Source organism: Kurthia sp. FSL E2-0154, from assembly GCF_038003625.1.
In the GTDB taxonomy this organism is placed as follows: Bacteria; Bacillota; Bacilli; order Bacillales_A; family Planococcaceae; genus Kurthia; species Kurthia gibsonii.
The window spans coordinates 1,441,780-1,499,450 of sequence record NZ_JBBOPO010000001.1; the positions used below are offsets into that span (position 1 = coordinate 1,441,780).

A 57,671-nucleotide genomic window follows, 5' to 3' on the forward strand; every position below is an offset into this window, starting at 1 on the left:
TAGTACCTAAAGCATATACAATGTAAGAAAGGAGGAGAATTATGGTCAACTTTATTCAAAAAAGCAAAAAATTAGGTATCGCTCTGTTGCTACTAATTGCAACAATTTTAACCGCGTTACCAGCAACAAGTTCTGCCGCAACAACGACACAGTACAAGGTTAACACGTCCAGTTTAAATGTTCGTTCGGGCCCTTCAACGAATTACAAAGTCGTTTTCACGTTGAAGAAAAACACCGTCGTAACGAAACAAGCAACAAAGGGTTCTTGGTTTAAAATCAAATCAGGTTCAAAGACTGGCTATGTTTCTTCTAAGTACTTAACGGCAGTGAAAAAAGTAACAGTAAGTTCTGCAACATCAACAAAATACAAGGTGAATGCTTCAAGCTTGAATGCCCGTTCTGGTCCTTCAACAAATTATAAAACCGTATTCACGTTGAAAAAGAATGCAGTCGTAACAAAGCAAGCAACAAGCGGTACATGGTTCAAAATTAAATATGGTTCGAAGACAGGTTATGTATCTTCTAAATATTTAACTGCGATTAAATCATCTGAAACATCTACATCTTCTACACCTGCAAAAACTACATACTTCTATGTAACAGAACAAACGGGTTTATCACTTCGTTCTGGTGCTGGCGTAAACTACAAATCATTAGGTGTAACCGTTCCTTTTGAAGCAAAAGTAAAAATCCTAAAAGAAAATAAAAATAATTGGATTCAAGTTACGTACAAAGGTAAAACAGGTTGGATTAATGCCCATACAGCTTATGGTTTTAAATCAACAACAAGTTTCGCTTTCACTTCAGTAAAGGTTACAAAAACGACATACCTTGTTATGAAGGGTAATTCATTAAATGTACGTAAAATGCCAAATGTTGCTGCTCCAAAAGTAGCATCTATTGGAATTGGCTTCACAGGTAAAGTACTACGTACATCAAATAATAACTGGGTTGAAATTGAATACAGCAACAATAAACGCGGCTGGGTATCTGCCAATACAGACTTAAGTATTTTAACAGATAAAATCGATCAAGTGGGTAATCCAAGTAGTCAACCATTAAGAGGCCTAAAATTCGTAATTGATGCTGGACATGGTGGTAACGATTCAGGTGCTGTTGGTACAGACTTAAACGGTAAACGCGTAACAGAAGCTGAATTAACATTAAAATCAGCAAAAGCAGTACAAGCTAAAATCGAATCACTTGGCGGTACAGTGTTTATGACACGTACAGGCACAGGTGCGCTTTCTTCTGACAAAGTGACTGATTTAGGTTTACGTGCAAAAGCAGCAGCAAAATATGGTGCAAATGCATTTATTAGCTTACACTATAATTCAGCAACACCTGCTGCTGAAGGAATCGAAACACTTTATTACAAAGCCGATTCAAAAGAATTCGCAAGTACAATTCATAAAAATGTAATGGAAGCTCTTAAAGAAGAATATTATGGTATTAAAGACCGCGGTCCAAAATTCCAAAATGTTATGGTATTACGTGAAAATACAGTATTTGCTACATTAGTAGAACTTGGTTTTATCTCTAATAAAACTGAATTAACACGTATGAACACAGATAAATACCGTGCAACGATTGCAGAAGGTATTGCAAACGGCGTATTAGAATACTACTTCGGTGAATAATAATATGTATGAAAAAACGAGGCTTGGGCATATGCTCAAACCTCGTTTTTATTATGCTTCTAGCAGAATCGTTGTTGGTCCAATATTCGTTAATTGAACATCCATCATCGCTCCAAAAATACCTGTTTCAACATGCATACCTAAGCGGCGAAGCGTATCGTTGAATTCCTGCCATAGAGGTTCTGCAATTTCTGGGCGTGCAGCTTCTGTAAAGCTCGGACGATTCCCCTTTTTCGTGTTAGCATAGAGCGTGAACTGTGAAATAGATAGAATCGCACCTTGTTCATCAACAATGGAACGATTCATCTTCTCCTCTTCATCTTCCCAGATGCGTAATTTCACAATTTTATTCGCCAATGCCTCTACTTGTTCTTTTGTATCACTTGCTGTAATACCAACAAGTAATACGTATCCACGATTAATCTGTCCAACAATTTGACCATCTACTGCCACTGAAGCTTGTTTTGCTTTTTGTAATACAACCTTCAACTGTTAACAGCTCCCTACTTAATTATTCACACGTTGTACCGAATAAATATCTTGAATCGACTTAATTCGGTCAACTACTTTTAACATATGATGAATATCACGAATTTGTAACGTTAAATGAATCGTAGCCATCTTATCACGATTTGCACGTGCATTCACTGCAAGAATGGATGTTTTTGTTTCAGATACAACTGCCATTACTTCAGCAATAAAGCCTGGACGGTCGTAACCTGTTACTTCAATATCCACCGAATATAATTTAGAGTCTTGTTGTAATGCCTGACTCCACTCTACTTCAATTAAGCGGTCCTGTTCATCTGCTGTCGCAACATTTGGACAATCTGCTCGGTGAACCGATACGCCACGTCCTTTTGTAATAAAACCAACGATTTCGTCACCTGGTACGGGACGACAGCAACGCGATAGACGAATTAATAGATTATCCAAACCTTTGACAACAACACCCGTTTCAGTTGGCTTCGTATCTTTTGGCGTGTTCATCTCTTTCGTGATTTTTTCCATCTGTTCTTCATGGTCACGCTGTTTACGGATTTTTTCTGCTAGGCGATTAACAACTTGTTGTGCTGTCATACCATTAAAACCAACTGCTGCAATTAAGTCTTCTTCTGTCGCATAGTTCAATTTTTCACAAACACGTTTGAAGTTTTCTGACGTTAGTACCTCTTTTGGATCGAAGCCTTGTGCCTTAATCTCTTCTTCAATTAGGCGCTGTCCTTTTTCTACATGATCTTCACGCGACTGCTTTTTAAAGAACTGCTTAATTTTATGTTTTGCTTGTGAAGATTGGGCAATTTTCAGCCAATCATGCGATGGACCGAATGACTGTTTTGACGTCATAATCTCGACGATATCACCTGTATTTAGTGGCGTGTCTAAAGGTACCATCTTACCATTTACTTTCGCACCAATCGTCTTGTTACCGATTTCAGAATGGACACGATACGCAAAGTCAATTGGTACAGAGCCGGCTGGTAATTCTAATACATCGCCTTTTGGTGAGAATACATAGACCATATCTGAGAATAAATCGAATTTTAATGATTCCATGAATTCTTCCGCATCCGATGATTCATTTTGGAATTCTAAAATCTCACGGAACCACGTTAATTTACTATCAATATTTTGTTGTTCCGGCTGTACACTTTTTCCTTCTTTATAAGCCCAGTGCGCTGCTACCCCGTATTCCGCGATATTGTGCATCTCAACCGTACGAATTTGAATTTCAAGTGGATCGCCGTATGGGCCAATCACTGTCGTATGTAATGATTGGTATAGATTTTGTTTTGGCATCGCAATATAATCTTTAAAACGTCCTGGCATCGGCTTCCATAATGTATGCACAATCCCAAGTGCTGCATAACAATCCTTAATACTCTCTACAATAATACGAACAGCTAATAAATCATAAATTTCGTTAAACTGCTTGTTTTGCATCTCCATTTTACGATAAATGCTATAGATATGCTTTGGCCGACCTGAAAGTTCCGCTTCAATACGAATATCATCTAATTGATCGCCAATTTCCTCCATTACTGAATTTAAGTATTGTTCACGTTCAACACGCTTACGCTTCATTAAATTCACAATACGATAATATTGCTGTGGGTTCAGATAGCGAAGTGCTGTATCTTCTAGCTCCCACTTAATTGTCGAAATCCCTAAACGATGTGCAAGCGGTGCGAAAATTTCAAGTGTTTCTTTTGAAATACGGCGCTGTTTTTCAATCGGTAGATGTTTCAACGTACGCATATTGTGCAAACGGTCAGCTAATTTAATTAAGATGACACGAATATCTTGCGCCATCGCTACAAACATTTTGCGATGGTTCTCTGCTTGCTGTTCTTTTTTTGATTTATATTTAATTTTCCCTAGCTTTGTTACACCGTCCACTAACATCGCTACTTCTTCACCAAAATGCTCCACTAAATCGTCTCGCGTATAATTCGTATCTTCTACAACATCATGTAAAAAACCAGCCGAGACAGTTTCAGGATCCATTTGAAGCTCTGCTAATATACCTGCAACTTGTATAGGATGAAGAATATACGGCTCTCCTGAACTGCGGAATTGCTCTCTATGTGCTTCCTCCGCTAAATCATATGCTCTTTTTACAAATGCCACATGTTCTTCGTTCATATAAGAGGTAAGCGTTTCAAAAACCTCTTCCACTGTCATCACTCGATCTTTCGCCATGTTCAGCTCACCCTATTTCATAAATTTACCGATTAAGATATAAGAATAATTGTATAAAATAACTACCTATCTTGTAAAGGTTAAGTACATGAATTTCCTTGCTCCTTCACCGAATAGTGAAAAACCCGTTCAAAAAGTCGAAACTCTTTGAACGGATTTTTTTAAAAGACGTAAATATTAGTATTCCATAAGAGAAAAAATGTCATATCCTGTGATTTTTTCGCGTCCTTTTAATTCTGTTAATTCGATTAAGAATGCACAACCGACAACTTCGCCACCTAATTGTTCAATTAGTTTAATTGAAGCTTCTACTGTACCGCCTGTCGCAAGTAAATCGTCAACGATTAATACTTTTTGACCTGGTTTTACAGCATCACTATGCATTGTTAATGTATTTGTACCATATTCCAAGTCATACTCTTGTGAAATCACTTCACGTGGCAACTTACCTGGTTTACGAACAGGAGCAAAGCCAATTTCTAAAGCATAGGCAACCGGGCAACCTGTAATGAAACCGCGCGCTTCAGGGCCTACGATTAGTTCAGCACCCATTTTTTTCGCATAATCAACAATTTGGTCTGTCGCATATTTGTAAGCTGGGCCATTATCCATAATTGTTGTAATATCTTTGAATGAAATGCCTTCTTTTGGCCAGTTTTCAACAACTGTTACGTATTTTTTTAAATCCATGGTTTCCTTATTCCTCCTCAGAAACTGATTGTTCTTGTCTACACAAGTCTAACCAATCTCTTAAATCCATATATTGGGCGTACAAGAGTTTTTGTTCTAAAGCTACTTGTTCCTTGCGTTCCTTATAGATTGTTGCAGACTCGATTGCACGCTTATCTGGATTATCTATAATTTTCGCAAGTCCATTCTCTATTGTAACAAATTTCAGTTCAAAAAACACCTGTGTCATGAAAATCAACATCGCACGACTCCATCCTTTATGTTTGGCTAAATCATTTAGATGTTGACGTAAATGAAATTCACGACGTTTTTTCAAAAAACTATAGTACCAGATGAATTGTTCACGTGTTGGCATCCCTTCAAACAGGTGTGAATTCGCTACATGAAAATGCGCATACACACGCATCGGTTGAACCGTTTGTAAAATATGCTTCACTTGTTGTTCATGCTTTGGTAAATCTAAAAAGACAATATATGACGTATACGTAGATAATTCTTCTTCCTCGTCATACAGCGCAATTTCTTTTGGAATGAGCGTTGTAAAATAGTCGACTGTTTCACGCTTGAACGCGATAAATGTCGTTTCTTCAATCGGCATTTTTTGAAGCCATTTTGAGATTTTATTACCACCACGCAAGTCAAATAGTTGCCAATCATCTGTGTGTACATCTGAGATTAATAACTGCGCTTTTTTATGATTATTCCACTCATTAATTTGCAAATCGCCCGCAAATGATAGCTCAATTCCTTTTGTTAATTCATCTGCTAAATATCCTTTATGAAAACCAATTGCATCCAGTGTATGTTTACCATCGCCAAGCTCCATCTTCACATGGTCTTCATTCGCACCAATTTTACGCATGGATTGGATCGACGTTTTCGGAATACCGTACATTGGTTTTGTAAATCCAACACCATACGGAGCCAGTGTTCGAACTGCCTCAATCGCTGAAACATCAATTTCTGACACATCGACAGGAACATCAATTTCTAAAATCGGAATCAAATCTTCTTCTGTTAGACAGACCATTGCCTGCTCATGAAGTCGTTCACGTAATTCATCAACATCTTCCATCGCAAGTGTCATACCTGCTGCCATCGGATGTCCGCCGAACGCAGGAAGGATATCGCGATTTTTGTCGAGTTCTAGATACATATTAAATCCTTCAATACTACGTGCTGAACCTTTCGCAATTCCTTTTTCTAAATCAATACCAAGCACAATCGTTGGCTTGTAATAGCGCTCGACTAAACGAGAAGCGACAATTCCTACTACACCTGGATTCCATCCTTCTTCTGCGACAACGAGGACACGTGAGTCACGAATTTCATCGATATTTTCAACCATATCAATCGCTTGTTTCGTCATATCTGCCACAATATCTTTTCGCTCTTTATTTTTCTCATCAAGCAATGTCGCCATTTGCATCGCAGTGTCGGCATCTTGCGTCATTAAAAAGTCGACTGCTTCTGTCGCATCGCCTAATCGACCAATCGCATTTAGGCGCGGACCGAATGAAAAGCCGAGTGTTTCTTCTGTAATCTCTTCAAGTGCAACATCTGATACCTTCGCTAATGCTTGTAGCGATACGTGCTGTGTGCGCTGTAAATGTTCTAACCCACGCTTCACTAAATAGCGATTCTCATCATGCAGTGGTACTAAATCGGCTACTGTACCAATCGCTACAAACTCCACTAAATGCTCTGGGAATCGTCCGAGTAAGGCATGTGCTAGTTTGAACGCGACACCCACACCTGCTAACTCACCAAACGGATACTGCCCTTCTGGAATACGCGGATGAATGATAACATCTGCTTCTGGTAACGTCCCTGCTGGTTCATGGTGATCTGTCACAATAACATCTAAACCTAGTTCTTTTGCAACAGCAATCGGACCATTCCCTGCAATCCCATTGTCGACTGTGATGATGAGTTGAATACCATCTTCTGCCGCCTGTCTAAATAATCGCTCTGAAGGCCCGTAACCGTCGATAAAACGATTCGGAATCCTATGTGTAACATTTGCACCTAACTCGACTAGAGCGCTTTTTAACACCGTCGCACTCGTAATACCATCACTATCGTAATCGGCATATACGAGAATCGACTGTTGTTGCTCAATGGCTTGTTGAATACGTTCTACTGCCTCTTTCATACCATGCATTAGAAAAGGATCGTGTACTACTTGTTCATCCATATGTAAAAAAGCTTGTGCTTCCTCGACTGTTTGAAAGCCGCGTGCCACTAAAATTTTGGCCGCAAGTGTCGGTAACTGTAAAGCTTGTTGAAATAACGTCACTAATTGTTCATCTGGCTGTTGAATGCGCCATCTTTTATTTGTCATATTCTCACTTCCTCATCTACTCATTATAACGAAAGTCATGGACGAATAGATACCATTTGATATAAAAAGAGCGCATCTTTTCCGAAGAATCGATGCGCTACGATTATGTAAATAGATGTAAATACCAATTGAAAATGGCCTCACCATGAAAGTAAACGATGAATGTTGCCACCGCAATCGATGGTCCAAACGGAATCGTCTTCCCGAACCCACGTCGTAAAATGATGGAGACGATGAGACCAATAAGTGCCGCAAAGAATAAGGATAGGAATGTTAGTTTAAGCCCTAAAACTAATCCCAGCACAAAATACAGCTTAATATCGCCACCACCCATACCGCCTTTTGAAAGAATGGATAGTAACAATAATAAACTAAAGCCAAATACAGCACCTAAGATCGCATCCCACCACGGTTGTAATGGTGAAATGATGCGCATGATGGCAATTAAAGTACCAAAAATTAATAATACGCGGTCCTGAATAATCGTATAGAGTAAATCAGATACGGTAATAATCGCTAATAATGATATCAGTAATAGTGCTACAACCAGTTCTTTTGAAAACCCAAGTTGCGCATAAGCATACGCAAAGAGAATACCCGTTAATGCTTCAATAATGACGTGAAAAGGTCCATATGTTGCACCGCATGTACGACACTTCCCACGTAAAAAGAGATAGCTAAAAACAGGTACTAAATCACGCGCAGTAAGAGGTGTCTGACAGCTTTCACAATGCGACCCTGGTCGAATAATCGACTCCCCTTTTGGCCAGCGCATACCAACTACATTAAAAAACGAACCACATACTAACCCGATTAAAGCGAATACGATTGTGTAATACAGTTCCAAACTTCATCACCTACTATTTCTGATCTTTTGCATAAAATGTCGTAATCTGTACGTTTGCTTGTACAGGGTATTCAGCAGGTGTATCGTCTGGATTGGTTGCTGGATCCGTCGTTTGCTGTTCGACAGCCGCTTCTGGATTTGCAATCTCATAATCAACCGAGTCAATCTTCATTAAACGCGGATAGCGCTCGATATTTTGTAAAAATTGACGCACATCTGCTATATCTTCACCCGATACAGTGAACGACACAGTAATTAACTCCATGTTACCAAGAATTTCTCCATTGGCAAGGTCAGATGTTGGTGTTTCTGTCTTGGTTTCATCTGTTTCCTCTTTTTTCGCCTCATCTTCTACTTGTTTTTCAGCTTCTTCGGTTGTTTTTGTCGGCGTATTTGAATCAGACGTATTTTCTTCATTTGATGTATCACCTTGAAGCGTATCTTTTGCAGAAGCATCGTAGTTATTAAATGCGACACTGCTCACTTCTGTTGCTGTTTGCCCTTCAAACTGTTCTAGCATACGAATTAACTGACTAATATCACGATTTTTTGGTACTTTCATACGTAATTCCGCATCGCTTCTTTTTGATGCTTCCGCGTTCTTTTGATCTTGCTGCAATTGAATACGTAAATTCGACGCTTCATCTACTAACTGTACATTTTCAGCTTTTAAGGCATCGCGTTCTGACCATTTTGGTTCTAATATATACGCATAAATACCATAAACAACTGCGCCTACTAAACAAATCGCAAGAAGGATGAGAATGAGTTGCTGTCTGTTTAACTGTTTTTTCATGACTCCTTCTCTCCTTCAATTAATTTGGCTAAGTTTAGATCAAGCGTTAACTGCGCTTTGTGACGCGGTACACTCGTCGCAGCGTTCGGTAGTTCTACTGGATTCACTTCAATTGTTGTGACCTTAATATCTGTAAATAACGGATTCGTCTGTAACTGATCGACATAATTTGCGACCTGCGTAAATGTTTCATATTGAATATCGACAGTCGCTTGATTTGCACTAAATGTAAAGTTCAGCTCATATTCATACGGCTGTAAATCTTTTCGAATGGCATCCATGACCGGCGTCACAGGATAGGCGAGACGTTCAATCACTTTTACTGCCGCATCCAGTGAATTTTGCTTCTCTTGTTCATAAGCTGCTACTTTTGCTTTTTCATCATCGACAATCGCTTGATTCGCTGTTTTTTCTTGCTCTAATGCTTTAATTTCTTTCGAGATAGATGCATTCCAAAGCGCAATACTCGCAATCAAAATTGTCACGACAACGGCTGCTCCCCAAATCCATACTTTCTTACTACCTTCAGCTTTGAATGATGGAAGTAAGTTAATGTTTGGAATGGCTGATAATAATTCATCTTTTAATGCTAAGCCGACCACTTCCGCATTACTCGCATGTAGTGCTGGGAACTGTTCTTTTACCCGACTATCTTCTAATGTATAAATCGGAATATCCATCTGACTCTCTAACATATTTTTTATGTATGTAATTTCAGGACAATCCCCTAGTAATATAACTTGTTCGACATTCTGCTGATCCTTATTAATCGAGAAACGATAGAAGTTCATAATACGATTCATTTCAGCTAACGCTTCCATTAAATCCATTTGATACTCACTCGTATTTCCCTTATACGTAAATGTTAGATGGTCGCCTTCTTCTGTCGGCTCCCACTGTACTAATTCCGTTTCAATCGTATGATAACGAATGAATTCAAGTACACCCTTATCATAAATTGATAGCGATAATTCATTAATCGATACTGCCACCGTCATCGTAATACGATCAACAAATTCCGGGAAGATTTGTTCTACCATACGCAACGTCGCTAGTGCGCGGGCATCGGCAGCGACTGGCTTTAATCCCGCATCGTATAAAATCCCTTGAATTTTTCGAATCTCGATACCATTTGTCGCAAATAATAGTGCCTGTCCTTCTTCTGGTAAATCGACTACGTCAATGACCGGTTCTTCAAATGGTAAATGTACTGACTGCCCAATTTCTAGTTCAAAATATTCTTTAATCGCAGCACCACTTAAATCAAGTGGATAATCGACTTTACGCATCGTTAATGCATTATCAGGCACCGTAAAAATAACCGATTGCCCTTTTAATTTAGACTCTTTTACAATTTGTTTAATTAATTCAAATACACCGACTTCATCAACAATTGCACCGTCTCGAATCAAGTCTTTTGGTAAGTCTTGCTCAATTAAGATCGCTTTCGTTAAATCTTGCTCATGATATTGAAATAATTGGATTTTATAATCATTATATGTCAACGCAACCTTTTTCTTCGAGCCCAATTTCATCATGATTGCCTCCTACTTTTCTAAATCAAACCAACACTTCGGCACGAAGCCGTCGAAGGACGGCTTCTAAACGAAAGGCTGGTTACTACTTGTTGCCCATTACATCTGCTAATTGTTTTTGTGTGACTAAAGTAACTTTTGATGGGGTACCAGCTGTAATTGTTGCTCCTGCTGTTTTTAATAAATCCATATACTTTTCATTCACATTATTTGAATTTAAAGCTGTATAAGTAATTTGATATTCACCAGTTGCAGTTTTTTTAACAGTATCTGTTTTTACTAACTCATTACCTGATTTTAATCCCTCTACATAATCTTTTAATTGTTCACCTGTACATGTAACGGATTTATCCTCTGCTGGTGCGCCGCATACGCCGTCTGCAATCGCAGTTTTAGCACCTGAAATAATTGTTGTTGCATCAGATAATACTGCTTTTGATTTTGAGTTCGAGATAATGTTGCCGATTGCTGGGATTGCGATTAACGCGATGATTGCTAGAATAACGATAACAGCTAGTAACTCGATTAGCGTTAAACCTTTTTCATTTTTTAATTTCTTATTTAGTAGATTTCTCAATGAAATCCCTCCTCTTTCTTTTTTGTCCTTGCTGAAAGTACGTTCGTTTGTCATTGTACGTTCACCTCCCTTCAAGGTGATATTTATTTTAGATTTGTTCATATAGACTTAACATTGGCATCATAATCGCTGCGACGATGAAACCGACAATTCCTGCTAGTAAGACAATCATTAATGGTTCAATAAGTGACTTTAGGGCATCAACGGTACGGTCCACGTCATCTTCATAAAACTCAGCTACTTTTTCTAACATATAGTCGAGTGAACCTGTCTTCTCACCAATGAGAATCATCTGTGTTACAAGCGGTGGGAATACCCAACTCTTTTCTAATGGTTCTGCGAGTGAACTGCCGCTTTCAAGCGACTTCTTCGCCTCACGCAATACTTTTTCAATAATCGGATTGGCTGAAATCTTCTCCACAATCGTCAGTGCATTTAAAATCGGTACAGAACTACTAAAGAGCGAGGCAAGTGTACGCGTCATGCGCGCAATCGCGGCTTTTTGTAATACAGGTCCGAAAATTGGTGTTTTCAGTAACACATAGTACACACCAAAGTGGAATTGCTTGTTATTTTTAAATAAGAAACTGAACACTGCGATAATTGCAATAAGAATGCCTAAGAATAGCCACCAATACGCTTTTAGCGCATCACTCAGTCCTAGTACGAATACAGTAATCGGTGGTAAATCAGCTCCAAAGCTCGCAAAGTTCTGTGTAAATTGTGGTACAAGCCATAACAGCATGAATGCACCAACACCTAAAATTAAAATAATCAGCATAATCGGATACATCATCGCTGATTGAATTTTCTTTTTTAATTTGAATGTCTTTTCATAACTTCCTGCAAGACGATCTAACGTATCGTCCATGTTCCCTGTCGCTTCCCCTGCTTTCATCATGTTGACGAATAGCGTAGGGAATACTTTCGGGAATTTCACAGCGGATGTTGAAAAGGCAATCCCAGCACGAAGGTCGTCTTCTACTGTATAGAGTGCTTTTTTCAGCGCCTTACTCTCCGTCTGTGCCGCTAAGATATGAATCGACTCGACAATCGAAACACCTGCACGTATCAAGGTCGCAAACTGACGACAAAAGATGACAAAGTGCTCCATCTTCACAGCATTTCCAATCGTTAAATCCAGATGTAGAATACTGCTCGATTCTTTCACTTCACGCGGACTAATACCTAAATCACGAATCTTCGCGATTGCCTGTGTTTTACTCTCTGCTTCAACTGAGCCCTTCTTTTGTTCACCAAGTTTTGAGCGCCCAGAATATTTATAAACGGTCATCCTAAATCACCTGTACGCATAAATGTTTGCGCTGTTTCGAAGTCGATTTTACGCTCCGTTAGTAATTGTTGAATCGATGTGTCGAGCGTATGCATCCCGAGAGAACGCGATGTCTGCATAATATTCGAAATTTGGTGAACTTTATCATTTCGAATTAAGTTTGCAACAGAAGGGGTTTGAACTAACACTTCTGTCGCTGCGATACGCCCTTCCGTATCAATACGACGGAATAGACGTTGCGATACAATTCCTTGTAAGACATTGGCTAATTGAACACGAATCTGTCCTTGTTGATGTGGCGGAAAGACATCAATAATTCGGTCGATTGTTGTCGGTGCACTACTCGTATGAAGCGTCGCCATAACTAAGTGACCTGTTTCAGCAGCTGTAATCGCTGTTGAAATCGTATCCAAATCACGCATCTCTCCGACTAAGATGATATCGGGGTCTTGTCGAAGTGCCGCTCTCAATCCATTGGCGAAGCTTTTCGTATCTGAACCAACTTCACGTTGATTGACAATGGATTTTTGATGACTGTGTAAATACTCGATTGGATCTTCTAATGTAATAATATGTTTCGCTTGATTTTTATTAATAAAATCAATCATCGCAGCAAGTGTTGTCGACTTACCTGAACCTGTTGGACCTGTTACAAGAATAAGTCCTTGTGGCTTTTCGCATAAGCGATATAATACTTGCGGCATATTTAATTGCTCAATCGTCGGAATCGTTGAGTCAATCTTACGTGCAGCAAGCGTCAAACTATTACGTTGATGATAGGCATTCATACGAAAACGACAGCGGTTTTGAAGTGAGTAGTTGAAGTCGAGTTCACGACGCTCTTCGAATTCTGCTAGGCGAAATTCAGGAATAACGGATTTCACCATACGCTCTAAATCATCTGGCAATAACTTTTCTTCTCCATAAGCTTGTAGTCTTCCATTTACACGAAAAGTAGGTGGAATTCCGACTGTAATATGTAAATCGGATGCATTCAGCTCATCAGCTTTTGTTAATAATTCAATTATGTCTTTAGACATCTTTGCACCCTCCTACTTAATCTGTAACGACGCGAATGACTTCTTCAATGGTTGTCAAACCGTTCAATGCTTTTTGTAAGCCATCATGTACGAGTGGCTCATATCCTTTTTTCATCGCATTTTGTAAAATTTCATTTGAAGCGGCACCTGCTAAAATGAGTTGCTTCGCTTCTTCATCTAATTCAAATACTTCATGTAGCGCAATTCGACCACGATAGCCTGTGTGATTACATGCTGGACATCCTACTCCTGCATGCACTTGCGCTGAATGGAAACCATATTTTAATAACACAGCCTGTTCTGTTGCAGTGACATCACGTGTACGACCACAATCTCGGCAAACACGACGTACAAGACGCTGTGCTACAATGCCTTCAAGTGACGACGTAATCAAATAAGGCTCAATCCCCATATCTTTTAAACGATCAATCGACTCAATTGCACTATTCGTATGCAGCGTACTAAATACTAAGTGACCTGTTAATGAAGCACGTGTCGCCATTTGTGCTGTCTCGGTATCACGAATCTCACCAATCATAATGACATCGGGATCTTGACGTAAGATGGAGCGTAAACCAGCGGCGAATGTTAACCCGACTTCTTCACGCACTTGAATTTGGTTAATACCTTCTAATTGATACTCCACCGGATCTTCAACCGTAATAATATTTAGCGCTTCATCATTCAAATCATTCAATGTTGCCGATAACGTAGATGATTTACCTGAACCTGTTGGACCTGTAATAAGAACGATGCCATTCGGCTTACGAATCATACGCTCAAACTTCTGTTGATTCTGCTCCGAGAATTTCAAGCCATTAATTGAGATTTGTGCATTCTTCGTATCCAACACACGCATTACCACTTTTTCACCGTAAATAGTTGGCAATGTCGATAGACGGATATCAATCGCTCGCATTTGTGCTTGGATTTGAATGCGTCCATCCTGTGGTAAACGACTCTCGGTAATATTCAAGTTCCCCATAATTTTCAAACGGGCAATGACCATATTTTGCATACTTTTCGGTAATGAACGTTCTGTTTTCAACATACCATCTACACGAAAACGAATGCGGAATTCATTATCTTGCGGATCGAAGTGAATATCACTCGCACCTTGTACCACCGCATCGTTAATAATTTGGTTCACAAGTACAACAATTGGTGAATCTTCTGCCACAATGTCAGAATTATCTTCTTCTGTTGTGCCGACTAAATCACTAAGTGCCGCATCCATCGTTGCTTGTAGTTCATAGTATTTACTAATGGTTTTATTTAAATCTTGTTTTGTTGCGATACAAGGCTCAATACGGAACCCTGTCAACATACGCAATTCTTCAATCGCAAAGTAATCCATTGGATCTGCCATCGCTACAAATAATTTATTTTTCTCTTTTCGTAAAGGAACGAGTAAATAACGTTTCGCAATTTCTTTTGGTACTAATTGTATGATTTCTGAATCAATGGGGAACTGCCCCAAGTTCACATGAGGTATTCCTAACTGAAATTCAAGGACTTCGATTAACGTTTGTTCGGTTACGAGCTGCTCCTTAATCAATACATCTCCTAATCGCTCATTCGGTTGTTTGATTGCTAGTGCGTGTTGTAATTGATCTTCCGTTAATACATTTGCTTCGACAAGTAAATCACCTAGTCGCTTTCTTCCTTGTTTCACTGATTACGCCCACCCTTCTGTTTTTCAACGGAATAAATGTAATAGTAATAATCCTCATCTTCTGAATAATCCACAGTCGCATTTTTTAATTCATCTGCTGTTGGTTCATTCGGTGGTGGCGTCGGTGCTACTACATCGTCCTCTGTCGGTACTTCTGTTGTATCTTCATTCACTTCAAATGAACTATCCACTTCCGGATTCTGTGTCACTGGTTCTTCCACAATGACTTCTTCATTCGACGTTTCAATCACTTCATGAATTGGCGCATAATAATTATTACTCATTAACGTTCGTTTTGTTTCGCCCTTCTCTGTTCGAATTTGGCGATATACAGAGATTGTTAATCCATCTTTCGCTTGTTGAACAGACGCTGTCACACCTGCGCCTAGTGATTCGTTATAACGATAAATCACACCACTCGGAATCGATTCCTCATCTGCTGTGTATACTTTTACATCTGGCTTTTTCTCTCCTGCTGCGATGTAAAACTTCACATTCAATGTATTTCCTTCTACTTCTGCACGCATCTTAATCGATGAATCACGTGACACGACGAACTTTAAATCATACTGCTTAGACGGTTTAATAACAGCTTCCATTCCTGGCTCTGTATAGTTCTGCTGTAAGAGTGCTTGATGACGCTCGGCAATTTCAAATCCTGATTGTAATGCATTTTGATAAAGTGCAGATGCCATAATACTCCCTAAACGAATACTCTCTGGCACGCCAACTTGTTGGAAGAATGACAATTCCTGATTTGGCTTCACTAATACACCATTCACATTTTTCGTCATTTGCGTAATCGACTCTACTTCATCTTCCTTCAAATTGATAGAAGCAGATGAAATTTCAATACCTTCTTCAAACGGAAAATCTTTTCGTTCAATTTTTAACGGTCGATTCGGTAAAAGCGCAACTTGTTTCAGCAACTCTTTCATCTGTAAATCCGTTTCGTCCCCTAAAATCGGCTGTAGCTTTTGACGTAACTTTTCTGTTTCGTTCACCACTAGGTCAACAGAAGCACTTGGTGTAGGAGACCAAAAGTCATACCATGGTTGATCAACCTTTTTCAATAAATCATTAACAGATTGCTGTACATCAAAATTAAAATCTTCGCCCGATACCGTCACTTCATTTCGACCAATCCGGATGATAATATCGTTCTTTTGCCACACATCGACAATTTTCTGCGTTTCTTTTCGCATCTCTTTTTGCGACATCCCACTTACATCGACTGGACCAATTTTCGCCTGACTACCACTCGCTTGTACGGATAATGTATGTATGAAAAATAGCGTCATAGTACCTAAAATCGTAAATATGACGATTCTCTTAAATAGACTCATGTTGAATCTCCTTTAAATGCTTTTTATATGGAAAATATAACTAATATTTGCTTGAATAATTATAATATAACTCAAAAAAATGGAAACTTCCATAACTATTAGCATATTTTTAAATTTTTTTGTGACAAAATACGAAAACGAATAGTGTTTTTTGACTATATTTTTATTACACATTATAATAAGAAGGATATATTAGGAAACTACATGTTGGGGGAATTAAGATGCCATATAATAATGAAAAAGGATTTTCACTCGTAGAAGTCATGGCTGCTTTTGTACTAATTAGTATCATTTTGATTTCTTTTTTTACACTGTTCTTTAAAGGCAGAGAAACAACGGTTGAGTCGAAGAAGACAGTTGACGCTACATACACTGCACAACAAGAGATGGAATCAATTTATGCAACAACGAAACAAGAGACTAACCCAAGTATGAAAATCATCTTGCATAAATTATTAAAATACCAAATGAAAAGCTGTACACCAACTAAGACGATTTACATAAAGGATCACGAATATAAAAATGAAGTGGTCGTTGTGGAAGTATTTTCTAATCCGAAGTCTACATTACGCAATGTAATGGTGTCGGTATATGACAAGAGAAAAGTTGTAGATCCATGCCAACCAAAAGTGAATCCAAAAGCACAGATGGAGAATATTATGAGAGCAGGTGATTAATATGAAAAACGAAAAAGGCTTTACACTTGTCGAAGTATTAGCAGTCATCGTCATTTTGACGATTGTCGGCGCCATTCTATTCAACTTGCTCACCTTCTCCAACAAAGAATATAAATCACAAGTAGACGATACAACGAATTTGAATGAACTTTCTTTTATTATGAAAGAAATCACACGCGATTTTAGAAAAACAAAAATTGTCGACATTCAAAATAATCAGGTTGTATTTAAAACAAAAGAAAATAATCAAGAAAAAGTCATTGCGACCTATACCTATACAAAAACAGGCGATACATTAAGGAAAAATGGCGCACCTTATCAAACAAAGATTCGTTCATTCTGTGTTCAAAGTACGAAAGAGCCTTCAAAAAGCACATCAATATCAGACTGCCCAAGCACATCAAAAATACCGAGTGCACAGGAAGGAATCTATTTAAAGATCGAAAATACGAACGGCAAAAGAGTGGAAACGACACTTTATTCTAGAGGAGGATAAGCGATGCGAAAATATGTAAAATCGAATGATGGCTATGCCCTTGTCATTGCCCTACTCGTTATTACCGTTGTCACCGTACTCGGACTCGGCATTTTAACAACGACGAGCTCATCGAAGAAATTATCGGAAGAAGAAAACAAAGACCAAACAGCGTATTACATTGCAGAAGCAGGACTGAATCAGAAGAAAGAGGAATTGAAAATTGCGAAAGTGGTTTATGATGATTTTGTTAAATCTGTAAAAGATCAAAAATTAACGAAGGAGCAGTTTGTAAATAAATTAAGAACATTTGCGGAAGGACGACTCTCAGAGCAATTAAAACCAGTTGAGTACGGTACAGATCTATTCAAACGAAAGAACGCGAAGGCAAATGTGAAAACAGTAATGAACGTTTCAGAAACTGAACTTAAATTCACGATTACATCGACAGGAATCATCAAATCAACTGATTCAGCGAATGAAAAGAAACGAACGGTTCAATCGGTGGATAGTTATAAGTTAGCAATTACTGAAAAACCAGCCGAAGAAGAATTTAGTTTTTCTAAATATGCCATTCATGCTATAAATAATTTAGACTTATCAAATGGTAGCATTATAGGCAATTTAGGTTTTTCTGGTCCTCAGCCGTCAGATATTAAATATCCATTTACAAGTAATTCAGGAAGCGTTTCTTATACTGGTTCAACATCCGGCACTACTTACAGACCTTGTAGCTGGTGGAAAGAGAACAATATTTGTGGGGACTCTTCTTATCAAGGAATTTCAACTGCAATAAAAAATAAGGATGTCACTTTCAATGATTCTAAAATGCCTAAAATCCCTGACTTTCCAATAAATAAATTTATTTCATTAAATGACATTACAAACCCAAATTTACCTAATAATATTCAACAAGGTATCCCTAATAAAAATCCTATTCCTTCTGGAAATTACAAAGTTAGTACCCAAGATTTTTATAAAAATTCTTTGAATATTGGTAAAAATAATGTGAATTTTTACATTGAAAAAGCAGATTTTGATTATAGAGATATTAATATTGAGGGTGAAGGAAATATTTCTATTTTTTCAAATTCATTTTCCAAGGGTAGCGGTAATATAAATTTCTTTGGCAATTCAATAAATATTTACACAAAAGGTAACTTTTCTCTTTCCGGTTCTGCAATTTTAAAATCAGCGAATAACATTAATATTTATTCCGCAGATGAATTTTCTCAATCAGGTAGTGGTCATATATCTAATGCTAAAAATTTAAATATATATTCTAATAAAGTTACATTCGGCTCTAGTTCCACAATGAATATGACAGAAAAAGTAAATATTTTTGCATATGACTCTCTAAAATTAAATAATACTACTACAATAAATAGTAAAGAAACTAATATTTACTATACTGGAAATAATAAACCTACAATAAATGGTGGTTTTGAAAATGCTGTTAATTTAGATTTTTTATATGCGCCTATTGATATAAATGGAGGGATAAAGCTCTCTGGGAATATTATATTACGAGGAGATAATGATATCGCTAAAAAAGATGTTAGAATCAGTGGAGGAAGTTCTACAAAAACTCCCCTTTATTTTTATGCTCCAAAATTTAATATTAATGTAAGTGGTGGGGGTGAAATTACGGGGGCTCTTATAGGGAACAATATAACTATGTCTGGTGGTACTAAAGTAATTTATCAAAAACCAAATATAGATAATGATAATTCTGGTACAGGTGGGGGGGCAAATGGTCAAATCGACTCCTCTTTAACACCCAACTCTGATGGTGGTTCCATCGAAATTGATTAGTAATTTTCTTTCCATATCAAAAAATCGACTTCAGCATCTCATGCCGAAGTCGATTTTTTATTTCACTACATATTTCACAATGACGGGTTTCACTGTTTTATTTTTCGTTGTGCGTACGTTTTTCGGATCGAGTGTCATATAATACGTGCCTTTGGCGAGTGTTTTCGTTGTTTTCACTTTTGTATATTTACCTGAGGCACTCGTTGAGAAGGTGAAGCCTGATACTTTCGCACCGTCTTTATATACTGCATATGCCGATGTACGAACTGTCGACTTTTTCACTGGTGTTGCCCATGTCCATGTCGATGCTTTTTTCGTTTTCAATGTTGTATAATTCGTTGCTTTGATTCGACTCGATTTTTGAGTACTTGAAATAATCGTTGCGCCGACTTTTTTGCGGTATGCTTCAACACTTGTTTTTTGTGCTTTCGTTAATTGATTTGTAACGGTATAAAGCGGTATAAATTCCGTTACATAATGAACTGTTTTTTTATTATTCATTTTTCGAACGATTGTTTTAATTTTGGATTGATTCACACGAACATATTTAGCAGCTGCTGATTCAACTGGCTGTAAACTCGCTGTTAAAATTTTAGACGGAAATTGTGCGAGTCCGTAACCGTAGATGGCGTCAGGTCCTTTTACACCTAAATCTATTGCATTTGCATAGAGATGATTTTCTAGTTGTTTCGCAGATTCTTTTGGATACGCTTGTTTTAATAATGCGAGTAAACCTGTCACATGTGGTGTTGAAAACGATGTACCTGAGTCGGTAGATGTACCGCCACTGTATGCAAGTGATGTAATATCCGTTCCCGGTGCTACAAGGTCTAATACACTCCCTGTATTGGAGAAGTAAGACAACTTTTTCGTCTTTTCAACTGAACCCACTGCTACAACACCTGGGATCGCGGCTGGATAATCAATTTGGTTTTTCCCGTCATTCCCTGAAGCTGCAACGACCATTACACCTGCATCTAATGCTTTTTTCACTGCGATATATAATGGATTGTCGCTTACTTTTTCATTCGGTAATAATAAGTCCGCTTGAGAGATTCCCATCGAAATATTTAAAATATTGACTTTTTGTTGGATGGCGTAATTAATCGCTGTCATGAAGTCGATTAAATCAGCTCCGTCTTTGCCGTCAATATTATAACTATATAATTCAACACCGGGTGCCACACCAATTACATTGCCTGCTTTTCCTGGTTGTGCAGCGATAATACCTGCAACAAATGTACCATGTGATGTAGCATTCGATGCGTATGTAATCTGACTTGAGTCAGAGATAATCGTTTTGTGTTGAACTTTTGGAAGGGCTGTGTGATTGGCTATACCTGAGTCGATAATTCCCACTTTCACGCCTTGACCATCCAATCCTTTTTGCCATGCATTTTGAACGGCAATTAATTGTTGGTTCCAATTCGTTGTGAAATTTGCGAATGGTACAGGAAGCCCAACATCTTGTGTGCGTAATTTTCGTGTACCTGTATGTACAACCTCGATTTGTTTAGAAGCCTCTAATTTTTTAATTTCTTCTTTTGAAAATGTTCCCACTACTGCATCAATTGCATCTAATTTTTTTGCGTTTTCTGCTTGATCTAAAATTAGTTCCTTCCCTGCTTCTGATTTATAAAAAACAGATACGTGTTCTACCTCTGTTGCGGCATGGGCTGAAATTGGCTGAAAACCAAGCCATGCTAGAAAGAGACTGCCGACTAGAATTTTTGTATATTTCACTTGAATCTCCCCTTTCTCTATCCGAATTATATCATCAGATAGATAAATTGAATATATTTTTCTACACAAAAAGCACTAACTTATTTTCATAAGCTAGTGCTTTAGTCTAAATATTATACTTGTGGTTCATCTGAACCCCATTGACGTTTTTTCTTCTCTACATTCACTTTACCGCCAAGCTTTTTCATTTGGCGTACTTTTAATACATACCAAATCTGTGCTGCGATGTAAATAGATGAATACATACCTGTTACTAAACCGATTAGTAACGCGATTGAGAAGTTTTCAATTGATGGTGCACCAAAGATTAATAATGATACAACAACAATGATGACTGTCATTACAGTATTAACCGAACGACCTAATGTTTGACGTAATGATTTATTGACAATATCAGCTAAATCATCTGGTGTTTTAATAACTTTTGCACGATGTAAGTTCTCTCGAATACGGTCAAACGTAACAATCGTATCATTAATTGAGTAACCAACAATCGTTAGAACCGCTGCGATAAAGGTCATATCGACTTCTAATCGGAACAGACTGAAGATCGCTACCATGAAGAATATGTCATGGATTAGTGAGGCAATCGCACCAATGCCCATGCGCCATTCGAAGCGAATTGCTACATAGATAATGATTCCGACTGCTGCAATGGCCAGTGCATACATCGCATTGCGTGCAATCTCTTTACTTACATCTGGTGATACAGAACTTACAGAAGCTTTATAACCAAATGCTTTGTCTGCGGCTGCGTTCATTTTTTGGACATCTTCTTTTGAGAAGTCTTTATCATAACGAACAGCTGCATATTCTGATTTGTCACCACTAATGACAATATTTTCAGATGGGAAGCCTGTTTTATCTAAGAATTTCTCTACTTCTTGTGTTGTTAATTTATGTTCAGATTGTAATTGAACACGCGCACCACTTGAGAAGTCGATTCCTAAATTTAGTTTAAAGATTCCAAGAACGATTAAACCAGCTAAAATAAGAACAGCTGAAATCGTGAAGAAACGCTTACGTGTGTGAACGAAGTCGAATCGGTCGAATTTCGTTTTTAAATCTAATGTATCAAAGCCTTCTTCAATGCCATGAATACTTGATTTTTTCACACCGAACCATGTTTTCTTATTATCTAAGTAACCACTGTTTACAAGTAAGCCAAGTAATACACGCGTACCCCAAACAGCTGTTAAGAAGCTGACTAAGATCGTAATGATTAATGTTGTTGCGAAACCTTTTACTGTACTTACGCCGAAGATGAATAATACGCCTGCTGCTAATAATGTTGTAATGTTCGCATCAAAGATTGCAGAGAATGAGTTTTTCGAACCTGCTTTAAACGCTTGTTTTACAGACTTACCAACACGAATTTCTTCTTTTAGACGCTCGTACATGAGGATATTCGCATCGACTGCCATACCTACCCCTAATACTAAAGCGGCGATACCTGGTAATGTTAATACTGCATTAATCATGTCTAAAATCCATAATGTGATGAATGTGAAGACACTTAATGTCACAATTGCGATAGCACCTGGTAAACGGTAAACAACTAACATGAAGACGAAGATAGCTAAAACACCAATGATACTAGCCAGTACGGTTGATTTTAAAGCATCTTGACCAAATTGCGCCCCTACTGATGTTGAATACACTTCTTTTAATTGAACAGGTAATGAACCTGCATTTAAAATACCTGCTAAATCCTTTGTTTCTTGTACAGTAAAGTTACCTGAAATTTGAACATCTGTTGTGTTCAGAGGTTTTTGTACAGACGCAGCTGAGATAAATTTAGGCTTTTGACCAGCAGCTTCTTTTTTGGCTTCTTTTTCGTACGTATCACCTTTTTGATAATCTAACCAGATGACCATTAAGTTTTGACCAGGTCCACGTTGTGAAAGGTCTGTTGTGATTTCGTTGAATTTTTTCGCATCTTTTAATTTTAATGATACGATTGGTTGATTCGTTTGAGAATCGAAGCCATCACTTGCTCCACCTTGTTTTAAATCGCGACCATCTAATAATAGTTTATTATTAACGTCGCGGAATGTTAGGTTCGCTTGTGTTGCTAATAATTCTCGTGCGGCATCTTGATCTTTAACACCAGCTAACTGCACACGAATGCGATTACCACTCTCAATTTGAATACTCGGCTCACTCACTCCAAGCACGTTGACACGTTCTTGAATGGCCGTTACAGTGGCTTGTAAATCTTTTTCTGTAATGGGCTTAGCACCTTTTAAAGGTTCTACTTGATAAAGAACTTCAAATCCACCTTGTAAATCAAGACCTAGATTAATGTTCTTTACGATGCCTTCTGTTGTCGCTCCCATTGTTGCAAATAATGCAATGACAACAATGAAGAAAGCAACAATTCGACTTCTCAATTTCATGTATAAATCCTCCCTGAACATTTAACACATCGCTTGTTCTTAAATGCAGTAATATAATACCAATATATTATTACTATAATGGAATAACGTCAATTTGTCACCGTTATTCGTAACAGGTCTATTATGAAACAGTGCTTTCCTGCTGTCAAACCTTCTCAGTAAATTTTTTCTAACTTTCGAGTAATGCGGCAATTTCTTCTTCTTCTAATTCAGCAAATGGTGTCATTTTATATGATGTTTGCTCAATATATGTACAATATTGCTGTTTTGTTAAAGCTAGTAAATCACTGACCATCTGGTGAATATGCATTTCTTCCTCTGATTCCACATCACACCATTTTTGATGAACAAAATAGTGCCATATAGCAGATGGATTCGGTTGCTCCAAACCTTGAGCCTGTAAATCTTCACACTTCATATTTAAAACCGTTTGCAACTGCTGAAACAATGATTCGAATGGCATCATGTAAAATGCGCCTCCTCTACATTAGAAATACACGGACTGTCCAAATAAGCATCGCCACGATTAATATGGTCATAATCACATAACCTAAAAAGCGTAAACGTTTTTCAGACTTTGAAACTTTTGCATAGGTTTGGCTATCCGCCATCTTTCGTGGTCTTTCATCTTTTGTAGGCATAAAACATTCGCTCCTTCAAACATGAGTTGATTCTATTATTTCACATTTTTCAGATAAAAGCGATTCATGACCTATCTATTATAACCTTTATACCATCTTTATTATATTACACCTTTAATTCCAATTTATTCAAACAAAAAAACAGTCTGGGACAAAATACTTCACTTTTCGTTTTAACGTTCGCAACGAAAAACTGGAACCGCGCCACAGCGCGATTCCAGTTTTTCTTATGCTCATATGGGATAGTGTTTTTACACTTATGTCCCAGTGTGTCTTTTATACACTGATTATTCAGCTGCGTCGTCTTCTACAACACGACCAATTGCTGCACGCTCAAAACGCATTTTTGTACCGTCTTCTAATACAACTACTGCTGTTTTATCGTCAATTGCATCAATCGTTGCATGTAGTCCCCCGATTGTAATAATCTTGTTCCCACGTGATAAAGCTGCTTGCATTTCTGCTGTTTTTTTACGCTGCTTTGACGCTGGACGGATTAACATGAAGTACATTAACGCAATGATAATGATCAATGGTAAGAAATTACCTAAAGCTCCAAAATCCATTCTTCTATTCCCCCTTTCTCATTCATTATTATACAAGAATCAGAAATTTTTTGCATTCGGTTTATTAAATCCGTATTGCTCAAAGAATTCTTCGCGGAAGTCGCCTAAACGGTCTTCACGAATCGCTTGGCGTACTTGACGCATTAAGTTTTGCAAGAAGTGCAAGTTATGTGTCGAAGTTAAACGGATACCGAATGTTTCATCTGCCTTAATTAAGTGACGAATATATGCCTTCGTATAGTTTTTACATGTGTAGCAATCGCACTCCGGATCAAGCGGTGTAAAGTCTTTTGCATATTTTGCATTTTTCACGACAACACGACCTTGGCTTGTCATGCACGTACCGTTACGTGCAATACGTGTTGGTAATACACAGTCAAACATATCGATACCACGAATCGCACCATCGATTAATGAGTCTGGTGAGCCAACACCCATTAAATAACGTGGCTTATGCGAAGGTAGTAATGGCGTAGTATATTCTAACATGCGGTTCATAATTGGTTTTGGTTCGCCAACTGATAAACCACCAATTGCATACCCTGGGAAGTCCATAGAGACTAAATCTTTTGCAGATTGTTTACGTAGTTCTTCGAATTCTCCACCTTGTACAATACCGAATAGTCCTTGATCTTGCGGACGTTCATGTGCTTCTAAACAACGTTCTGCCCAACGAGAAGTACGTTCAACAGAAGCTTTCATGTATTCGTATGTTGCTGGGAATGGAGGACATTCATCAAAAGCCATCATAATATCTGAGCCAAGTGCATTTTGAATCTCCATTGCTTTTTCTGGACTAAGGAACATTTTGCTACCATTTAAGTGATTGCGGAAATGTACCCCTTCTTCTGTGATTTTGCGCATATCGCTTAATGAGAATACTTGGAAACCACCTGAGTCCGTTAAAATTGCACGGTCCCAGTTCATAAATTTGTGAAGTCCGCCTGCTTCCTTAATAATCTCATGCCCTGGGCGTAGCCACAAATGATAAGTGTTACTTAAAATAATTCCTGCGCCCATTTCTTTAATTTCTTCTGGTGCCATCGTTTTTACCGTTGCTTGTGTACCTACTGGCATGAAAGCTGGCGTTTCAAATGAACCATGTGGTGTATGCACAATCCCTAGACGTGCTCCCGTTTGTTTACATGTTTTAATCAGTTCGTAGCGAATTGGTTGTTCTGACATAAATTAATTTCCTTTCTTTTGTGGACGAATGAACATCGCATCACCAAAGCTGAAGAATCGGTATTTATTTTCAACAGCGATTTTATAAGCATTCAGTACGTTTTCACGACCTGCCAATGCACTAATCATCATTACTAATGATGATTTTGGTAAGTGGAAGTTTGTAACCATTCCGTCGATTGCTTTATATTCAAAACCAGGGTAGATAAAGATTTTTGACCAACCTGACTCTGCAATAATTTGACCATTATTATTTTGTGCGACTGTTTCAAGTGTACGTGTAGATGTTGTACCTACTGCGATGACACGTCCACCGTTCGCTTTTGTATCATTGATGATTTGAGCTGTTTCAGCTGGTAAGTTATAAAACTCTGCATGCATATCATGTTCTTCAATTGTTTCAACACTTACCGGGCGGAATGTACCAATCCCTACATGTAAAGTTACAAAAGCAACTTGTACACCTTTTGCACGAATAGCATCTAAAATTTCATCTGTAAAATGCAGACCGGCTGTCGGCGCTGCTGCTGAACCTAGTTCTTTTGAATAAACAGTTTGATAGCGCTCTTGGTTATCTAACTTCTCATGAATATAAGGCGGTAGAGGCATTGTACCTAACTTTTCTAAAATTTCGATGAAGATCCCTTCATAATTAAATTTAAAAAGTCGACCTCCATGCTCTAACTCACCTGTACATTCAGCTGTTAATAGTCCATCACCAAATGTGACAACTGTTCCCACTTTAATACGCTTAGCAGGTTTCACTAATGTTTCCCATTCGTCATCAGCTGTTTGCTTAATGAGTAGCACTTCAATATGTGCACCTGTCTCTTTCTTTTCACCGATTAAACGAGCAGGTAATACGCGCGTATCATTTAAAATCAAGCAGTCTCCTGCTTCTAATTCTTCAACAATATGTGGGAAGTGATGATGCTCTACTTCACCTGTTTCTTTATCTAATACCATCAATCGACTTGCAGCACGATTTTCAAGTGGTACTTGCGCAATTAATTCTTCTGGTAATACGTAATCAAAATCTTCTAGTTTCATCGTTACTTCCTTCTTTTCATTAAGTTTCTGCTGGATACGCGTATCCGAAATGTGTATAAGCAAGTGCTGTGGCCATACGACCTCTTGGTGTTCGTTGAATGAACCCGATTTGCATTAAATAAGGTTCATACATTTCTTCAATCGTCATCGATTCTTCACCAATACTTGCAGAGATCGTATCTAAGCCTACAGGACCTCCTCTAAAGCGTTCAATCATTCCCTCGATTAATTTGCGGTCAATATGATCTAAACCGAGTGGATCGACTTGTAGAAGCTCTAAAGCGGTCTGACAGAGTGATACCGTAATCTCTCCGTCTCCTAAAACTTGTGCATAATCACGCACACGCTTTAATAGGCGGTTCGCAATACGTGGTGTTCCTCTCGAGCGTCTTGCTAGTTCATTCGCTGCTTGGTCATGAACTGCAACACCAAATAAGTCCGCACTTCTTTTTACAATTTCGGCAAGTGAGGGTTCATCATAATAGTCCAATCTTAATAATACACCAAAACGATCGCGAAGTGGTGCAGATAATGCGCCTGAACGTGTTGTTGCACCAACTAATGTAAATGGTGGTAAATCAAGGCGGATAGAGCGTGCTGCCGGACCTTTACCAACTACGATATCGAGGCAAAAATCTTCCATTGCTGGATAGAGCACTTCTTCAATCGCACGCGGTAGGCGGTGAATCTCATCAATGAATAACACGTCTCCCGGTTCTAATGAACTTAAAATAGCTGCAAGATCTCCTGGTCGTTCAATTGCCGGCCCACTTGTCATACGAATATTAACACCCATCTCATGTGCAATAACTGCCGCAAGCGTCGTTTTCCCGAGTCCAGGAGGTCCAAATAATAGTGCGTGGTCGAGCGATTCTTCACGCATTTTTGCCGCTTCAATAAAGATGCGTAAATTCTCTTTTACTTTTTGTTGTCCAATATAACTATCAAGCGTTTGAGGTCTTAATGAAAGTTCTAATTGTTCATCTAATTCTGTAGACTCACCTGACACAATCCGTTCCTCCATCAATCTGCACCTCCTATTTTTGTTTTAATAATATTTTGAGCGCTTCCTTCATGTAAGCTTCTGTCGTATGTAATTGCTCATTTTCATCTAGTTGTGGCTTCACTTTTGCAAGTTCACGCTCTGAGTAACCAAGTGCTGTTAAAGCAAGCATCGCTTCCTCAAGTTCATGTTTATTCGGATTCACACCGAATAACGGTAATTCGTCCTCTGCACTCGGTAAGTCTACATGTTCAAGTAATGCATCTAACTTCCCTTTTAAGTCAAGAATCATTTGACGTGCTGTCTTCTTACCGACACCTGGGAACTTAATTAAGAAAGCTTCATCTTCTTGTTCAATCGCCGTGATTACTTGTGATGGATGTCCACTTGCAAGAATCGCAAGCGCTCCTTTTGGTCCAATCCCTGATACTTGAATCAGCTTACGAAATAGCTCACGTTGTTCAAGTGACGTGAAGGCAAATAGTTGCTGTGCATCTTCTCTTACACTTAGATGTGTAAATACTTGAATTTCCTCATTTGATACATGAAAAGCATAAGGGTTTGGTGTATTCAATTGCCAGCCTACACCTGTCACCTCCACTACAATGTATTCGGGTGTCACACGCGTAACAGGTCCCTTTATATAATCATACATACACGAATTCTCCTTTTCATAGCCTTTTGCATTATAGCATAATCCGTCGTGCGCTAAAAACAAACACACATTCCCATAGTAGCTATCATACCACAATTCACGAATGCTTTCGAACGATTATAAGGTGATTCATTTTTAAAAATATATGATATGATTAACAGCGTAAAAGCATTCAATCGAGGTGTTAATCATATGAAAAAATTATTAGGTGAAGAACGTCGTGAGGCCATTATTACGATTCTGAAAAATGAACAACGCCCTGTCACAGGGACAGCACTTGCGAAACGAACAAATGTGTCGCGTCAAGTGATTGTGAATGACATGGCGCTCTTAAAAGCAAAAAACGAGCCAATCATGGCGACAAGTCAAGGTTACGTCTATTTATCTGAACATCCAAATCATCGCGTGTTTGAACGCGAGATTGCGAGCTTCCATACACCAGAACAAGCAGAAGATGAACTAAATACACTTGTTGATGCAGGGGTAACAGTCAAAAACGTAACGGTAGAACATCCCGTATACGGTGAAATTACAGCGTCCATCATGGTATCAAGTCGTTATGATGTACAACAATTTATTGAAAAAGTAACCGCAACTGAAGCAAGCTTACTCATGAATTTAACAGAAGGTGTTCATCTACACGTAATTTCATCCGATGACGAAAAAAAACTGGATGCAGCAATTGAACAATTACGTTTAAAGGGTTATCTATTACCTGAAGCATAATAAAAAACGAGGCGAGTGTTTCCACTCTAACCTCGTTTTTTATTTTTGCTGATACGTATAGTAACTACCTAATGACTTAACCGAACAGCCAAGCGCTCTCAATTCTTCCATCGCACCCATCATTAAAGGTGCATGCTCGTCTTCTAGTAAGTCAACGATGAAGAAATAATCACCAAGTCCTGTTTTTAACGGACGCGATTCAATCTTACTTAAATTGATTTGACGCCATGCAAACACAGATAACACTTGATGCAATGCGCCTGAACGATCATTTGGTAACTTGATCATCAACGTTGTTTTAATCGGTCCCTGATCCGCTTCTCGCTCAATACGGTCATTACGCTTCGATAATACAAAGAAACGCGTATGATTAAAATGGAAATCATGAATATTCTGTTCTACAATCGCCAAATCATACTGTTTCGCCGCTGCAATATTCGCAATTGCTGCGATATTATTCTCTGGATGTTCTGACACATATTGTGCCGCTGCTGCTGTTGAAGTCGTTTGACTTAGTGGTACAGAACGATAATGGTAATGCAAAAATTTATGACACTGCGCAAGGGCATGTGGATGCGAATACACGCGTTCCATCTCACTATAATGCGCTGCATGGTCTTTATGTACCATTAAATGCTGCTCAATCGGCGACAATACCTCTGCCGCAATATACAAATCTGCCTCATGGAATAAATAATCAATCGTCAGTGGTACTGTCCCCTCTAAAGCGTTCTCTACGGGTACTACTGCACGATCGACTTGTCCTGAATCAACTGCTTCAATACATTCTGGAATTGTCTTAAAAGGGATTGTCCAATCGTTTGGAAACAATTCTTTTGTCGCCAATTCCGTAAATGTACCTTCTGGGCCTAGATAAGCCACGCGATTCTCCCACTCTTTTGATTCCAACACAAAAGCCCCCTCTTATAACGCGCCTGAACTAATCACTTCTGCTGATTCAACAAAATCAAGTTTTTTCAGACTTTGTAATAAGTCGTCTAAATCAACATCCATTGCAGTCACGTCTAAGGACAATGTTACATTGGCTCTACCTTGAATCGGAATTGTTTGATGAATCGTCAATACATTACAATGTGTATCGGTAACTGTAGAAAGAAGTCTAGCTAATGTACCTTTACGATCCTCTAATTGCAAGAACACTGTTAAGATGCGTTCTTGAACAATTGAGTGAAAGGGGAAAACAGCATCTCGATACTTATAAAAAGCACTCCTAGATAAATCAACCTGTTTCACAGCATCCCAGATAGATGAGACGCTTCCTGATTGTAGCAAATGTTTAGCTTGCAACGTTTTGTGCATCGCATCTGTTAAAACATCTTCACGAACTAAATAATATCTTTGATCCGCTACATTTTTCATCTTTTTCCCCCCTGAATCGTTTATTCTACAAATTCAAATTCAAATTTTAAGATACGAACGGTATCGCCATTTTCAGCACCTTGTTGACGAAGCTCATCATCGACACCCATACCACGCATTTGGCGTGCAAAGCGACGAATTGATTCTTCACGACTAAAGTCTGTCATTTTGAATAGACGTTCGATTGTGTCACCACTTAATACAAAAGCACCGTCATCGTCACGTGTTACAACGAAATCTGGTCCTTTAATTTCATGTTTGTAAAGTACTGTAGCATCTGTTTCTTCCTCTTCATCATCGTGTAGTAGGAACTCAGGTGTTACTTCTAGTAATTCATACACTGCATAAAGTAGTTCTTGTAAACCTTGACGTGAAACAGCTGAGATTGGGAAGATTTGAATATCTTCTCCTACTTTCTTTCTGAACTCAGCTAAATTTTCTTCTGCATCTGGCATGTCCATTTTGTTGGCTACAACAATTTGTGGACGTTCAGTTAAGCGTAAATTATATTGCTCTAACTCGCGATTAATCGTTAGGTAATCTTCGTATGGGTCACGACCTTCCATGGCTGACATATCAACTACGTGTACAATAACACGGGTACGTTCGATATGACGTAAGAATTGGTGTCCTAAGCCCACACCTTCAGAAGCGCCTTCAATTAATCCTGGTAGGTCAGCCATTGCAAATGATTTGCCATCCCCGACTTGAACCATTCCTAAGTTCGGTACAATCGTTGTGAAATGATATGCACCGATTTTTGGTTTTGCTGAAGATACGACTGATAGTAGAGTAGATTTACCTACACTTGGGAAACCGACTAAACCGACATCAGCTAATACCTTTAACTCTAATATAACATTAAGTTCCTGCCCTGGCTCTCCTTTTTCAGAAAGTTCTGGCGCAGGATTTGCAGGTGTTGCAAAACGTGAGTTACCACGTCCGCCGCGTCCACCGCGTGCAATAATCGCTTCTTGTCCATGCTCTACCAAATCCGCAATAACGCGACCTGTTTCTTCTTCTGTTACAACTGTACCTGGTGGCACGCTAACAACCATTGGTTTTGCACCGCGACCATGTGCGTTCTTACTCATACCGTTCTCACCTGGTTCAGCTTTGAAGTGACGTTTGAATCGGAAATCCATTAACGTACGAAGTCCTTCATCTACTTTGAAGATAACGGCACCCCCGTTACCACCATCGCCACCTGCTGGTCCACCATTTGGAACAAATTTTTCTCGACGGAACGCGACCATACCATCGCCACCGTCGCCACCTTTAACATAAATCTTTACGTGATCGACAAACATTATTTACTTTCCCTCCTTACTTCCTATGACACGATAACGCCACACTGTATCTGAATACTCCTCATGGATTACACTTAAATCTTCTGATTGAATCGGGATTGAAAAATCGCTTTTTTCAAAATGTCCCTTCATCTCGACTGCAACCTCCACTTTTTGTTTCGTAGACATCACATAGATATGACAATTTTGTTCAACAAACGGGTCGATTGTTTCATGTACAGACTGTAGCGAGCTCTCTAAATAATTACGCAGAGGAACGTCCCACTCTGCTGGAGCGCTATCGGAAATATCGCTCTCCATTGTAATCGTTATAGAAGGAAAACGCCACTGACATGTCTGAAGCCATTCGATTAAATGCGCACATTTCAGTCCATTTATAATTGAAAATCGTTGATATTTTGTTGAGAGTTGGTCAACAAGTTGATTGGCTTCTTCGACATGGTCTAGAGCCAGATTCATTTTGATTAATTGTAATTGATTTAAAAAATCATGTTGAATGTGCCGAAGCACTTCATTTACGGATAGTGGCTGATCTATCACAAGTAAACACTCCTTTAGCGAGATGTTCTTGTTGTTAGTATAACAATTTTTTATGAAAATTTCTCTATTGAGCGAAAAAAATTCGGTATTTGCACCTGAAGCAAACACCGTTTTTTCACCACAAAAAAGGACTGCATTACTGCAGTCCTTAACTTTTAAATTAAGCTTCTTGTGCTACAGGATACACGCTAACTTTCTTCTTATCGCGACCGTAACGTTCGAATTTAACAATGCCGTCTACTTTAGCGAATAAAGTATCATCGCCACCACGACCAACGTTTTCACCTGGGTAAATTTTTGTACCGCGTTGACGGTATAAAATTGAACCAGCAGAAGCGAATTGACCGTCAGCACGTTTAGCGCCTAAACGTTTTGACTCTGAATCACGACCGTTTTTTGTAGAACCTACACCTTTTTTAGATGCGAAGAACTGTAAGTCTAATTTCAATAACATAATGTTCCACCTCCTACAGCATTTTATATTTTAATTCGATATAATCTCCATAACTAGCAACCATCGTATAAAACTGGGTTACCATTGTTTGAAGAATTGTTTGCAGTTTTGCGTCTTGTTCAGGACTTAAATCGGCAGGATCCACAACGACTGATAAATAGCCGCCTTCTTCACCTTGCTCGATTCCTGGCGTAATTTGAAGTAGTTGTCCAATCGCATTTGCACTACCAAAGGCAATAGCAGATGCGCCTGCACAAACTAAATCATGACCAGGTTCACCTGAATAGGCATGTCCTGAAATTTCAAAGCCATATGATTCTCGATTTTCATTACTATGAATCTCTACTGTAATCATAACTTTTTCACCTCACTAATAATTAAGCGTTGATAGCTTCAACTACTAGTTTAGTGTAAGGTTGTCTATGACCTTGCTTACGACGGTAGTTCTTTTTAGCTTTAAGTTTGAAAACAGTAATTTTCTTTTGACGACCTTGTTTTTCAACTTTAGCTGTAACTGTTGCACCAGCTACGAATGGAGCTCCAACTTTAACGTCTTCACCACCAACGAAAAGAACCTTGTCAAAAGTCACCACTTCACCAGCTTCAGCGTTGATTTTTTCAACGTAGATTTCTTGGCCCGCTTCAACTTTGATTTGTTTACCACCTGTTTCGATAATTGCGTACATAACTGCACCTCCTCAATAGACTCAGACTCGCCTTCAAAGGTGATCTAAAAGATACTTGAACCTCGTCAGTGCGGTTGTAGCACGGGTGCTACATAACATATGAAATAATACCATACGGTTTTAAAGTCGTCAAGTTACTTTCGTATAATAACGTATATTCTTTTATTTACAACAACCAAAATATTTTTTATCGTATGAAAAAAGCGAATTTCTAAACCTAAAACGGTGAAATTCGCTCGCATCTTTATTTTGAAAATAAAGCTTTAAATTTAGTGAAGATTCCTTGTTTTTCTTTTTCTAGTGTCATTAATGGTACAGACTCCCCCATTACACGTCTCACGATATTACGATAAGCTTTCCCCACTTGTGTAGATGGTTCTAACACAATCGGTTCACCCTTATTCGAAGATGTAATAACACGATCATCATCTGGAATAATACCAATTAAATCGAGTGATAGATGCATTGTAATCTCATTAATATCAAGTGTTTCGCCGCGATCCATCAGGTGCGTACGAATACGATTAATAATTAATTTCGGTGGCTCGATATTTTCTTGCTCTAATAAACCAATAATGCGATCTGCATCTCGAACAGCTGAAATTTCTGGCGTTGTCACAACAATCGCTCGTTCAGCGCCCGCAATTGCATTGCGATAACCTTGTTCAATTCCTGCTGGGCAGTCAATTAAAACATAGTCAAATTGTTCTTTTAACTCATCGATTAAATCTTTCATTTGTTGCGGGTTAACCGCATTCTTATCCGCTGTTTGTGCAGCAGGTAATAAGTATAGTAATTCTTCAAATCGCTTATCTTTTACAAGTGCCTGATGAACTTTACATCGTCCTTCAATCACATCAACTAAATCGTAGATAATACGATTTTCTAACCCCAAAATAACATCTAGGTTACGTAGTCCGATGTCTGTATCGACTAAACAGACGGACTTGCCTTGTAGTGCCAATGCAGTCCCTAGATTGGCAGTGGTTGTTGTTTTACCAACTCCACCCTTACCGGAAGTAATTACAATAGCTTCTCCCACATTAGCTTCCTCCCTTAAACGTAGACAAATTCGGTCTAATAATACGCAGTTCTTGAAGCCTTTTAATGCCAATTGTCTCGTCATCAAGTAAATAAGCACATTCCATTTCTGGTGTTTCAGCCAACTCTTGCTTTTCATTCGTCATGATTTCAAGAACATGACCAATTGCTAAATGTGTAGCGGATAAAAATGACGCTCCAATAACTGCCTCACAGTTGCCATTTTTCCCTGCATGTGCTCTTCCTTTTAACTTCCCTAAGACATAAATACTTCCGCCTGCTGTAACTTGTGCATTTGGATTTACATCTCCAACAATGACAAGATCTCCTTCTGAACTGACAGTTTGACCAGAGCGTACAATCCCAATATATGTAGAAGACTGACTTTCCATTATACGCTGGTTCGATTCTTCAATCGTAATGACGTCACTTTTCACTTTCGATACGCGAACATTTAATGCTTCCTGTACTGCTTGAAGCAATTCATTCATTTGTTCATCTGTACAGTAACGGTTTCCGATTGCAATCTGGACCTCTACTTGTTCATCAAGACGATCTTCTGCAAGCTTTCCTTCCAATTCACGCAATAATTCCTCATAGCCACATTGGTCGTCTAATTTGAGGACAAAACCTTCTTTTGTCCCCTTTAGACTGATAAGTTGTTTCGTTGTCAAAAAAGCCACCTCACTCCATTAAATTATTGACTGATTTGCTTTTTCTAGAACCCTTGCTTCAAGTAAGTACTTAAACGTCCAACCAAGCATAATTAAAAATACAGAGTTGGCAATCATTGTCGGTACTAAACGATGATTTAAAAATTCTGTAAAAGAAATATCAGTATAACCTATGAGTAAGAAAAATTGATGCAACGCAATTTCCAGAAGTGCTACGAGCAGTAATGATAATGTTGTTGTGACAACTAGATGCTGATGTATATATTTTACTGTAGAACCAGCAATAAAACAAATGAACGGATAAAGGAAAGTGTACAAACCGATAATATCAATGTAAAAAATATCGTACACGAGTCCAAAAACAAGTCCGTAAATCATCGCGCGCTTCTTATCATAATAGATAGAGAGAAAAATTAAATAAAGAATGACAAAGCGAGGAACTAAATATTCTCGTTGACCATTAATATCAATCGGTGAAAAAAGTGAGAATTCTGTTTCTAAAAAGAATAGAATGACGGCGACAGCAGGAATTAAATACTTCGCCATTACTTGTCATTCCCTTCTGAAGAAAGGTTTTTATTCGTAGCATCACCGTCTGAGCCATCCACTTGGATTGCTTGACGTTTTGCAATAATTACATGATCAATCATTTGGAAATCAGCTGCTGGTTTAACATACGCTAATTTTGTTAGACCGAAATCATCCGTTGTCACTTTTGTTACTTCTCCAATTAAAATACCTTTAGGGAAAATACCCCCTAAACCAGAAGTTGTTACTTTATCACCTTTTTTAATTTTCAATTTTGAATCAATACGTTTTAGCATTAATTCGCCTCTTTTTGCATCATAACCTTCAATTAAACCACGCGCTTCTTTGCCTTTACTTGAGACAGTAGCCGATACGCGGTAATTTGTATTATTCGTTGATAATAATTCTACTTCTGATGTGTAAGGTGTTGTTTGAACAACCTTCCCAACTAAGCCCTCAGATGTTAAAACAGCCATGTTATTTTTCACGCCATTTGAAGATCCTTCATTTAAAATTAACTTCTCTTCCCATTGGTCAGGATTTCGCGCGATAACATTCGCTTGAATTGGATCATATACGCGAAGATCTGTTTTTTTATCTAATAACTTTTGAAGCTTTTTATTTTCAACTTCTAACTCATTTACTTCTGCTTGAAGTGTACCAAACTCTTCTAATCGTGATTTAAGACGCTTATTCTCATCATATGTGTTCAACAAGTCATCTACACTATTAATAAGCCCTGTAACATAACCAGCCGGCTTAGCAACAATATTTTGTCCTAAGCCGACTGTATCTTTAATAATTTGTTCAGGGAGTGATACCTTATCGCGATCGCTTAAGGTCCAACTGATCAATGCCACTAACAGAATGACTCCGATAAGAAGAAATATTAATCGTTTATTCGATAAGAATTGTGGCATTGCCGATTTCCCTCCCTTAAATTGTTTGCTGTTGTTTTAATGTATCGATTTGGTCTAATGACATACCTGTTCCAATCGCTACACAATCTAATGGATTTTCTGCAATAAATACAGGCATGTTTGTTTCATCACTAATTACTTTATCTAAGTTGCGAAGTAATGCTCCGCCACCTGTTAAAACAATACCGCGCTCCATAACATCAGCTGAAAGCTCTGGCGGTGTTTGTTCTAAAGTTTTCTTTACACCATCAATAATTGCTGAAATCGATTCACGTAATGAATCTGCAATTTCAATAGAAGAAATTTCGATTGTTTTTGGTAAACCTGTTACAAGATCACGTCCACGAATCTCCATTTTTTGCTCTTCATCCATTGAACTTGTCGCAGAACCAATCTCCATTTTAATTGTTTCAGCTGTACGCTCACCAATTGTTAAGTTATATGATTTACGGATATATGCAATAATCGCTTGGTCCATTGCATCACCTGCTACACGTACAGATTCACTGATTACGATACCACCAAGTGAGATTACTGCCACTTCTGTTGTACCGCCACCGATATCTACAACCATACTACCTGTAGGTTCTGATACTGGTAAATTTGCGCCGATTGCTGCTGCAAATGGTTCTTCAATTACGAACGCTTCACGAGCACCCGCTTGACGTGCTGCATCAATTACTGCACGCTTTTCTACTGACGTAATACCATATGGTACACATATAACAACGTTTGGTTTTTTGAATGAACTACCTACTACTTTTAAAGCATTTTGTAAGTAATGCTTAATCATTGTTGTTGTAATATCAAAATCTGCAATAACGCCATCTTTCATTGGACGAATTGCTACGATTGATCCTGGTGTACGACCAATCATATTTTTAGCCTCGTTACCTACTGCTACTGTTGTGTTTGTTTGCGTATTTTTCGCTACAACAGATGGTTCACGTAGTACGACACCCTTCCCTTTAATAAATACAAGTGTGTTTGCTGTGCCAAGGTCAATGCCGACATCTTTTCCACCTAATCCGAACACGTTAATTTCTTCCTTTCCTTAGCCGTTTATAATAACTAGCTGTCATAAAATCATACGTTTCATTATAACGGAAAAATATAAAAAGGAACAGTATCAGAAGAAACCTTTTCCTTTCATACTAATATACCGATAATCGCCGATGATAATATGATCTAGTAAATCAATTCCAATAATTCCTCCGGCTTCCGCTATTCTCTTCGTTACTTCTATATCTTCAGGGCTTGGAGTTGGATTTCCTGACGGATGATTATGCGCGCATATAATTGATGCTGCCGAGCGCTTTACCGCTTCACGAAAAATCTCTCTCGGATGAACAATGCTCGCATTTAAGCTACCGATAAAAATCGTCTGCTTATGTATGATTTCATTTTTCACATTGAGAAATAGAACGACAAAATGCTCTTGCATTAACTGTGCTAAATCAGACATTAGATAGTCTGCTGCATCATCTGGATGTTTCACAACCGTTCGCTCTAAACGATTCGGAAGATGACTTCTTCTTCCTAGTTCAAAAGCCGCCAATAAATACATCGCTTTAACGCGACCAATTCCATCGACTGCTTGCAGTTCTTCAATTGTGGCATGCTTCAAATTGAGTAATGTTTCAAACTGATTTAGTAATCGTGTTGCAATATCAAGAACAGATTCTTTTTTCGTTCCTGAGCCAATTAAAATCGCTAATAGCTCATGATTCGAAAGTTGTTCTGCACCAAACAAAACCAATCGTTCTCTCGGTCGTTCCTGTGTCGCTACTTGCTGGATACAATGATTGACTTTTTTCATCATGACATCACCTCATCAAGATGTTCCATTTCCGCCAACTTTCTCAGCATCATTTCAACCCTTTGGAATGGCAATTCAATTGCATGCGTGAAAATATATTCATTACCGTCTTTACAAGTTTGCCCTTCTCCTACCCTATTATAACTAACATCATCTAAAAAAGGTTCCTTAGTTTGAATATATTTTTGAAGGTTTTTTATTTGTGGTGGTAAAGAACGAACAGGTGTTTCGTAAACGTCAGTTAAAATATATTGACGATATTTAAGTAAAATCATCGTCGTTACTTTTGTTTTTGCAAAAGGATGTTTTTTTACATAAAATAACCATTGTTCATACGTAAGCTTTTCCTTTTCTACTTCAAAAAAGTGGTGATAGGCTAAACGATATACATCATAGATACCTGTTAGTAATTGGTATAAATAAAGATGCACTTCACTTACTTGTTGATGTTCATGTATATACTCATTAGGTAATTCAAATGTTTGATATGACATATATTCAAAATATTTTTGCCATATACTCTTTTCATAAGGGTTAGAACTTATAATATGGATTGGTGTGGGGTTCATATAATTCCTCCTTTTTCCATAAAGTATAGCGTATGGTTAAAAAGGACTCTTTGTACTATTCACTTTATTTACTAAAAACAACCCTTTATTTAACTCTTTTTTTATAAAAAACTTATTTTTCTTTTTAGATTTAAAATAAAGCGACTTTCAAAAAAGTACACCCTTGCATCATCTAGATTAATGAGGGGTGTACTTTTATAAATGCGCATAACATCAATTATTTACTCACGGTCTTTTGCTCATTCGCTATTTTAGTTGTTTCTTTTTTACTTTTTGTTTCTACATAAAATGTTGTCGCTTGTATTTTTGCTGTAACTAAACCTTCTTTTTCGTTCGTATTTTCATACTTAACTGCATCCACAATGAATAAACGCGACAAATTTTCTATTTTATTAATAAAGCGATTCAAATCTTTTACATCATATGCACTCACAGATAAATCCATTGTTATTAACTTCAAGTGTTCTGGCTTTTTCTGATTTGCTAATGGAGAAATTGGTAATTCATTTTCATCTGCTTGGAATAGCTCTGCTTCTGTTAGACTCGTGTTTTTTTCATCAAGCACCTCTTTCGTCTCTTCTTCATAGTTATTAAAACGAATATTTGTTACAGTTGCTGAACTTGCATACTCCACTTCATCTAAAGCATCTACAATACTTTGTAAATCCGCATTTGCAGGAATTTTCGATTCAAGTGACTTCATCGTATGTGCACGTTCAACTTCTTTTTTTGCTTGACTTTGTTCAGTCGATAATTTCGTTAAGTACTTTTGTTGTTCAGTATATTTTTGATTAAGTGAATCGTATAAAGCCATTTCTGGTTTCAACGCATAGTAATATAATCCCACACCAACTGCTATAACGAGGAGAATGGATAATGTGTACACAAATGAATTATTTTTCTTCTTTTTTGCACGCATTATTTCGCACCCCCTGTTTTAGTAGTTGCTGATGGATCTAATGTCGTAAGAATACTCGCTTTGTACTGTGCATTCTCATTCATTGTCTGTTCTTCACCAACATTATCCACATCTACTTTTGTAAAAGTCGAAGCTGAATCAAGTTTTACTGTTTTGAAGATTGCCTCATTATCTAAATTACGAATAAATGTCGAAGCTTCATTTAAATTATCAAAATACACGATAAATTCAACCTGATCATCTTTATAATCTAACCCTGCTAATTCACCAGAACCTGGCATATATTTATTAGCGACTTCAATAATATTTGATATAGGTGTTTGGTATTTCTCAGCAAATTGTACAGACGTTGCAATCGCATAAGATGGATTACTTTGTACTTGTGTTAACGTTTTTTCTTCTGTTTGAATTTGTGTCGCTAACTGATCCGTTTTCTTCTCCATTTTCGCAATATCATTACTTAACAAATAATAGTTAATACCATAAAAAATAATTACGATAAGCAATAAAACAATAATGATTAGTTTCATTAAACTATTTTTTCTTTTGGGTGGATACTGATCTTGCGGCAGGAGGTTAATATTTGGAATCATACCATCGAAGCCTCCTTCATCTCTAATCCAAGTAAACTGCAATGTTTTAATTGATACGTTGTAAAAACTTCCCCTACTTGTTCATCTGTTATTTGAACTACTTCTAATGGGAATTTCACGCGCAATAACTCTGTAATCTTTGGCAACATTGGATGATCGCCTAATACAATGAGTTGTTGAACTTGCTTCATTCCTTTATTTAAAGATATTTCGTAAAACTGGCATATATGTTGAATTTCAACGAATGCATGACTGAGTTCATCCATATACATCTCAATATGATTAGACAATGTATGTGTAAAACTGTGTGCTTCTTGTTCTTTTAACATCCAATCTGACTGTGTTGTTGGAATTGTATGCGTGCGCAATAATTTAACATGATGATTTTCAACAATCGACATCGTCACTTCATTGATGGACCAATCTAATATCATCGATGTTTTTTCAGTATAAGAAGGCATTACTTTTTCTAATGTACGTAAGTTTGCTAAAGATTTAATATCGACTACTTCTGGGATTTGACCTAGCGATTCCACAACTTCAATAATTTTATCGACTTCATTACGCTCTGTTGCAAAAAGCATCGCCTCACCATCCGTTGGATCTTCATCATAAATATCAACAACAGGGGTTTCGAATGCTAAATGAATGGATTTACCAATTTCTTTAAATATATAATTATCAACTTGGTCGAATGTTGTTAAATTCTCTGGAATAGTAATTTGTTTCATTTCAATATCATGATTCGGTACAATAACACGTACATGATACTTTTTAATTTTCAAATTTTTTAAAGGGGTTTTTAAAGCGCGATAAAAAGCATCTGGGTCTAAAATACGTCCATGTTGTACGATTCCTTCCTGTAGAGGAATCTGATATGTACTTCCCTTCCTCAAATCGTTTCCTACAACCGCTAACATACTTACCATAAAGTCATTGTAAACAATAGACAAAGTCTTTTTCTTATTGCCTAACATTTTGGGTACCTCCTCTTTTTCTCTCTTTTAATTATACATTCCATATGTTACCACTTGGATACATACCCTGTTTTTTACATTACAAATACATTTTAAGGAAAAAGATAGAATTTATTTTTTTCTTTCATACGTTTTTTTATTATAATACTTTTAGTTTGTAAAATAAATATATTGCCCTAAAAATTAACAAGATAGCAGATAGCTATTGAGTACACTTTTTGTAAATTGTATGATGATTACGTTAAAAAAAACGATTATTACTATAATATATCAAAAAAAGAGCTAAAATAGAAAAAAATGGGTATATTATAAATAACATGATTTTTTACATACATAGAAAATAAATTGATTAACCGGGGTGAATTACGTGAGAAAAACAAACAAGCGACCTTTACAAAAAAAGAATGGGTCGCTCATTGCAATTTTATTAATTAGTCTATTCATTATTTCTGGCTTCATTGTGAACGAAGCAGTGGAAGGAAAAAAAATCCCTCTTGTCACAACAAAAGATACGAAAGGAAGTTATCTAGTTGCAAATGAAGGGTTAGATTATGCACGACTAGAAATTAAACAACAGATGGTAAAAATTTATCAAGATGTTCAAAAACGATACGAGCGATTAAGTCCATCTGAAAAAGCAGCCTTCGATGTAAAAGAAATTGCTCTTTATAAAATTCAAACTTTATTAAACCGTAAATCAGGTATCCCGAAAACATGGGACACACATCAAAAAGTAGATGATATACAGCCAATCTCTACCACACTCATTATAAAAGATTCAAAACCAAATCAATATACAATTCAATCGACTGGACGTATCGGTGGAGAGCAGACAAAATTAAAGCAACCCTTTCAATTAGACTTAGAAATGGATACAACGATGAGGCAAGGTCGCTATGAGCCACCTTATGCCATTCATGCATCCAAGGAAATTGTTGTCCAGAATGCTTCAAAGATTTGGGGATTAATGGCGAGTAAAAATCCACGCAATATTCAAATAGATGGTTCTTCTTGTCAATATGAAATAAACGGAACGAGTTATTTAAATGAATGTTTTAACGATGGGAATACAGAAGCATCAGATTTAAAAATTTGGAACGAGCAGAATTTCAATAATTTTTTACCAACCTTCCCAACGAATGAATTAAAAACAATCGATGAACAGCCATATAATGAAGAAGAAAAATATGTAACTGAAATTATCCCTAATCCAGACCCTGAAAAAAAAGATAAAAAAATCAAGTATTATTACTTACAAAATAGTGTCCTAACCGTAACGGATAAAACGCAAGAAGACTTTTCAATCGAAACACCTTATCAATTCACTTCTTCTGAAGAACGTCTTCAAGAGTTAACACTGGATGGTGTAGATACTTATATTGATATTGGCGACGGTGTACAAACTTTACGATTAGACACACTAAATTTAACTGGTGGCGCAAAACTTCATATTTTAGGTAGCGGAACACTCAAATTATTCATTCAAGAGATGGGTGAATCTGAAGGTAAGATTATAGCAGACGAGGCAAAAATCGCTACTTATTTCGATGGAGATGCTGCTTTAGAATTCTCGAAAAATTTCCGTAGTAGTGGTTTTATTTATATTAAAAAAGCAGATATCACTTTACGAGCAAACACGTATAAAGGTAATATTTTATCAGGTGGGAAGCGTGTTGTAATCAATGGCGGCAAATCAAATACAGGAAAATTATTACTCGCACCAAAAGCGAATATTGAATTAAAAGACAAAACAAACTTTAAAGGTTCTATTCTTGGTCAAGCCATTGTCGTTACTGACTCAACTGTGCAGCATAAACAGTTAAAAGACAATGTTAATATTCCGATTCAATATGCAGTATATGATAAACCGAAACATTTTGCTTTGTACGGACAAATTAAACAGTTTGAATAAAAGACAAAAAGTCAACACCATGCTACAAGCGTGATGTTGGCTTTTCTTATATTCAGTTAGAATAAAATTCTTCATCCTAATACTCGCTGTAAAATCGGACGCCACTGCGCTAAAAGATAGAGTGAACCTGTTACGACTACAGACCCTTCTTTTTGCTTCTCTTGAACAGCTTGTAAAACAGATGATGCAATTCGTTTTTTCTTTGCATGACTTAACTTCATTAATTCTTCTGGTTGCATTAATCGCTCTTGTTCACGCTCAACTGCTACAAAAATAAAATCGTCTGACACTTGTTCAAGTTCACGTAGTACCGCTTCTACATCCTTGTCTTTTAAAATCCCAACAACCATTGTCACTTTTTCGCCTTTCAATACTTGTTGAATGGTTTTTCGCAAGCTCCTTGCACTTGCTGGATTATGCGCTCCATCTAACCAAACTTGTGGAGCGAGTTGTTCAAAACGTCCTTCGAGCTTTGTAGTTGCTACAGCTTGTTGAACTCCATCTTCTACTAATTCAATATGCAGTACTTTCGCCACCTCTATAAATGCTTGAATCGCGAGTGCCATATTCTCTTTTTGGTGTTCGCCTTTTAGGCTTGGATGTAATCCTGACATACAGATTACTTCATTCGACCACGTATCATCTAACACTTTAAAATCTTTGCCATTTATTTTAATCGTTGCTTGTTGCATATGCGCTTCTTCTTCGATTACTTTTTGTGCAGCTTCAGGTATTTCACCTATTACAGCATAGCCATTCTTTTTAATAATCCCAGCTTTATGCCATGCAATCTTTTCTAGTGTATCACCTAAAAAATTCGTATGCTCTAATGCAATACTTGGAATGACTGATACAATGGGCTCAACCACATTCGTACTATCAAAACGCCCACCCATACCACTCTCGATCATCGCAAGGTCTGGTTTAGCTTGGCGAATGGCAATAAAAGCGATAGCTGTTAATAATTCAAATTCTGTCAATAAGCCACTTAGCCCTGCTTTTTTTGCTTCTTCGAACGCTCGATTCATCTGCTCTGGTGTAATCGATTGTCCATTCAACCGAATTTGATCGTGGACATTTTCGATACAGGGTGACATAAATGTTGCAGTCGTCAAACCATGTTCCTGTGCGATTCGTTCTATCATGCGAATTGTAGAACCTTTGCCATTTGTACCTGCGACATGAATGGTTGGTATAGCAAGTTGTGGATTGCCTAACTTCTCCATCGCTACTTGAATCGCTTCAAGACCAGGCTTAATCTCATTTGCACTCTCAATTTTGTATGTATTTTGATATTCTTCAAACATTGGAATCATGGAATTTTCCCTACCTATTCATTTTCTACGTAATTCGTGCTAAAATTTGTATTGATTGTTTTTATTATAACACTGTTATTCGGAGGTTTGAACGTATGAAGACATGCTGGATTATTTACAATGGTAGTCTTGTATCGGATAAATTTTTAGACCAAGCAAGACTCATGGCTGAAGCCTGTCAAAATCATGGCGTTCAACCGTTTATTTATAAAAATTATGAAATTCAAATGCATTCCGCTAAAAAGTTAGAACAAGCACCTGACTTTGTCATCTTTTTAGATAAGGATATTTTGCTCGCTACGTATTTAAAAAATCAAGGAATTCCCGTTTTCAATGATCCTGAAGTGATTGAAACATGTGACAATAAAGCAAAGCAATACATACAATTAGCCAAAGCAAATATTCGTATGCCAAAAACGATTATCGCGCCGAAAGTCTACCCTAAATTCACAATTCGTGAAAGTGGTTATTTTGAAGGTGTATTAGAAGAACTTGGACTACCCCTTATTATTAAGGAGGCACATGGTTCATTTGGTATGAAAGTGTATTTAATTGAAACACAAGAGGACTTTTTCGAAAAGGTAGATACACTACGTGGTGTTGACTTCATCTTCCAACAATATATCGCATCAAGCTATGGACGTGATATTCGTGTCAATACGATTGGTAATGAAGTCGTCGCTGCGATGTATCGTCACTCTGAAACAGATTTCAGAGCGAATATTACAAATGGTGGTAAAGCCGAAACGATTACATTAACAAAAGAACAGGAACAATTAGCGCTCGCAGCAGCCAAAGCTATTGGTGCTGACTTCGCTGGTGTTGACTTACTGTTTGATGAACAAGAACAGCCACTTGTATGTGAAGTCAACGCAGCTTCACATATTCGAAACATTTACAATGTAACAGGTATTCACGTGGGCGATGCATTCGTTCAGTATATTTTAAAAAAGTTAGGATGAGAAGATTTTGAAACGCGCATATCTTGTATATGACGCAGCTGATGCAAAAGTGAATATAGCCTTTATCGATCAGCTCGTCGTATCTGCAAAAAAACAGATGATTGACTTGCAACTTGTGCTGTTAAATGACTTCTCTGTTCCAGAATTAGTCGAACATTGCCAAGATGCTTGTTTTGTATTTTATCGTGCTCGTAACTGTGACTATGTTACTTCATTGGAACAAGCAAATATTCCGGTTGTAAATAGCAGTCACGTGAACGCACTCGCAAATAATAAATATATGACTTTACAATTTGCTCGAACACTTGGCATTCCAACTGTTCCACTCTATCAACAAGCTTCAGATTATGAGTATCCACTTGTATTTAAAACAATTGATGGACATGGTGGCTCAGAAGTCATGCTTTGTCAGGATGAACAAGAGTTAAATGCTTATCAAAAACAGTTTGAAAATCGTTTAACACTGGTTCAACCTTATATTGAATCCAATGCGACAGATGTTCGCGTTTGGGTGCTCGGTAACCGTATTATTGGTGCGGTTAAACGTCAAGGTCGTGCTGATTTTCGTTCGAATGTCACATTAGGTGGTTCGATTGAAAAATATGAACTTGATTCACTTCAAATGGACCATGTACTTGCGATGCAAAAAGCCATTCGTAGCGATTATATCGGTATGGACTTCTTACTACTAGAAGATGGTACATGGTTATTGAATGAAATTGAAGACCCTGTAGGTGCTCGTTCATTCTATGATTTATTCGATGAATATTTACCTGATTTACTCATGGATTATTTAGTGAATCATTATGTAAACGCAACAATTTATTAAAAAAGATACTGAGATAAAATATTTCATTTTCTTTTTAGAGTTCGCAACAAAAAACCAGAATCGCGCCACAGTGCGATTCTGGTTTTTATTATGCTCATATGAGACGGTGTTTTTACACATATGTCCCAGGTTATTTTTTATTACATTTCTTTTAGTTCTGCAATACGTTTTTGAACAGTTGCTTGTTTTTCAAGATAGTCTGCTTCTTTTTCACGCTCTGCTGCAACAACTGCTTCAGGTGCGCTTGAAACAAATTTCTCGTTGTTCAATTTACCTTGAACACGTTTTACTTCTTTATTCCACTTATCTAACTCTTTTTCAAGACGTGCAATCTCATCTTCTAAGTTGATTAAACCTTTTAGTGGTAAGAATAACTCTGCTCCTGAAATAACTGCTGACATCGTTTTACCTTCTGGTTCTACGTTTAAGCCAATTGTTAATGTTTCTGGGTTACAGAATTTTTCGATATATCCTTTATTCGCTTCAAGTACAGCTAATTCTACATCTGATTTTGCTGAGATAAACATTGGTACTTGTTTGCTCATTGGTGTATTTACTTCTGCACGAATGTTACGAACTGCATGGATAATATCCATTAATAGCTGCATGTTTTTCGCTTCTTCTTCAAAGTGAAGATCTTCGCGTACTGTTGGCCATGCTGCATTGACGATTGTGTCGCCTTCGTGTGGTAAGTGTTGCCAGATTTCTTCTGTGATGAATGGCATTAATGGGTGTAATAGACGCATCGTTTGATCTAATACGTAAGCAAGTACTGAACGAGTTGTTTTCTTCGCTGCTTCATCTTCACCATATAATGGTAATTTCGCCATCTCGATATACCAAGAACAGAAATCATCCCAGATAAAGTTATTTAAGTAACGACCTACTTCACCAAACTCATACTTCTCAGCAAGCTCTGTTACTTTTTCGATTGTTTCATTTAAGCGTGTTAAAATCCACTTATCTGCAACTGATTTTTCACCTGTTAAATCAATCTCATCATATGTCATGCCTTCCATATTCATTAATGCAAAACGTGAAGCATTCCAAATTTTGTTTGAGAAATTCCAAATCGCTTCTACTTTTTCAGTTGTATAACGTAAATCTTGACCTGGTGATGAACCTGTTGCTAAGAAGAAGCGTAATGAGTCTGCACCGTATTCTGCGATGACGTCCATCGGATCAACACCGTTACCAAGTGATTTCGACATTTTGCGACCTTCACCGTCACGTACTAAACCATGAATTAATACGTCTTTGAATGGACGCTCGCCTGTGAATTCAAGTGATTGGAAAATCATACGAGATACCCAGAAGAAGATGATGTCATAACCTGTTACAAGTGCACCTGTTGGGAAGTAGCGTTTGAAATCTTCTGATTCAACGTCTGGCCAACCCATTGTTGAAAACGGCCATAATGCAGATGAGAACCATGTATCTAATACGTCTGCATCGCGTGTCCAGTTTTCTTCATCAGCTGGCGCTTCTGTACCTACATATAATTCACCTGTTTCGTTATGATACCAAGCTGGAATTTGATGTCCCCACCATAATTGACGTGAAATACACCAGTCATGGATATTTTCCATCCAACGTGTATACGTATTTTCAAAACGCTGTGGCACGAAGTTTACTTTTTCATCTTCTTTCGCTTGTAAATCAAGTGCCTCTTTTGCTAGTGGTCCCATCTTAACAAACCATTGTTTTGATAAATACGGCTCAACTACTGCACCAGAACGCTCTGAGTGACCTACTGAGTGTAAGTGATCGACAATTTTAATTAATACACCTTGTTCTTGTAAATCTTTTACAATTTCTTTACGACATTCAAAGCGGTCCATACCTGCATATTTACCAGCCATATCATTCATCGTACCGTCGCCATTCATCACCATAATGCGTTCTAAATTATGACGATTACCTACTTCAAAGTCATTCGGGTCATGTGCTGGTGTCATTTTTACAACACCTGTACCGAATTCCATGTCTACATAGTCGTCTGCAACGATTGGTAATTCACGGCCTACGATTGGTAGAATTGCCGTTTTACCGATTAAGTGTGCGTAACGTTCATCATTCGGGTTTACTGCAATCCCTGAGTCACCTAACATTGTTTCTGGACGTGTTGTAGCGATTTCTACTTTTTCGTCGCTATCTTTGATTGGGTATTCCATATGGTAGAATGCACCTTGTACATCTTTATAAATTACTTCGATATCTGAAAGTGCTGTTTGTGCTGCTGGGTCCCAGTTAATAATACGTTCACCGCGGTAGATTAGGCCTTTTTCGTATAATTTTACGAATACTTCTTTTACCGCATCTGATAAACCATCATCTAATGTGAAGCGTTCGCGTGAGTAATCTAATGCTAAACCTAGTTTCGCCCATTGCGCACGAATTGTTTCAGCATACTCTTCTTTCCATTCCCATGTTTTCTCTAGGAATTTTTCACGACCTAAATCGTGACGAGATACGCCTTGTTCGCGTAATTTTGCTTCTACTTTTGCTTGTGTTGCAATCCCTGCATGGTCCATACCCGGTAACCATAATGCATCATAACCTTGCATACGCTTCATACGAATTAAGATATCTTGTAGTGTTGTATCCCAAGCGTGACCTAAGTGTAATTTACCTGTTACGTTTGGCGGTGGGATTACGATTGAGTATGGTTCTTTATCGCTCTCTGGTTGCGCTTTAAAGCAATCTTTTTGTAGCCACCACTCGTAGCGACCTGTTTCAACAGCTTGTGGGTCATACTTCGTTGGCATTGAAATTTCTTGTTCTGACATGTTTTCGTCCTCCTTCATTTCTTGACCATCCATTTTAGGCATAAAAAAAATCCTTCACATCCTCAAAAAAAGGACGAAAGAATTCGCGGTACCACCTTTATTCCAGCACAGTTGACTGGCACTTCATTGGATAACGGTCTCTAAACCGAATTTCGCTACTAAAATCTGTTCACGAAATTTGCTCATGGGCTACCTTCAGACATCTACTTGAGAAACTTTCACCAACCGTTTCCTCTCTCGACAAGTAAGAATGCTTACTCCTCCCAATCATTGCAATTGTTTATTTGAATAAGCTAATTGTATCTGAATTTATAGCTTTTAGCAATACAGTGCATAAAAAAACTTCGACACATATACCGTGCCGAAGTATCTCTTAAAATTAACGACGTAATTGCTTAAATACTTTTTGGAAAGCTGCAATTGTTTGGTCGATATGTTGTTCTGTATGCGCTGTTGATACGAATACACCTTCGAATTGTGATGGTGGTAAGAAGATTCCTTCTTGTGCCATTAAACCGTAGTATTCAGCGAATAATTCTAAATCAGATGTTTTCGCTGTATCAAAGTCGATTACTTTTTCATTTGTTAAGAAGTAACCAATCATTGAACCTGCACGATTCACTGTATGTGGAATATTGTATGTTTCAGCTGCTTCTCTAAAACCAGCTTCTAAACGATCCCCTAATTTTTCAAAGTGTTTATATGAATCCTCTGTTAAATGTTGAATCGTTTCAAGTCCTGCTGTCATCGCAAGTGGGTTACCTGATAGTGTACCTGCTTGATAGATTGGACCTGCTGGTGCGATTCGTTCCATAATATCACGACGACCACCGAAAGCACCTACAGGTAGTCCTCCGCCGATTACTTTACCAAGACATGTTAAATCAGGTGTTACACCGTAGTAACCTTGTGCTGAATGGTAGCCTACGCGGAAACCTGTCATAACTTCATCAAAGATTAATAGAGAACCTGCTTTTTTCGTCAAGTCACGTAAACCTTCTAAGAAGCCTGGAAGCGGTGGTACACAGCCCATATTTCCAGCAACCGGTTCAACGATTACTGCTGCAATCTCTTCACCGAATGCTTCAAATACTTGTTGAACTGCTTCTAAATTATTATAAGGAACTGTTAATGTGTTTTGTGCAATTGACATTGGAACGCCAGGACTATCTGGTAAACCAAGTGTCGCAACACCTGAACCTGCTTTGATTAATAGTGAATCACCATGTCCATGATATGAACCTTCAAATTTCAAGATTTTATCGCGACCTGTGAAACCACGTGCTGCACGAATGGCAGACATTGTGGCCTCTGTACCAGACGATACCATACGAATCATCTCAACAGAAGGTACACGACGAATCACTTCTTTCGCTAATTCGTTTTCAATACGTGTTGACGCACCAAATGATGTACCTGTTGTAGCAACTCGTTGAATCGCTGCTACTACGTCTGGATGTGTATGACCGATAATGAGTGGACCCCAAGATAAAACGTAGTCGATATAATCATTGCCATCAACGTCTGTAATAATCGCTCCATGACCTTTTTCCATAACGATTGGCTCTTGTTTAACAGCTTTGAACGCACGAACAGGACTATTTACGCCACCAGGCATTAAATCTACTGCTTCTGCAAAAACTTTACGTGATTCTTCAAAAGAACGTGTCATCTCTATTTCTCCTCCAACCAACGTGCTGCATCTTTTGCATGGTACGTCATGATTAAATCTGCACCCGCACGTTTCATACTTAGTAATGTTTCTAAAACCGTTTGCTTTTCATCCATCCAACCATTTAATGCTGCTGCTTTGACCATTGCATATTCGCCTGATACATTGTAAGCAACAACTGGCATATCATGGTTATTACGTACATCACGTATAATATCTAAATACGATAATGCTGGTTTAACGATTAAGAAATCAGCGCCCTCTTCAACATCTGAAGCTGCTTCACGCATCGCCTCTAAACGATTTGATGGGTCCATTTGATATGTTTTACGATCACCAAACTTTGGTGCCCCGTCTGCTGCTTCACGGAAAGGTCCATAGTAAGCAGAAGCATATTTTACTGCATAGGACATAATCGGTGTATCTTCAAATCCAGCTTCATCCAGCCCTTTACGAATCGCCGCAACAAAACCATCCATCATGTTTGAAGGTGCAATAATATCAGCACCTGCTTTTGCTTGTGAAATAGCTGTTTGTGCTAATAAATCAAGTGAAGGATCATTTAAAATACGCTCATCTTCTGACACAACACCGCAGTGACCATGCGATGTATATTCACATAGACATGTATCTGCAATGACCATGACTTCAGGATAGTTCTCTTTTACAAAGCGAATCGCTTTTTGAATAATCCCATGATCATGATAAGCTTCTGACCCAACTGCGTCTTTCTCTGCAGGTAAACCGAATAAAATAACAGAAGGAATACCTAGTGCAACAACCTCATCCATTTCCTCATGTAAACGATCTAATGAGAATTGATAAATTCCCGGCATAGAAGCGACAGGGTTTTTAACATTCTCGCCTTCCATTACAAAAATAGGGTAGATGAAATCTTCTTTATGTAGATACGTTTCTTTTACCATTGCACGCATCGTTGCATTTTGTCGTAAACGTCTGTGTCTTTTAAATTGTAAGTTTGTCATATTAAGATTCCTTTCTTCTTGCGATTTCTTCAATTACCTGTTGCATCGTGTATGTTTTTGGCTGGATAATATCCCATGCACCAAGTGCGATTAATGCTTTTTCGGTTACATGACCAATCGCTGCCACTTGGATTTGGTCCCAATCGTGTAGAGGTAATATTTCTTCAGCATATACACGCACAGCCGAGGGACTTGCAAAAACAACCGTACAATTTTTATGTTGAATTTGCTCTTTCAATTCTGGAATTGACTTTTTTGTTGGACGTGTTTCATAAATTGTCCATGTTTCTACTCGACATTTGAGACCATTTGGGATCGTGTCTTTCGCCATCGAACCTCGCATAAATAGACAGGTCGTCTCAGGCTGTAAAAAACGATTAAACTCTTTCACCATTGTATCTGCACTATACGTTGTCGGAACAAAGTGAATTGAAAAACCTGCTATTTCTAAAGCTTCGGCTGTTTTTTCACCCACAACTGCAATTCGCTGTTCTATCCACAAACTTGCATCCTGTTCGTATTGTTCCATTTTTCTAATGAATGCATGTACTGCATTTTGACTTGTGAAAATTAGCCAATCTACTTGCTGACTACGCTGCAAAAATAAGCCATCATCATTTGACTGTACATCGGCCACTTCAATCAAAGGTAAATGAAGTGCTTCTCCACCTAGCGCCTCGATTTGTGACTGAGCTTGACCTGTAATCGAGGTACCTGTTAACACAATGGTGTCATGTTGAAGCGGTTGATTATTGCTCATTTTGCTCCGCTTTTACTTTTTGAATCAATTCATACGCACCTTGCTCAGTCAGTTGTTTTGCTACTACTTCTCCTACTGTTTTTGCATCTGTGTGTGTGGCTTTTTCATGGTAGAAGACAGAAGCATCTGGTGCAGCAACAAGTCCTTCAAAATGTAATTGCCCTGCTTCATATGTTGCATATCCAGCAATTGGTACTTGACATCCACCATCCATCGCTGCTAAAAAAGCACGTTCTGCATGTGCTGTTTCCCAAGTCGCTTGATCTGTCATTTTTGCCAATGCCGCTAACAATTCGGCATCATCTGCTCGACATTCAATTCCTAACGATCCTTGTCCTACAGCAGGTACACAAAGATCAGTTGATAAATATTCAGTTACAACATCATCTGACCAACCAAGTCGTTTTAAACCAGCAGCAGCTAAAATAATCGCATCATATTCGCCAGCTTCTAATTTAGCTAAACGTGTGTCTACATTTCCACGAATCCATTTAATCGTTAAGTCTGGGCGTGCTTTTAATAATTGAGCACTACGACGTAAGCTTGATGTACCGACAACCGCACCTTCTGGTAAATCCATGAATTTTACATGATTTTTTGAGATGAAGGCATCACGCGCATCTTCACGTTTTGGAATACATCCAATAACTAAACCTTCTGGTAAAACCGCTGGCATATCTTTCATACTATGTACAGCGAAATCAATCTCTTGGTCGAATAAGGCTTGTTCAATCTCTTTTACAAACAAACCTTTTCCGCCAACTTTTGATAACTGTACATCTAAAATACGATCGCCTTTTGTCACAATCTCTTTGACCTCAAATTCAAACGGTGCACCTGTTTTCTTTAATTCTTCGATGAACCAATTTGTTTGAGTTAAGGCTAACTTACTTCTTCTTGAACCAACAATAATTTTACGCAAAATAATCCTACCCTTCTGTTAATACCAAAAATGGAAACCTGATAAGCTACTTCCTAAAAAGAAATTAATAATAACCAATAAAAAGGCACATATGTTGACCCATGCCAATCGAATTGAATGTAGTTGATCGCGACGATTCAATAACACAATTATACAATAGACAAACAATGTAATGAATGAACCGATGATTTTTACATCAAATACATTTAAATTATCGACGGTGATATAAGCCCACATAAACCCTAAAATCAGACTGATAAAAAGAATGGGAATTCCAATTACCATTGCCCAATTTGAACTACTTTCTGCTTGTCCAAGCGATGGTAGCCTCATCCACTGCTTCGTCCATTTTTTCTTTTTTAATACATTGTATAAAATAACGTACAATGTCGAAAAAACAAAAGATAATGAAAAAGCAACATAAGACAAAATCGCAAACATCACATGAATAAATAATAACTCAGAAACTAAATTCTCACCTACAGGTGATTGCGCCACTTGGTTTGGTGCAAATGTATGAATAACCATAAAGATAAACCCGAGAATATTAATAAAGAATACAGGTAAATCGGCTCGATAAACACAATGCAGTAAAATCGAGATGGATACTAATAACCAACTATAAAAATAAATCCCTTCAAATAGTGTCAGAATCGGGAATCGATGCGTTTGAATAATATATACAATTAAAAAAACTGATTGTAAAATCCAAACAACCGAAACAAACCAAAAAGCGATTCGACGTGACTTTGCATCTTTTTTTAAATAATCTACAAAGTAAAAAATTATCCCGATTGCGTATAGCACAACGATTGCTTCGTGCAATCGGGTCATTGCTAAATCGGTCATATACGACGCTCCTTATATATCATGAAAAAAACGCTCTCGCATCTATATTTTAACACATAGATACGAAAACGTTCTTAAATCAGCTCTTAAAAAGTAAATTTAGGTTCTGCAACGACTTCTTCTGCTACTCGTTTTTGATAGCGCTCTTCTGATTGTAGTTGCTGTTGCTCAATTTGAGCCTGTGTATCTTCTTCAATCCCAAAAATACGTTGGAACAGTTCCAATTGCTTCGCTGCATTTGGAGAACCTGCCAATTCTTTTGCTTGTAGAATTGGTTCTTTTAATAATTGGTTGACGATTGATTTGGTATGCTTACTTAAAATTTTTCGTTCACGATCTGTTAAATTCGGCATTTTATTTTCAATACTTTGCATTGTTTCAGCTTGAATTGTCGCCGCTTTTTGACGCAATGCTGAAATAACTGGAACAACGCCAAGTGTTCCCATCCAATCTTTGAATTCATGGATTTCTGTATCAATCATCTGTGTAATTTCGTTAGCAGCACGTTCACGTTCTGCTAGGTTCGCTTCGACAATTCCTTGTAAATCATCAATATCATATAAGAAAACACTTTGAAGTTCACTAATTTTCGGATCAATATCACGTGGTACTGCGATATCTACCATGAATAGAGGCTTCCCTTTGCGCATCTTCTCCACATAACGCATTAAATCATAATCAATGACATAATCTTTTGCACCAGTTGATGTAATCAAAATATCTGCCTCAAGTAATGTACATTGTAATTCTTGCATCGATTTCGCTGTACCTTGGAATTTATCAGCCAGTGTTTCTGCCTTTTCCATCGTACGATTGACAACAGTTACTTTTCCTACACCACTACCATATAAGTTTTCCATAGCAAGTTCGCCCATCTTACCAGCACCAAGAATGGCAACATGCGTTTTGTCCAGTGTATTGAAAATTTTCTTTGCAAGCTCAACAGCCGCATACGATACAGATACTGCATTTTCACCAATCGCCGTTTCGCCATGTGCTTTTTTCGCAAATGTTACACTTTGTTTAAATAAACGATTAAACAATGTCCCTGTTGTGCCAATTTGTTGTGCCTCTAAGAAGCTATGCTTTACTTGACCAAGAATTTGTGTTTCTCCTAGAACCATTGAATCGATTCCAGAAGTCACTTTGAATAAGTGTTGCATCGATTGATCATTTTCACGAATATAAAGATGATTTTCGAATTCTGCAACCGGCATATTAAACCAATTCGCTAAAAATTGTTTAATATAATGACGACCAGTATGTAGTTGATCAACGACAGCATACACTTCTGTACGATTACATGTCGAAACAATTACATTCTCTAATATACTTTTTTCATTTTGTAATGCTCGCATTGCCTCAGCTAGTGCTTCTTCTGTTATTGAGAATTTTTCACGAACTTCGACAGGAGCTGTTTTGTAGTTCAAGCCTACTACAATTGTATGCATGACGTCATACACCTCTCACGTTCTATAATTATCGTCTATGATTATACCATACTCTGTCACTTTATATTTACAAAGTCTTATATAATTGCGATTACTGTCATATTTATATACAATCCAGCATATTTCCAGAATCATTTTAACAAATTCAGTTACGTTCTTCAAACAGGTTGTTTACAAATTGTTGTAATGTCTCGTTTCTCTCTTCATCTGTCCTATGAACATACTCCTCATGCGTCACTTCTTCAAGTACTTCTTTTTGTCCCTTATACTGCATGCGTACACGCTGTAAAAAAGCAATATAGCTTTCATAATGCGCATCAAACTGTTGTGACAACTGCGCTTTAATTTTCTTCGAAAAAATTGGACTTGCACCGTTTGTTCCAATACTTAAAACAAAATCACCACGCTGTACAACTGCCGGTAGTACACCATTCCCTTTTTTTGCGTCATCTACTCGACAAATAATGGCTTGACTATCTTGTTGAATTTGTTCGTTCACTGTCGTTTGATTCGTTGCAGCTATCACTAACTCATATTGTGCTGCCTCACCTCGTTCATACAGTCTTTTATGTAATGGTATTTGTTGTTCCATTAAATAATATTCAAATTCAGGTAATAGTTGTTGCGCAATCACCGTAACTTGTCCTCCTGCTTCGACCAATGTACGACATTTTCGGTAAGCAATCTTTCCACCACCTACAATTAAAATGCGAATCTGTTCACTATTCAAATAAATTGGTATTTGTCCCATAGCAATCCCCTTTTTAGATGTGAAAAAGCAGATCAAGTGGTATCACTTCATCTGCTTATTCTTTACATACGTTTTTCAATTTCTGCCCATGCTTCATCAAATCCCATACCTGTTTCAGATGAGAAAAGAATGAGTGGGTCAGATGGGTCCATATCAAGTGTTTCTTTTACCACTTTTTTATGTTGTGCCCATTTTCCTTTTTTTACTTTATCTGCTTTTGTCGCAATGATAATGCAAGGAATGTTGTAATGCTTTAAGAAATCGTACATCATGCAATCATCGTCTGTTGGTTCATGACGTAAATCAACAATCTGCACAACTGCTTTTAATATTTCACGACTTGTAAAATATTCTTCAATCATTTTCCCCCATGCTTCACGCTCTGATTTTGATACTTTCGCATAACCATAGCCTGGAACATCTACGAAAAATAATTGTTCTTCAATTTTATAAAAGTTTAATGTTTGTGTTTTACCTGGTTTTGATGAAATACGTGCTAAACTTTTACGACCAATCATCTTGTTAATAAAAGATGATTTACCGACATTTGAGCGACCTGCAAGTGCAAATTCTGGATACCCGTCCTCTGGGTACTGGTTTGGTCGAACTGCACTGATGACCATCTCGACATTATGGACTT

56 protein-coding genes and 2 other annotated features (1 of these 58 running past the window's edge) are annotated in these 57,671 nt (G+C 37.8%); of the genes, 8 read left to right on the top strand and 48 right to left on the bottom strand.

Translation table 11 applies throughout. The features are described from left to right. The first annotated feature begins 41 nt into the window (after positions 1 to 41). Positions 42 to 1,640: an SH3 domain-containing protein gene (locus MHB75_RS07120; RefSeq protein ID WP_340996761.1), complete on the top strand. Its 1,599-nt coding sequence runs from the start codon at positions 42 to 44 to the stop codon at positions 1,638 to 1,640. Positions 1,641 to 1,691: 51 nt separating this feature from the next. On the opposite strand, the gene dtd is transcribed toward MHB75_RS07120, so the two are convergent. The 12 genes from dtd to MHB75_RS07180 form a co-directional block, all read right to left on the bottom strand. Then, entirely contained in the window at positions 1,692 to 2,129 is a 438-nt protein-coding gene (dtd, locus tag MHB75_RS07125) for a D-aminoacyl-tRNA deacylase (protein ID WP_340996763.1), read from the bottom strand. A gap of 18 nt (positions 2,130 to 2,147) precedes the next feature. Beyond that, on the bottom strand, positions 2,148 to 4,343 hold the full coding sequence (locus MHB75_RS07130; protein ID WP_340996764.1) for a RelA/SpoT family protein: 2,196 nt from the start codon (positions 4,341 to 4,343) through the stop codon (positions 2,148 to 2,150). A 177-nt stretch (positions 4,344 to 4,520) separates the two neighbouring features. Then, positions 4,521 to 5,033, bottom strand: a complete 513-nt coding sequence (locus tag MHB75_RS07135; protein WP_068452380.1) for an adenine phosphoribosyltransferase — start codon at positions 5,031 to 5,033, stop codon at positions 4,521 to 4,523. Between the two features lie 7 nt (positions 5,034 to 5,040). Further along, positions 5,041 to 7,377, bottom strand: coding sequence for a single-stranded-DNA-specific exonuclease RecJ (gene recJ / locus MHB75_RS07140; protein ID WP_340996766.1), 2,337 nt, complete (start codon positions 7,375 to 7,377; stop codon positions 5,041 to 5,043). A gap of 103 nt (positions 7,378 to 7,480) precedes the next feature. Further along, a complete protein-coding gene (locus MHB75_RS07145; protein WP_340996767.1) occupies positions 7,481 to 8,224 on the bottom strand; it encodes a prepilin peptidase in 744 nt (247 codons plus the stop codon). A gap of 13 nt (positions 8,225 to 8,237) precedes the next feature. After that, positions 8,238 to 9,020, bottom strand: a complete 783-nt coding sequence (locus MHB75_RS07150; protein ID WP_340996768.1) for a hypothetical protein — start codon at positions 9,018 to 9,020, stop codon at positions 8,238 to 8,240. After that, a complete protein-coding gene (pilM, locus tag MHB75_RS07155) occupies positions 9,017 to 10,558 on the bottom strand; it encodes a pilus assembly protein PilM (protein ID WP_340996771.1) in 1,542 nt (513 codons plus the stop codon). The genes MHB75_RS07150 and pilM (MHB75_RS07155) overlap by 4 nt, the downstream gene beginning before the upstream one ends. An 82-nt stretch (positions 10,559 to 10,640) precedes the next feature. Then, positions 10,641 to 11,132 (bottom strand): prepilin-type N-terminal cleavage/methylation domain-containing protein, encoded by a 492-nt coding sequence (locus MHB75_RS07160; RefSeq protein WP_340996772.1) that lies wholly within the window; start codon positions 11,130 to 11,132, stop codon positions 10,641 to 10,643. Between the two features lie 88 nt (positions 11,133 to 11,220). Beyond that, entirely contained in the window at positions 11,221 to 12,426 is a 1,206-nt protein-coding gene (locus tag MHB75_RS07165; protein WP_141273635.1) for a type II secretion system F family protein, read from the bottom strand. Then, positions 12,423 to 13,466: a type IV pilus twitching motility protein PilT gene (locus MHB75_RS07170; protein WP_340996777.1), complete on the bottom strand. Its 1,044-nt coding sequence runs from the start codon at positions 13,464 to 13,466 to the stop codon at positions 12,423 to 12,425. Before MHB75_RS07170 ends, MHB75_RS07165 begins: the two co-directional genes overlap by 4 nt. 16 nt (positions 13,467 to 13,482) lie before the next feature. Beyond that, positions 13,483 to 15,141 (bottom strand): GspE/PulE family protein, encoded by a 1,659-nt coding sequence (locus MHB75_RS07175; protein WP_340996778.1) that lies wholly within the window; start codon positions 15,139 to 15,141, stop codon positions 13,483 to 13,485. Beyond that, positions 15,138 to 16,487, bottom strand: a complete 1,350-nt coding sequence (locus MHB75_RS07180) for a VanW family protein (protein WP_340996780.1) — start codon at positions 16,485 to 16,487, stop codon at positions 15,138 to 15,140. Before MHB75_RS07180 ends, MHB75_RS07175 begins: the two co-directional genes overlap by 4 nt. A 221-nt stretch (positions 16,488 to 16,708) precedes the next feature. Between MHB75_RS07180 and MHB75_RS07185 the strand changes: the two genes are divergently transcribed. Genes MHB75_RS07185 through MHB75_RS07195 form a run of 3 tightly spaced genes read left to right on the top strand, consistent with a single transcriptional unit; the run spans position 16,709 to position 19,454 of the window. Then, positions 16,709 to 17,164: a type IV pilus modification PilV family protein gene (locus tag MHB75_RS07185; protein WP_340996783.1), complete on the top strand. Its 456-nt coding sequence runs from the start codon at positions 16,709 to 16,711 to the stop codon at positions 17,162 to 17,164. Between the two features lies 1 nt (position 17,165). Next, positions 17,166 to 17,660 (top strand): type II secretion system protein, encoded by a 495-nt coding sequence (locus tag MHB75_RS07190; protein WP_340996785.1) that lies wholly within the window; start codon positions 17,166 to 17,168, stop codon positions 17,658 to 17,660. A 3-nt stretch (positions 17,661 to 17,663) separates the two neighbouring features. Then, a complete protein-coding gene (locus MHB75_RS07195; RefSeq protein ID WP_340996786.1) occupies positions 17,664 to 19,454 on the top strand; it encodes a pilus assembly PilX N-terminal domain-containing protein in 1,791 nt (596 codons plus the stop codon). Positions 19,455 to 19,511: 57 nt separating this feature from the next. Here the strand turns inward: MHB75_RS07195 and MHB75_RS07200 are convergent, their stop codons facing one another. The 9 genes from MHB75_RS07200 to ruvA form a co-directional block, all read right to left on the bottom strand. Next, positions 19,512 to 21,197: a S8 family peptidase gene (locus MHB75_RS07200; RefSeq protein ID WP_340996788.1), complete on the bottom strand. Its 1,686-nt coding sequence runs from the start codon at positions 21,195 to 21,197 to the stop codon at positions 19,512 to 19,514. Positions 21,198 to 21,310: 113 nt separating this feature from the next. Further along, positions 21,311 to 23,596: a protein translocase subunit SecDF gene (secDF, locus tag MHB75_RS07205; RefSeq protein ID WP_340996790.1), complete on the bottom strand. Its 2,286-nt coding sequence runs from the start codon at positions 23,594 to 23,596 to the stop codon at positions 21,311 to 21,313. Between the two features lie 169 nt (positions 23,597 to 23,765). Then, entirely contained in the window at positions 23,766 to 24,062 is a 297-nt protein-coding gene (locus tag MHB75_RS07210) for a post-transcriptional regulator (RefSeq protein ID WP_141273617.1), read from the bottom strand. Positions 24,063 to 24,078: 16 nt separating this feature from the next. Then, positions 24,079 to 24,237 (bottom strand): hypothetical protein, encoded by a 159-nt coding sequence (locus tag MHB75_RS07215; RefSeq protein WP_156422332.1) that lies wholly within the window; start codon positions 24,235 to 24,237, stop codon positions 24,079 to 24,081. A gap of 287 nt (positions 24,238 to 24,524) precedes the next feature. Next, a complete protein-coding gene (gene yajC, locus MHB75_RS07220) occupies positions 24,525 to 24,803 on the bottom strand; it encodes a preprotein translocase subunit YajC (protein ID WP_068452329.1) in 279 nt (92 codons plus the stop codon). A 39-nt stretch (positions 24,804 to 24,842) separates the two neighbouring features. Beyond that, entirely contained in the window at positions 24,843 to 25,988 is a 1,146-nt protein-coding gene (gene tgt, locus MHB75_RS07225; RefSeq protein WP_141273615.1) for a tRNA guanosine(34) transglycosylase Tgt, read from the bottom strand. 3 nt (positions 25,989 to 25,991) lie between these two features. Continuing rightward, positions 25,992 to 27,038, bottom strand: a complete 1,047-nt coding sequence (gene queA / locus MHB75_RS07230; RefSeq protein ID WP_068452317.1) for a tRNA preQ1(34) S-adenosylmethionine ribosyltransferase-isomerase QueA — start codon at positions 27,036 to 27,038, stop codon at positions 25,992 to 25,994. 19 nt (positions 27,039 to 27,057) lie between these two features. Then, entirely contained in the window at positions 27,058 to 28,062 is a 1,005-nt protein-coding gene (ruvB, locus tag MHB75_RS07235; RefSeq protein WP_340996794.1) for a Holliday junction branch migration DNA helicase RuvB, read from the bottom strand. A gap of 13 nt (positions 28,063 to 28,075) precedes the next feature. Further along, positions 28,076 to 28,696 (bottom strand): Holliday junction branch migration protein RuvA, encoded by a 621-nt coding sequence (ruvA, locus tag MHB75_RS07240; protein WP_141273611.1) that lies wholly within the window; start codon positions 28,694 to 28,696, stop codon positions 28,076 to 28,078. A gap of 150 nt (positions 28,697 to 28,846) precedes the next feature. Between ruvA and MHB75_RS07245 the strand changes: the two genes are divergently transcribed. Then, a complete protein-coding gene (locus tag MHB75_RS07245; protein ID WP_340996797.1) occupies positions 28,847 to 29,422 on the top strand; it encodes a transcription repressor NadR in 576 nt (191 codons plus the stop codon). Positions 29,423 to 29,461: 39 nt separating this feature from the next. Here the strand turns inward: MHB75_RS07245 and pheA are convergent, their stop codons facing one another. The 17 genes from pheA to pilM (MHB75_RS07330) form a co-directional block, all read right to left on the bottom strand. Continuing rightward, a complete protein-coding gene (gene pheA / locus MHB75_RS07250; protein ID WP_141273607.1) occupies positions 29,462 to 30,331 on the bottom strand; it encodes a prephenate dehydratase in 870 nt (289 codons plus the stop codon). Between the two features lie 15 nt (positions 30,332 to 30,346). Beyond that, a complete protein-coding gene (locus tag MHB75_RS07255) occupies positions 30,347 to 30,802 on the bottom strand; it encodes an ACT domain-containing protein (RefSeq protein ID WP_068452300.1) in 456 nt (151 codons plus the stop codon). 20 nt (positions 30,803 to 30,822) lie between these two features. Further along, complete coding sequence (gene obgE, locus MHB75_RS07260; protein ID WP_141273605.1) at positions 30,823 to 32,112, bottom strand: GTPase ObgE; 1,290 nt, start codon at positions 32,110 to 32,112, stop codon at positions 30,823 to 30,825. Between the two features lie 3 nt (positions 32,113 to 32,115). Further along, the gene (locus tag MHB75_RS07265; RefSeq protein WP_170214725.1) at positions 32,116 to 32,652 is read right to left on the bottom strand and encodes a Spo0B domain-containing protein; all 537 of its coding nucleotides are present in this window, start codon (positions 32,650 to 32,652) and stop codon (positions 32,116 to 32,118) included. 160 nt (positions 32,653 to 32,812) lie between these two features. Then, a complete protein-coding gene (rpmA, locus tag MHB75_RS07270) occupies positions 32,813 to 33,106 on the bottom strand; it encodes a 50S ribosomal protein L27 (RefSeq protein ID WP_068452291.1) in 294 nt (97 codons plus the stop codon). Between the two features lie 13 nt (positions 33,107 to 33,119). Continuing rightward, the gene (locus tag MHB75_RS07275) at positions 33,120 to 33,461 is read right to left on the bottom strand and encodes a ribosomal-processing cysteine protease Prp (protein WP_141273601.1); all 342 of its coding nucleotides are present in this window, start codon (positions 33,459 to 33,461) and stop codon (positions 33,120 to 33,122) included. 22 nt (positions 33,462 to 33,483) lie between these two features. Next, on the bottom strand, positions 33,484 to 33,792 hold the full coding sequence (rplU, locus tag MHB75_RS07280) for a 50S ribosomal protein L21 (RefSeq protein ID WP_141273599.1): 309 nt from the start codon (positions 33,790 to 33,792) through the stop codon (positions 33,484 to 33,486). Positions 33,793 to 33,805: 13 nt separating this feature from the next. Further along, positions 33,806 to 33,878 (bottom strand) — a sequence feature (ribosomal protein L21 leader region). 158 nt (positions 33,879 to 34,036) lie between these two features. Continuing rightward, positions 34,037 to 34,834 carry a septum site-determining protein MinD gene (minD, locus tag MHB75_RS07285; RefSeq protein ID WP_068452281.1) on the bottom strand — a complete coding sequence of 266 codons (798 nt, stop codon included), beginning with the start codon at positions 34,832 to 34,834 and terminating at the stop codon, positions 34,037 to 34,039. Position 34,835: 1 nt separating this feature from the next. Further along, entirely contained in the window at positions 34,836 to 35,507 is a 672-nt protein-coding gene (locus MHB75_RS07290; protein WP_141274223.1) for a septum site-determining protein MinC, read from the bottom strand. An 18-nt stretch (positions 35,508 to 35,525) separates the two neighbouring features. Next, positions 35,526 to 36,053, bottom strand: coding sequence for a rod shape-determining protein MreD (gene mreD / locus MHB75_RS07295; RefSeq protein ID WP_068452275.1), 528 nt, complete (start codon positions 36,051 to 36,053; stop codon positions 35,526 to 35,528). Beyond that, complete coding sequence (mreC, locus tag MHB75_RS07300) at positions 36,053 to 36,955, bottom strand: rod shape-determining protein MreC (RefSeq protein WP_141274222.1); 903 nt, start codon at positions 36,953 to 36,955, stop codon at positions 36,053 to 36,055. The genes mreD and mreC overlap by 1 nt, the downstream gene beginning before the upstream one ends. A 16-nt stretch (positions 36,956 to 36,971) precedes the next feature. After that, positions 36,972 to 37,991 (bottom strand): rod shape-determining protein, encoded by a 1,020-nt coding sequence (locus MHB75_RS07305; protein ID WP_068452268.1) that lies wholly within the window; start codon positions 37,989 to 37,991, stop codon positions 36,972 to 36,974. A gap of 93 nt (positions 37,992 to 38,084) precedes the next feature. Further along, positions 38,085 to 38,777 carry a RadC family protein gene (radC, locus tag MHB75_RS07310; RefSeq protein WP_141274221.1) on the bottom strand — a complete coding sequence of 231 codons (693 nt, stop codon included), beginning with the start codon at positions 38,775 to 38,777 and terminating at the stop codon, positions 38,085 to 38,087. Next, positions 38,774 to 39,343, bottom strand: a complete 570-nt coding sequence (locus tag MHB75_RS07315; protein WP_340996805.1) for a hypothetical protein — start codon at positions 39,341 to 39,343, stop codon at positions 38,774 to 38,776. Before MHB75_RS07315 ends, radC begins: the two co-directional genes overlap by 4 nt. Before the next feature lie 217 nt (positions 39,344 to 39,560). Then, a complete protein-coding gene (locus MHB75_RS07320) occupies positions 39,561 to 40,262 on the bottom strand; it encodes a hypothetical protein (protein ID WP_141274219.1) in 702 nt (233 codons plus the stop codon). Beyond that, complete coding sequence (locus MHB75_RS07325) at positions 40,262 to 40,855, bottom strand: hypothetical protein (protein WP_340996808.1); 594 nt, start codon at positions 40,853 to 40,855, stop codon at positions 40,262 to 40,264. Before MHB75_RS07325 ends, MHB75_RS07320 begins: the two co-directional genes overlap by 1 nt. Continuing rightward, positions 40,852 to 41,832 (bottom strand): type IV pilus biogenesis protein PilM, encoded by a 981-nt coding sequence (gene pilM / locus MHB75_RS07330; RefSeq protein ID WP_340996810.1) that lies wholly within the window; start codon positions 41,830 to 41,832, stop codon positions 40,852 to 40,854. The genes MHB75_RS07325 and pilM (MHB75_RS07330) overlap by 4 nt, the downstream gene beginning before the upstream one ends. Before the next feature lie 367 nt (positions 41,833 to 42,199). Between pilM (MHB75_RS07330) and MHB75_RS07335 the strand changes: the two genes are divergently transcribed. Further along, complete coding sequence (locus MHB75_RS07335; RefSeq protein ID WP_340996812.1) at positions 42,200 to 43,744, top strand: hypothetical protein; 1,545 nt, start codon at positions 42,200 to 42,202, stop codon at positions 43,742 to 43,744. Between the two features lie 71 nt (positions 43,745 to 43,815). Here the strand turns inward: MHB75_RS07335 and MHB75_RS07340 are convergent, their stop codons facing one another. After that, positions 43,816 to 45,060 (bottom strand): bifunctional folylpolyglutamate synthase/dihydrofolate synthase, encoded by a 1,245-nt coding sequence (locus MHB75_RS07340; RefSeq protein ID WP_340996814.1) that lies wholly within the window; start codon positions 45,058 to 45,060, stop codon positions 43,816 to 43,818. Positions 45,061 to 45,155: 95 nt separating this feature from the next. Between MHB75_RS07340 and MHB75_RS07345 the strand changes: the two genes are divergently transcribed. Next, positions 45,156 to 46,022 (top strand): ATP-grasp domain-containing protein, encoded by an 867-nt coding sequence (locus MHB75_RS07345; protein ID WP_141274214.1) that lies wholly within the window; start codon positions 45,156 to 45,158, stop codon positions 46,020 to 46,022. A gap of 7 nt (positions 46,023 to 46,029) precedes the next feature. Beyond that, positions 46,030 to 46,851, top strand: a complete 822-nt coding sequence (locus MHB75_RS07350) for an ATP-grasp domain-containing protein (protein ID WP_141274213.1) — start codon at positions 46,030 to 46,032, stop codon at positions 46,849 to 46,851. A 140-nt stretch (positions 46,852 to 46,991) separates the two neighbouring features. Here MHB75_RS07350 and MHB75_RS07355 read toward each other — a convergent pair whose 3' ends face one another. From MHB75_RS07355 to yihA, 9 genes are all read right to left on the bottom strand, one after another. After that, positions 46,992 to 49,640 (bottom strand): valine--tRNA ligase, encoded by a 2,649-nt coding sequence (locus MHB75_RS07355; protein ID WP_068452239.1) that lies wholly within the window; start codon positions 49,638 to 49,640, stop codon positions 46,992 to 46,994. Positions 49,641 to 49,706: 66 nt separating this feature from the next. Further along, positions 49,707 to 49,920 (bottom strand) — a binding site (T-box leader). 99 nt (positions 49,921 to 50,019) lie between these two features. Continuing rightward, a complete protein-coding gene (gene hemL / locus MHB75_RS07360; RefSeq protein ID WP_068452236.1) occupies positions 50,020 to 51,312 on the bottom strand; it encodes a glutamate-1-semialdehyde 2,1-aminomutase in 1,293 nt (430 codons plus the stop codon). A gap of 2 nt (positions 51,313 to 51,314) precedes the next feature. After that, complete coding sequence (hemB, locus tag MHB75_RS07365) at positions 51,315 to 52,298, bottom strand: porphobilinogen synthase (protein WP_068452233.1); 984 nt, start codon at positions 52,296 to 52,298, stop codon at positions 51,315 to 51,317. A gap of 1 nt (position 52,299) precedes the next feature. Next, entirely contained in the window at positions 52,300 to 53,058 is a 759-nt protein-coding gene (locus MHB75_RS07370) for a uroporphyrinogen-III synthase (RefSeq protein ID WP_340996815.1), read from the bottom strand. Next, positions 53,048 to 53,980, bottom strand: coding sequence for a hydroxymethylbilane synthase (gene hemC, locus MHB75_RS07375; protein ID WP_068452227.1), 933 nt, complete (start codon positions 53,978 to 53,980; stop codon positions 53,048 to 53,050). Before hemC ends, MHB75_RS07370 begins: the two co-directional genes overlap by 11 nt. 18 nt (positions 53,981 to 53,998) lie before the next feature. Beyond that, positions 53,999 to 54,829 (bottom strand): cytochrome C assembly family protein, encoded by an 831-nt coding sequence (locus MHB75_RS07380; RefSeq protein WP_340996816.1) that lies wholly within the window; start codon positions 54,827 to 54,829, stop codon positions 53,999 to 54,001. Between the two features lie 86 nt (positions 54,830 to 54,915). Then, positions 54,916 to 56,280 carry a glutamyl-tRNA reductase gene (hemA, locus tag MHB75_RS07385; RefSeq protein WP_068452221.1) on the bottom strand — a complete coding sequence of 455 codons (1,365 nt, stop codon included), beginning with the start codon at positions 56,278 to 56,280 and terminating at the stop codon, positions 54,916 to 54,918. A gap of 145 nt (positions 56,281 to 56,425) precedes the next feature. Then, positions 56,426 to 57,031, bottom strand: coding sequence for a precorrin-2 dehydrogenase/sirohydrochlorin ferrochelatase family protein (locus tag MHB75_RS07390; RefSeq protein WP_340996820.1), 606 nt, complete (start codon positions 57,029 to 57,031; stop codon positions 56,426 to 56,428). Positions 57,032 to 57,093: 62 nt separating this feature from the next. Continuing rightward, positions 57,094 to 57,671 carry the 3' portion of a ribosome biogenesis GTP-binding protein YihA/YsxC gene (gene yihA, locus MHB75_RS07395; RefSeq protein WP_068452215.1) on the bottom strand. It continues 4 nt past the right edge of the window, so the window shows 578 of its 582 coding nt (coding positions 5-582); its start codon lies off the right edge, out of view; the stop codon is at positions 57,094 to 57,096.

Bases quoted from the DNA above. Each gene is read 5' to 3' on its own strand.
- MHB75_RS07120 (WP_340996761.1), top strand. From the start codon at position 42: ATGGTCAACTTTATTCAAAAAAGCAAAAAATTAGGTATCGCTCTGTTG.
- MHB75_RS07130 (WP_340996764.1), bottom strand. From the start codon at position 4,343: ATGGCGAAAGATCGAGTGATGACAGTGGAAGAGGTTTTTGAAACGCTT.
- MHB75_RS07135 (WP_068452380.1), bottom strand. From the start codon at position 5,033: ATGGATTTAAAAAAATACGTAACAGTTGTTGAAAACTGGCCAAAAGAA.
- recJ (WP_340996766.1), bottom strand. From the start codon at position 7,377: ATGACAAATAAAAGATGGCGCATTCAACAGCCAGATGAACAATTAGTG.
- MHB75_RS07150 (WP_340996768.1), bottom strand. From the start codon at position 9,020: ATGAAAAAACAGTTAAACAGACAGCAACTCATTCTCATCCTTCTTGCG.
- pilM (WP_340996771.1), bottom strand. From the start codon at position 10,558: ATGATGAAATTGGGCTCGAAGAAAAAGGTTGCGTTGACATATAATGAT.
- MHB75_RS07165 (WP_141273635.1), bottom strand. From the start codon at position 12,426: ATGACCGTTTATAAATATTCTGGGCGCTCAAAACTTGGTGAACAAAAG.
- MHB75_RS07170 (WP_340996777.1), bottom strand. From the start codon at position 13,466: ATGTCTAAAGACATAATTGAATTATTAACAAAAGCTGATGAGCTGAAT.
- MHB75_RS07180 (WP_340996780.1), bottom strand. From the start codon at position 16,487: ATGAGTCTATTTAAGAGAATCGTCATATTTACGATTTTAGGTACTATG.
- MHB75_RS07185 (WP_340996783.1), top strand. From the start codon at position 16,709: ATGCCATATAATAATGAAAAAGGATTTTCACTCGTAGAAGTCATGGCT.
- MHB75_RS07190 (WP_340996785.1), top strand. From the start codon at position 17,166: ATGAAAAACGAAAAAGGCTTTACACTTGTCGAAGTATTAGCAGTCATC.
- MHB75_RS07195 (WP_340996786.1), top strand. From the start codon at position 17,664: ATGCGAAAATATGTAAAATCGAATGATGGCTATGCCCTTGTCATTGCC.
- secDF (WP_340996790.1), bottom strand. From the start codon at position 23,596: ATGAAATTGAGAAGTCGAATTGTTGCTTTCTTCATTGTTGTCATTGCA.
- MHB75_RS07210 (WP_141273617.1), bottom strand. From the start codon at position 24,062: ATGATGCCATTCGAATCATTGTTTCAGCAGTTGCAAACGGTTTTAAAT.
- MHB75_RS07215 (WP_156422332.1), bottom strand. From the start codon at position 24,237: ATGCCTACAAAAGATGAAAGACCACGAAAGATGGCGGATAGCCAAACC.
- yajC (WP_068452329.1), bottom strand. From the start codon at position 24,803: ATGGATTTTGGAGCTTTAGGTAATTTCTTACCATTGATCATTATCATT.
- tgt (WP_141273615.1), bottom strand. From the start codon at position 25,988: ATGTCAGAACAACCAATTCGCTACGAACTGATTAAAACATGTAAACAA.
- queA (WP_068452317.1), bottom strand. From the start codon at position 27,038: ATGAAACTAGAAGATTTTGATTACGTATTACCAGAAGAATTAATTGCG.
- ruvB (WP_340996794.1), bottom strand. From the start codon at position 28,062: ATGGAGGAACGGATTGTGTCAGGTGAGTCTACAGAATTAGATGAACAA.
- ruvA (WP_141273611.1), bottom strand. From the start codon at position 28,696: ATGTATGATTATATAAAGGGACCTGTTACGCGTGTGACACCCGAATAC.
- MHB75_RS07245 (WP_340996797.1), top strand. From the start codon at position 28,847: ATGATTAACAGCGTAAAAGCATTCAATCGAGGTGTTAATCATATGAAA.
- MHB75_RS07255 (WP_068452300.1), bottom strand. From the start codon at position 30,802: ATGAAAAATGTAGCGGATCAAAGATATTATTTAGTTCGTGAAGATGTT.
- obgE (WP_141273605.1), bottom strand. From the start codon at position 32,112: ATGTTTGTCGATCACGTAAAGATTTATGTTAAAGGTGGCGACGGTGGC.
- rpmA (WP_068452291.1), bottom strand. From the start codon at position 33,106: ATGTTATTGAAATTAGACTTACAGTTCTTCGCATCTAAAAAAGGTGTA.
- MHB75_RS07275 (WP_141273601.1), bottom strand. From the start codon at position 33,461: ATGATTACAGTAGAGATTCATAGTAATGAAAATCGAGAATCATATGGC.
- rplU (WP_141273599.1), bottom strand. From the start codon at position 33,792: ATGTACGCAATTATCGAAACAGGTGGTAAACAAATCAAAGTTGAAGCG.
- mreD (WP_068452275.1), bottom strand. From the start codon at position 36,053: ATGGCGAAGTATTTAATTCCTGCTGTCGCCGTCATTCTATTCTTTTTA.
- mreC (WP_141274222.1), bottom strand. From the start codon at position 36,955: ATGCCACAATTCTTATCGAATAAACGATTAATATTTCTTCTTATCGGA.
- radC (WP_141274221.1), bottom strand. From the start codon at position 38,777: ATGATGAAAAAAGTCAATCATTGTATCCAGCAAGTAGCGACACAGGAA.
- MHB75_RS07315 (WP_340996805.1), bottom strand. From the start codon at position 39,343: ATGAACCCCACACCAATCCATATTATAAGTTCTAACCCTTATGAAAAG.
- MHB75_RS07320 (WP_141274219.1), bottom strand. From the start codon at position 40,262: ATGCGTGCAAAAAAGAAGAAAAATAATTCATTTGTGTACACATTATCC.
- MHB75_RS07325 (WP_340996808.1), bottom strand. From the start codon at position 40,855: ATGATTCCAAATATTAACCTCCTGCCGCAAGATCAGTATCCACCCAAA.
- pilM (WP_340996810.1), bottom strand. From the start codon at position 41,832: ATGTTAGGCAATAAGAAAAAGACTTTGTCTATTGTTTACAATGACTTT.
- MHB75_RS07340 (WP_340996814.1), bottom strand. From the start codon at position 45,060: ATGATTCCAATGTTTGAAGAATATCAAAATACATACAAAATTGAGAGT.
- MHB75_RS07345 (WP_141274214.1), top strand. From the start codon at position 45,156: ATGAAGACATGCTGGATTATTTACAATGGTAGTCTTGTATCGGATAAA.
- MHB75_RS07355 (WP_068452239.1), bottom strand. From the start codon at position 49,640: ATGTCAGAACAAGAAATTTCAATGCCAACGAAGTATGACCCACAAGCT.
- hemL (WP_068452236.1), bottom strand. From the start codon at position 51,312: ATGACACGTTCTTTTGAAGAATCACGTAAAGTTTTTGCAGAAGCAGTA.
- hemB (WP_068452233.1), bottom strand. From the start codon at position 52,298: ATGACAAACTTACAATTTAAAAGACACAGACGTTTACGACAAAATGCA.
- MHB75_RS07370 (WP_340996815.1), bottom strand. From the start codon at position 53,058: ATGAGCAATAATCAACCGCTTCAACATGACACCATTGTGTTAACAGGT.
- MHB75_RS07380 (WP_340996816.1), bottom strand. From the start codon at position 54,829: ATGACCGATTTAGCAATGACCCGATTGCACGAAGCAATCGTTGTGCTA.
- hemA (WP_068452221.1), bottom strand. From the start codon at position 56,280: ATGCATACAATTGTAGTAGGCTTGAACTACAAAACAGCTCCTGTCGAA.
- MHB75_RS07390 (WP_340996820.1), bottom strand. From the start codon at position 57,031: ATGGGACAAATACCAATTTATTTGAATAGTGAACAGATTCGCATTTTA.